The organism is Akkermansiaceae bacterium, from assembly GCA_024233115.1.
GTDB lineage: Bacteria > Verrucomicrobiota > Verrucomicrobiia > Verrucomicrobiales > Akkermansiaceae > Oceaniferula.
In genome coordinates, this window is sequence record JACKQB010000001.1 from 865073 (window position 1) to 922743 (window position 57671).

General features: G+C 55.5%; 49 protein-coding genes and 2 tRNA genes (2 of these 51 running past the window's edge). 39 read left to right on the forward strand and 12 right to left on the reverse strand.

Annotated features, from left to right (window positions below; translation table 11 throughout):
- A protein-coding gene (locus H7A51_03675) for a tyrosine--tRNA ligase (GenBank protein MCP5535318.1) crosses the window boundary here: on the reverse strand, positions 1–1099 show its 5' portion. 86 nt of this gene lie to the left of the window's left edge; 1099 of the gene's 1185 nt are visible here — the first part of the coding sequence; its start codon is at positions 1097–1099; the stop codon falls past the left edge of the window.
- Between the two features lie 89 nt (positions 1100–1188).
- Here H7A51_03675 and H7A51_03680 point away from each other — a divergent pair, with 89 nt between their 5' ends.
- The 3 genes from H7A51_03680 (at position 1189) to rnc (ending at position 2845) form a co-directional block, all read left to right on the forward strand.
- Positions 1189–1809 (forward strand): hypothetical protein, encoded by a 621-nt coding sequence (locus H7A51_03680; GenBank protein MCP5535319.1) that lies wholly within the window; start codon positions 1189–1191, stop codon positions 1807–1809.
- A 139-nt stretch (positions 1810–1948) separates the two neighbouring features.
- Positions 1949–2023: transfer RNA gene (locus tag H7A51_03685), tRNA-His, on the forward strand.
- Positions 2024–2152: 129 nt separating this feature from the next.
- Positions 2153–2845 (forward strand): ribonuclease III, encoded by a 693-nt coding sequence (gene rnc / locus H7A51_03690; GenBank protein ID MCP5535320.1) that lies wholly within the window; start codon positions 2153–2155, stop codon positions 2843–2845.
- 65 nt (positions 2846–2910) lie between these two features.
- Here the strand turns inward: rnc and H7A51_03695 are convergent, their stop codons facing one another.
- On the reverse strand, positions 2911–3642 hold the full coding sequence (locus tag H7A51_03695) for a ComF family protein (GenBank protein MCP5535321.1): 732 nt from the start codon (positions 3640–3642) through the stop codon (positions 2911–2913).
- 12 nt (positions 3643–3654) lie between these two features.
- The gene (locus H7A51_03700; protein ID MCP5535322.1) at positions 3655–4677 is read right to left on the reverse strand and encodes a CPBP family intramembrane metalloprotease; all 1023 of its coding nucleotides are present in this window, start codon (positions 4675–4677) and stop codon (positions 3655–3657) included.
- Between the two features lie 97 nt (positions 4678–4774).
- Here H7A51_03700 and H7A51_03705 point away from each other — a divergent pair, with 97 nt between their 5' ends.
- From H7A51_03705 to H7A51_03715, 3 genes are all read left to right on the forward strand, one after another.
- Positions 4775–5017 (forward strand): hypothetical protein, encoded by a 243-nt coding sequence (locus H7A51_03705; protein ID MCP5535323.1) that lies wholly within the window; start codon positions 4775–4777, stop codon positions 5015–5017.
- 58 nt (positions 5018–5075) lie between these two features.
- Positions 5076–5783 carry a hypothetical protein gene (locus H7A51_03710; protein ID MCP5535324.1) on the forward strand — a complete coding sequence of 236 codons (708 nt, stop codon included), beginning with the start codon at positions 5076–5078 and terminating at the stop codon, positions 5781–5783.
- Between the two features lie 349 nt (positions 5784–6132).
- Positions 6133–7545, forward strand: a complete 1413-nt coding sequence (locus tag H7A51_03715) for a sulfatase (GenBank protein MCP5535325.1) — start codon at positions 6133–6135, stop codon at positions 7543–7545.
- Positions 7546–7946: 401 nt separating this feature from the next.
- Here H7A51_03715 and trmD read toward each other — a convergent pair whose 3' ends face one another.
- Positions 7947–8630: a tRNA (guanosine(37)-N1)-methyltransferase TrmD gene (gene trmD, locus H7A51_03720; GenBank protein MCP5535326.1), complete on the reverse strand. Its 684-nt coding sequence runs from the start codon at positions 8628–8630 to the stop codon at positions 7947–7949.
- A gap of 113 nt (positions 8631–8743) precedes the next feature.
- Between trmD and lpxB the strand changes: the two genes are divergently transcribed.
- The 16 genes from lpxB to H7A51_03800 all read left to right on the forward strand — a co-directional run bounded on the left by lpxB (position 8744) and on the right by H7A51_03800 (position 25496).
- The gene (lpxB, locus tag H7A51_03725) at positions 8744–9871 is read left to right on the forward strand and encodes a lipid-A-disaccharide synthase (protein MCP5535327.1); all 1128 of its coding nucleotides are present in this window, start codon (positions 8744–8746) and stop codon (positions 9869–9871) included.
- Positions 9864–10745, forward strand: a complete 882-nt coding sequence (locus H7A51_03730; protein MCP5535328.1) for a hypothetical protein — start codon at positions 9864–9866, stop codon at positions 10743–10745. Before lpxB ends, H7A51_03730 begins: the two co-directional genes overlap by 8 nt.
- Before the next feature lie 135 nt (positions 10746–10880).
- Positions 10881–10953 (forward strand) — tRNA-Ala (locus H7A51_03735).
- A gap of 80 nt (positions 10954–11033) precedes the next feature.
- Positions 11034–11387 (forward strand): ribosome silencing factor, encoded by a 354-nt coding sequence (gene rsfS, locus H7A51_03740; GenBank protein MCP5535329.1) that lies wholly within the window; start codon positions 11034–11036, stop codon positions 11385–11387.
- 60 nt (positions 11388–11447) lie between these two features.
- A complete protein-coding gene (locus tag H7A51_03745) occupies positions 11448–11696 on the forward strand; it encodes a hypothetical protein (protein MCP5535330.1) in 249 nt (82 codons plus the stop codon).
- A 437-nt stretch (positions 11697–12133) separates the two neighbouring features.
- Positions 12134–13588, forward strand: a complete 1455-nt coding sequence (locus H7A51_03750; protein MCP5535331.1) for a hypothetical protein — start codon at positions 12134–12136, stop codon at positions 13586–13588.
- A 320-nt stretch (positions 13589–13908) separates the two neighbouring features.
- The gene (locus H7A51_03755) at positions 13909–14328 is read left to right on the forward strand and encodes a hypothetical protein (GenBank protein MCP5535332.1); all 420 of its coding nucleotides are present in this window, start codon (positions 13909–13911) and stop codon (positions 14326–14328) included.
- A 342-nt stretch (positions 14329–14670) separates the two neighbouring features.
- Entirely contained in the window at positions 14671–15627 is a 957-nt protein-coding gene (gene rsmH, locus H7A51_03760; GenBank protein MCP5535333.1) for a 16S rRNA (cytosine(1402)-N(4))-methyltransferase RsmH, read from the forward strand.
- Positions 15628–15640: 13 nt separating this feature from the next.
- Complete coding sequence (locus H7A51_03765) at positions 15641–16009, forward strand: hypothetical protein (protein MCP5535334.1); 369 nt, start codon at positions 15641–15643, stop codon at positions 16007–16009.
- A gap of 13 nt (positions 16010–16022) precedes the next feature.
- Positions 16023–17954 carry a penicillin-binding protein 2 gene (locus tag H7A51_03770; protein MCP5535335.1) on the forward strand — a complete coding sequence of 644 codons (1932 nt, stop codon included), beginning with the start codon at positions 16023–16025 and terminating at the stop codon, positions 17952–17954.
- Between the two features lie 4 nt (positions 17955–17958).
- Positions 17959–19446, forward strand: coding sequence for a UDP-N-acetylmuramoyl-L-alanyl-D-glutamate--2,6-diaminopimelate ligase (locus tag H7A51_03775; GenBank protein ID MCP5535336.1), 1488 nt, complete (start codon positions 17959–17961; stop codon positions 19444–19446).
- Between the two features lie 24 nt (positions 19447–19470).
- The gene (murF, locus tag H7A51_03780) at positions 19471–20862 is read left to right on the forward strand and encodes a UDP-N-acetylmuramoyl-tripeptide--D-alanyl-D-alanine ligase (GenBank protein MCP5535337.1); all 1392 of its coding nucleotides are present in this window, start codon (positions 19471–19473) and stop codon (positions 20860–20862) included.
- A 15-nt stretch (positions 20863–20877) separates the two neighbouring features.
- Positions 20878–22035: a phospho-N-acetylmuramoyl-pentapeptide-transferase gene (gene mraY / locus H7A51_03785; protein ID MCP5535338.1), complete on the forward strand. Its 1158-nt coding sequence runs from the start codon at positions 20878–20880 to the stop codon at positions 22033–22035.
- A 1-nt stretch (position 22036) separates the two neighbouring features.
- Positions 22037–23344 (forward strand): UDP-N-acetylmuramoyl-L-alanine--D-glutamate ligase, encoded by a 1308-nt coding sequence (murD, locus tag H7A51_03790; protein MCP5535339.1) that lies wholly within the window; start codon positions 22037–22039, stop codon positions 23342–23344.
- 54 nt (positions 23345–23398) lie between these two features.
- Complete coding sequence (locus tag H7A51_03795) at positions 23399–24286, forward strand: LysM peptidoglycan-binding domain-containing protein (protein MCP5535340.1); 888 nt, start codon at positions 23399–23401, stop codon at positions 24284–24286.
- A gap of 64 nt (positions 24287–24350) precedes the next feature.
- Complete coding sequence (locus H7A51_03800) at positions 24351–25496, forward strand: cell division protein FtsW (GenBank protein MCP5535341.1); 1146 nt, start codon at positions 24351–24353, stop codon at positions 25494–25496.
- A 3-nt stretch (positions 25497–25499) separates the two neighbouring features.
- Here the strand turns inward: H7A51_03800 and H7A51_03805 are convergent, their stop codons facing one another.
- The 3 genes from H7A51_03805 to H7A51_03815 form a co-directional block, all read right to left on the reverse strand.
- Positions 25500–25853: a hypothetical protein gene (locus tag H7A51_03805; protein MCP5535342.1), complete on the reverse strand. Its 354-nt coding sequence runs from the start codon at positions 25851–25853 to the stop codon at positions 25500–25502.
- Positions 25854–26054: 201 nt separating this feature from the next.
- Positions 26055–26756, reverse strand: coding sequence for a DUF4328 domain-containing protein (locus H7A51_03810; GenBank protein MCP5535343.1), 702 nt, complete (start codon positions 26754–26756; stop codon positions 26055–26057).
- An 18-nt stretch (positions 26757–26774) separates the two neighbouring features.
- Positions 26775–28004: an aspartate kinase gene (locus H7A51_03815; protein MCP5535344.1), complete on the reverse strand. Its 1230-nt coding sequence runs from the start codon at positions 28002–28004 to the stop codon at positions 26775–26777.
- 180 nt (positions 28005–28184) lie between these two features.
- Between H7A51_03815 and H7A51_03820 the strand changes: the two genes are divergently transcribed.
- The 4 genes from H7A51_03820 to H7A51_03835 all read left to right on the forward strand — a co-directional run bounded on the left by H7A51_03820 (position 28185) and on the right by H7A51_03835 (position 31696).
- Positions 28185–29960, forward strand: a complete 1776-nt coding sequence (locus H7A51_03820; GenBank protein ID MCP5535345.1) for a 2-oxoacid:acceptor oxidoreductase subunit alpha — start codon at positions 28185–28187, stop codon at positions 29958–29960.
- 44 nt (positions 29961–30004) lie between these two features.
- On the forward strand, positions 30005–30904 hold the full coding sequence (locus H7A51_03825; GenBank protein MCP5535346.1) for a pyruvate ferredoxin oxidoreductase: 900 nt from the start codon (positions 30005–30007) through the stop codon (positions 30902–30904).
- Between the two features lie 69 nt (positions 30905–30973).
- Positions 30974–31165, forward strand: coding sequence for an O-acetylhomoserine aminocarboxypropyltransferase/cysteine synthase (locus H7A51_03830; GenBank protein ID MCP5535347.1), 192 nt, complete (start codon positions 30974–30976; stop codon positions 31163–31165).
- A 99-nt stretch (positions 31166–31264) separates the two neighbouring features.
- Entirely contained in the window at positions 31265–31696 is a 432-nt protein-coding gene (locus H7A51_03835) for a hypothetical protein (GenBank protein MCP5535348.1), read from the forward strand.
- On the opposite strand, the gene H7A51_03840 is transcribed toward H7A51_03835, so the two are convergent.
- From H7A51_03840 to H7A51_03860, 5 genes are all read right to left on the reverse strand, one after another.
- Entirely contained in the window at positions 31674–32942 is a 1269-nt protein-coding gene (locus H7A51_03840; protein ID MCP5535349.1) for an LbtU family siderophore porin, read from the reverse strand. The genes H7A51_03835 and H7A51_03840 overlap by 23 nt on opposite strands.
- Before the next feature lie 120 nt (positions 32943–33062).
- A complete protein-coding gene (locus H7A51_03845; GenBank protein ID MCP5535350.1) occupies positions 33063–34415 on the reverse strand; it encodes an MBL fold metallo-hydrolase in 1353 nt (450 codons plus the stop codon).
- 36 nt (positions 34416–34451) lie between these two features.
- Positions 34452–35669: a bifunctional folylpolyglutamate synthase/dihydrofolate synthase gene (locus H7A51_03850; protein MCP5535351.1), complete on the reverse strand. Its 1218-nt coding sequence runs from the start codon at positions 35667–35669 to the stop codon at positions 34452–34454.
- Between the two features lie 59 nt (positions 35670–35728).
- Entirely contained in the window at positions 35729–36559 is an 831-nt protein-coding gene (locus H7A51_03855) for an acetyl-CoA carboxylase carboxyltransferase subunit beta (GenBank protein ID MCP5535352.1), read from the reverse strand.
- A gap of 109 nt (positions 36560–36668) precedes the next feature.
- The gene (locus H7A51_03860; protein ID MCP5535353.1) at positions 36669–38189 is read right to left on the reverse strand and encodes a proline--tRNA ligase; all 1521 of its coding nucleotides are present in this window, start codon (positions 38187–38189) and stop codon (positions 36669–36671) included.
- Positions 38190–38394: 205 nt separating this feature from the next.
- Between H7A51_03860 and H7A51_03865 the strand changes: the two genes are divergently transcribed.
- From H7A51_03865 to H7A51_03925, 13 genes are all read left to right on the forward strand, one after another.
- On the forward strand, positions 38395–39024 hold the full coding sequence (locus H7A51_03865; protein ID MCP5535354.1) for a hypothetical protein: 630 nt from the start codon (positions 38395–38397) through the stop codon (positions 39022–39024).
- 93 nt (positions 39025–39117) lie between these two features.
- Positions 39118–40956: a type IV pilus assembly protein PilM gene (gene pilM, locus H7A51_03870; protein ID MCP5535355.1), complete on the forward strand. Its 1839-nt coding sequence runs from the start codon at positions 39118–39120 to the stop codon at positions 40954–40956.
- A gap of 72 nt (positions 40957–41028) precedes the next feature.
- Positions 41029–42105, forward strand: coding sequence for a hypothetical protein (locus H7A51_03875; GenBank protein MCP5535356.1), 1077 nt, complete (start codon positions 41029–41031; stop codon positions 42103–42105).
- A 59-nt stretch (positions 42106–42164) separates the two neighbouring features.
- Complete coding sequence (locus tag H7A51_03880; GenBank protein ID MCP5535357.1) at positions 42165–43214, forward strand: hypothetical protein; 1050 nt, start codon at positions 42165–42167, stop codon at positions 43212–43214.
- A gap of 134 nt (positions 43215–43348) precedes the next feature.
- Positions 43349–46015: a type II and III secretion system protein gene (locus H7A51_03885; GenBank protein MCP5535358.1), complete on the forward strand. Its 2667-nt coding sequence runs from the start codon at positions 43349–43351 to the stop codon at positions 46013–46015.
- A 141-nt stretch (positions 46016–46156) separates the two neighbouring features.
- On the forward strand, positions 46157–46801 hold the full coding sequence (gene coaE, locus H7A51_03890; protein ID MCP5535359.1) for a dephospho-CoA kinase: 645 nt from the start codon (positions 46157–46159) through the stop codon (positions 46799–46801).
- 91 nt (positions 46802–46892) lie between these two features.
- Positions 46893–48443, forward strand: a complete 1551-nt coding sequence (gene rho, locus H7A51_03895; protein MCP5535360.1) for a transcription termination factor Rho — start codon at positions 46893–46895, stop codon at positions 48441–48443.
- 31 nt (positions 48444–48474) lie between these two features.
- A complete protein-coding gene (locus H7A51_03900) occupies positions 48475–50085 on the forward strand; it encodes a hypothetical protein (protein ID MCP5535361.1) in 1611 nt (536 codons plus the stop codon).
- Positions 50086–50196: 111 nt separating this feature from the next.
- The gene (locus tag H7A51_03905) at positions 50197–51240 is read left to right on the forward strand and encodes an HRDC domain-containing protein (GenBank protein ID MCP5535362.1); all 1044 of its coding nucleotides are present in this window, start codon (positions 50197–50199) and stop codon (positions 51238–51240) included.
- Between the two features lie 260 nt (positions 51241–51500).
- On the forward strand, positions 51501–51740 hold the full coding sequence (locus H7A51_03910; protein ID MCP5535363.1) for a hypothetical protein: 240 nt from the start codon (positions 51501–51503) through the stop codon (positions 51738–51740).
- Between the two features lie 131 nt (positions 51741–51871).
- Positions 51872–54463: a DNA topoisomerase (ATP-hydrolyzing) subunit B gene (gyrB, locus tag H7A51_03915; GenBank protein MCP5535364.1), complete on the forward strand. Its 2592-nt coding sequence runs from the start codon at positions 51872–51874 to the stop codon at positions 54461–54463.
- A gap of 43 nt (positions 54464–54506) precedes the next feature.
- Positions 54507–57209 (forward strand): DNA gyrase subunit A, encoded by a 2703-nt coding sequence (gyrA, locus tag H7A51_03920; protein MCP5535365.1) that lies wholly within the window; start codon positions 54507–54509, stop codon positions 57207–57209.
- Between the two features lie 3 nt (positions 57210–57212).
- A protein-coding gene (locus H7A51_03925; GenBank protein MCP5535366.1) for a PD-(D/E)XK nuclease family protein crosses the window boundary here: on the forward strand, positions 57213–57671 show its start. Its footprint extends 2343 nt past the window's final position; the window shows 459 of its 2802 coding nt (coding positions 1–459); it begins with the start codon at positions 57213–57215; its stop codon lies off the right edge, out of view.

Genomic DNA, 57671 nt, shown 5'->3' on the forward strand with positions numbered 1-57671 from the left:
TTTCGCCGTTGAGTTGGACGGCACCGGTGGTGATAAATTGCTTGCGAAGTTCGCCGTTGGATTTTTTGAGGTTGAAGGCCTTTTCAAAGGCGAAGGCAGCCAGGGTGATGACATCCGGGTCCGCTGGCAAGCTGGCCAGGGCAAGGTCGGTGGCACCGGCAGCCGTGTCGCGCTTTGAGAACCGAGCTTCCCACGTGGTGAGGGCATCCGTGGCGCTTGGCTCATCGTGGTAACGCGCGGTGATTCTGGTGGCGAGCTGTTTTTTAGCCTCCATCGGATGGAGTGCGGTGTCGCGCTGCTGTCCTAACAGCAGTGTGAAATAGCGGTCCATGAGGTCGTCGGAGATCGACATCAGTTTGCCGAACATTTCGTTGGGTTCCTCGCTGACGCCGACGTAATTGTGGGCGGATTTGGACATTTTCTTCACCCCGTCGAGCCCTTCGAGAAGGGGCATGCAGATGATGCTCTGCTGGAGTTGTCCCTCTTCCTTTTGCAGGTCGCGGCCCACGAGCATGTTGAATAATTGGTCGGTTCCGCCGATTTCGACATCGGACTGCAGCTCAACCGAGTCCCAGCCTTGCATGATGGGGTATTGAAGTTCGTGCAGCCTGACCTCCTTGCCTTCGGCGACGCGTTCTTTGAAATCTTCCCGTTGCAGCATTTGCTGCAAGGTCACCTGAGCGTTCAGCTTGAGGATCTGCTCGTAATTCATCTTGCGGAACCAGTCGCCATTGAAAATAATCTCTGTTTTAGCGCGGTCGAGCACCTTGAATGCTTGTTCGGTATAGGTTTTAGCATTTTCAAGAACCTCATCGCGCGTGAGCGGCGGACGGGCGGTGCTGCGTCCGGTGGGGTCGCCCACGGTGGCGGTGAAATCCCCGATCAGCAGAATGGCATGATGTCCCAGTTCTTGAAACTGGCGCAGCTTTTCGAGGGGGACGGTGTGACCGAGATGGATGTCAGGGGCTGTGGGGTCGACACCGAACTTGATACGCAAAGGGCGGTCGAGCGCGAGTTTGTCCTTCAGTTCTTTCTCACTGAGGACTTTGGCGGTTCCGGTGGTCAGGATGTTCAGGGCATCTTCGACAGAATGGGTCATGGCGCGCGGAGGTTGGAGTGATTGAGCGCGTGTGTCGAGTCGGAAGATGGGACTTTACGCACTCTCCCCAATAGGGATAGAATACCTCCATGAGTCAAGGAATGTCCCCCTACCAGCCCCCGCAATCGGAAATGCAGCCGGACACAGTGCCCTCAGCCAATGTCAGTGCGGTGCCCAAGGTCTTTGGCATTCTACATCTGGTGTTTGGTGGCCTGGGCTTGGTGTTCGGGGTCATCGGTATCGCCGGGACCGTTTTTAAAGAGAAGCTCGAAGCGATGCAGTTTGCGGCTTATCCCAAGGAGGTCCGTGAGGGGATGAGGGAAGCGATGCAACCCCTTTACGAGACCCAGAAATGGGATGTGCTTTCAGCTGCTGGCTCGTTGGTCCTGGCCGTATTGCTTATTGTCGCTGGTCTGAAGCTGGTGAAATATCGTACGCAGGGTCGAAAGATATCCAACATCTACAGTGGTTTGTCGATACTGCACAAATTGTTCGGCATTGCCATCGTGTTACTGGTCAAGGCCCCGGTCATGAGGGAAGTGGGGGAGGCACTGGAGAGGATGAGCGGCCAGACAGATGTGAACATGGGAGCCATGATGGGACCTTTTGCCATCATTTCAGGTATCGCTACTGCGGTAGTCATGATGGTGTATCCCATTCTCAGCTTCTTCATGCTAGGGAAGAAGCAGGTCCGGGACTCACTGCGGTAGCCGGGCTGACGGGCCATTCATCTCGCAGGTTGAAGGGTAAGTGCGAAATTTTTCATCCCTTGGATCATTTTTGACTTTGCAAGGTGCGGGGAATACCTTATCCCCGCGCGGCAGCCCTCTTTTCGGAGAGGTAGCGATGGTGACTGTAGCTCAGTGGTAGAGCCCCGGATTGTGATTCCGGTTGTCGCGGGTTCGATCCCCGTCAGTCACCCCATTTTTTCTGTCGCGATATTCCCGCGCATTTGTGGATAATCGTGTTGTTTCCTCCTTTTCCTCAGAGGTTTTTTTGCTAGCTTCCCGTCAGCGGGTGTGGGGGCGCCACGATAAGATATACGAACGTTCTATGCTAACACTGGAAAAGGTCATCGGTTATAAATTCAGGAATTCGCTGCTACTGGCGGAGGCTTTGACTCATCCAAGTCTGGCGTACGAAACACAGAAACCGCATTTTGACAACCAGCGTCTCGAGTTCCTGGGCGACGCGGTGATCCAACTGGTGCTCACCGAGCGACTCTATGAAATGTTTCCCGGGTTTTCGGAAGGACGACTAACCAAGTTGAGGGCGCGGCTCGTCTCGCGTGATGCCTTGCACCAGTTTGCCATTGGCATGGACCTTGGAAAATACATCATGATGGGCAAGGGGGAGGAATCCACCGGGGGGCGAGGCCGGGCATCGACTTTGGCGGATGCCTTTGAGTCGGTTATGGGAGCGGTCTATCTCGACGGCGGTCTTGACGCGGCGAGATCGGCGGTGGAAATGGTTTGTAGTCGGTGGATTGAACAAGTGGCTGAATCTCCCGAGGAAAAAAACCCGAAGGGGCAGTTGCAGGAGGAATTGCAGGCCCTGGCACCCGAGAGTCCCGTCTATCAAGTGCTTGAGGAAAGCGGTCCGGATCATAACAAGTCATTCAAGGTTTGTGTTGTGTGGAAGGACTTTCTCCTCGGTGAGGGCACCGGGAACAGCAAAAAAGACGCAGAGGCCAAGGCCGCCAGACAAGCACTTGACAAGAGAAACTGGGAGGATTTTTCCATATGAATGGAAGAATGGTGGCATCAAGTTAGTGCCGCCGATAGAGAGGAACCCGGATGGAGGGTCTAACATCATCCACGTAACAGGGTGAGGACCGCTACCCGCGATGCGCCATGCTTCATGAGTAATTTGGCGCATTCGTTGGCAGTGGACCCCGTGGTGAAAACATCATCGACCAGGATGATCTCCCTGCCATGAATGTGGGATTGATATTTTTTTCTAACTTCAAATGCTTCAGCAAGGTTTTCAAGACGCTTGGCACGACTGAACCTCGTCTGGGTTTCGGTGTTCCGGATCCGTTTCAGCGCATTGACGAGTGTCAGGCTGGTTATTTTTGCCAGGCTTGCTGCGATTTCCTCCGACTGGTTGAACTTCCTCTTGCGTAGCCTGAGCCAATGAAGTGGCACCGGCACCAGGATTCCGCGGTCGAGGTAGGGTTGGAAACGGGGGTCGTCGAGTGCTGTCTTGATCAGTCGTCCCAATTCGTCAGCGAGGTAGATCTGGCGACGGTATTTGAAATCATGCACCAGTGTCCTGCCATCGCCTTCACTATGCAGGGCGGCCCGGGCGAACTCGAAATCAAGTTCGAGGCCGTGACAGTTAGGGCAAATAAACACATCGTCGATTTTGCCGTCGAAACACTCGCCACAACGAGAACAAAATGGAGCTTCGATGTAGTGTAGCGACTCGCCACAAGGCTCACAAAGATGACGACCATGGGTCAGCGGGCAATGGCAGAGATGGCAGGTGGCCGGATAGATGAGATCCAGCAGTCGGTTTGCCTTTTGCAATAGACGGTTCAACGTTGTCGGGTGTTATGTGCGGAGTTTACGCTTTTCCTCTGAAATTTGCACGAAAACATGCACCAGCAAGCCGGTGGCAATCAGCAGGCTCAGCGGCAGCAGCCCCGATTTCCGGTCGGCTCCTATGATGACTTCCGCAGAGGCGAGGTGGTCGCCGCTGAGCTCGGTGATTATTTGGAAAATCCGGTGTACATACCCCCACCCAATGTGCAGGCCGATAGGCAGCCAGAGCGAAGCTGTCCGGTATCTGGCATACGCAAGGATGAGGCCGACCACTAACAGTGAGATGAATCCCAGTGAGAAATCTTGGGGACTCAAAAACCGCCGGGCTACCAGGGCGACCATCCTGAAGCCGGCATCGGCATCGCCGGGGTTGATGACCTTGACACCGACCGGGGGGAGCAGGAAGTGGATGGACGCATAGAACAAGGAGACGATTACGATGGCGGGTGCAGGGCGCATGGCTCGCAAAAAGATGCCAAGGATGATTCCCCGGAAGATCCACTCTTCTATGATGGCTGAAAACACAGCCGAGCCGAGGGACTCGCGGGTGACGAGCCACCAGTCGATTGGGTGCTGAAGCGAAAACCAACCTGTCATCAGCAGCAACCAGACCATCAGGGTGAGCAGGCTGCCGGTGAGTAAAAATCCCGTAACCAGATGCAGGAAAGCATGGGGGTTGCGGGTGAGCGCCTGGCCGGGATCGTGGGCGGTACAGTGTTTCGGTAATTTTATCCGCCACGGGCTGGGTCGAGGTTGACGGGTATCTTTTCCCAGCCTCATCCACATGATGAATGGCCCGGCCAGCACAAGTGCGCAGATCACCAGTGCCCGGTTGAAGTAGCGTGGAAACTCGGCATGCGCGCACTTCTGGGCCAACCAGTTCATCACGACATTGAGGTTGCGCGATTCTCCTACCTCAGCGACAAACTTACCCATGTTATACAGCCAGGGAGAAACGACGGCTGCGCTGATGAGGGTAAGGATGAAGAAGATGAGTATTTTAGTGAGGTCACTCTGGATGAGGCGTTTCACGAAGTTCATTGTCATCAATATCCTGCGTCACGTCAATGACTGGAATGGATGAAATTTCACATTCTCATCGGCTGGAATTCCGCTATAGCATGGCGCCATGCAGAAACACCAATGGAGAGAAGAAAACGAGGAAGGGAAAAAGTATTTCCGTGCCACCTATCATGCTGGCGAGTGGAAAATGTATTCCCAAATGAAGGATGATGAGGAATGGCAGCATCACGACCCGATCCCGGTGGAACTTCTGGAGAAACTCCGCGAGGTGATTTGGAACAAGTACCAGCGAGGCCGCTGCCCGCATAAGCTGGTGACCAAGATCGACAAGATGTTAGGAAAAGAGTAGTTGGGTTACCGTTCTCACATTACCCTCCCTCTCCAGACCATTTTCCCACCTCTCCAGTGTGAACAGTAATCCGCCCGCGACCCGTAATCTCCCCGTGCGCATCCTCTCCTGGATCGAAATTGCCTGGTTCTTCGTCCTCCCTTGGCTCGCCTACTGGATTGTCATCGAAAGGCTCCACCCCAACCCGGTGGCCACCGTCCTGCTCGGATGGGCCGCCCTGCTCGTCTACGACATCCTCAAAATCGGTATGGTGCTCAGCGAACAGGAGGCATCCCGCCGCCCGTTCGCGCGCCTCCTCGCCATCCTCGTTCCCACCGCCATCCTGGCCACCGCCCAGATCCTACGCGAGGGCGATCTTGGTGGATTCATCCTCGAGCTGGCCACCCTCGAGTTCACCGTCCTCGTCCTCGCCTTTCCCGCCGCCCTCATGTTTGTCAAAAACGATGAGGGATACACCGCATGGCAGGATATCGGCGCCATCCCCCTCCTTATCGCCCTCATCTTCGGATTCGGCACCTATGGTTTTGTCCTTGCATGGTGGCAAATCGCCCCCAGCTGGGATGCCCACCCGCTGCCCCTCGTTTTCCTTCTCGCCGCCGTCGCCATCGAGTTCACAAACTCCCTCCGCACCCTCAACCGCTTTGCCAAACGCACCGCCCAGCTCCCCGATATCACCACCCGCCCGGTTGTCCTCGGTATCCTGTTAGGACAAATCGTCCTCTGGTGGATCCTCCCCACCGCCGTCAATTTCTTCTCAAACACGTGACCCTGCCGTGATACGTCGGTAATGGGATAATGGAGCCGGACGAGATGCTGTGTATTTATCCAACCCGCTTCCATTTGCGCAGATCTCATCCTAACTGACTTACCTGCTTTTCCACGCTTGGCGACTAACCGAAATATCGCTCGTCGATGGCCGCACCTTGGTTCTCGATCCGACATTAACACCGTTTGCTATCACATTCAAAAAACAGCTGCTGAGAATCTCCTGCTGAGAATCTCCTTGGCACGGCGGGTGTGGGGACTAGTATCAAGCTAACATCTGCATCAATCTTGAATTGAGGAGATACCCGCGAAAACAATGTATCCACATGGCCAAAACTCATTACTCCATCATGAAACGCCACTCACTCATCACGATCATCGGATTTCTCATCATCGCCCTCGTCACTATCTCCGTTTACGCGGAAACCAAGCCCACTAACATTATCATCATCTTCACCGATGACCAGGGATACCAGGACCTCGGAGTCTTCGGGGCGGAAAAAATCAAGACCCCGAACATCGACCAGATGGCGCGCGACGGTATGCGGTTCACCCATTTCTACGCCGCAGCCTCCGTCTGCACCCCCTCCCGCGCCTCGCTGCTCACCGGCTGCTATCCGGAGCGCGTCGGTAACCTCGGGGTGCTTTTCCCGAAGATGAAGAGAGGCCTCAACCCCAAGGAGGCCACCATCGCCGAAATCCTCAAAAGCAAAGGATATGCCACCGCCTGCATCGGCAAATGGCACCTCGGACACCTGCCCGAGTTCCTCCCCACGGCGCAGGGATTCGACACCTACTTCGGCATCCCCTACAGCAATGACATGACCATCGCCGAGGGCATGCAGCTCGACAAAAATATCGTCCTCCGCAATGGCATCACTGAAAAAAACATCTGGAAGCCCGTTAGAAACCACGTCCCCCTGATGCGCGGCACCCGTGTCATCGAATACCCCGCCGACCAGAGCACCCTCACCAAACGCTACACCGAGGAAGCCGTCGCATTCATCAAACAGAACCGCGACAAGCCGTTCTTCATCTACATGCCGCACACCATGCCCCACATCCCGCTCTACGCCTCACCCAAGTTCGAGGGGAAAAGCGACGCCGGTCTCTACGGAGACTGCATCGAGGAGATCGACTGGTCCGTCGGCCAGATCCGCAAACAGCTCGCCGAGCTCGAACTCACCGGGAACACCCTCATCATCTACACCTCGGACAACGGCCCGTGGCACTTCAAGCAAAACGCCACCGACAAGGTCAAGGGCAACAAAAACCGCAAGATCGGCGGCTCCGCCAAACCCCTGCGCGGATACAAATTCGAACACTGGGAAGGCAGCATGCGCGAGCCCACCGTGATGTGCTGGCCAGGGCAAATCCCACAGGACAAAACCTGCGCAGAGTTGGCGTCCACCATCGACCTCCTCCCCACCATCGCCGCCATCACCGGCGCGCCCCTCCCGGAAAAGAAAATCGACGGCGCCAGCATCCTGCCGCTGATGCAGGGGCAGGAAAATGCCAAGTCCCCGCACAGCGCATTCTTCTACCGCACCCACGGCGTCCGCACCGACCGTTGGAAACTCATCAAGCCAAACCCCAAGGCCAAAGCATTCGCTCTCTACGATCTCAGCACCGACATCTCCGAAAAAACAGACGTCTCCAAACAACACCCGGAAATCGTCAAACAACTCACCGGGTTGCTTGACAACCATATCGCCGAGCTTGAAACAAACAAACGCCCACCAGGTAGTGCGCCTAACAAGTAATGCACCCTGCTTCCCGGTGCGTGCCCCAGAGGTTTTCGCCACGGCCCTGCGTTTCACTGCCCCTGTCCCGCGCCACCCCGTTACCTCACCCACTCTGCCGATAATGGTTTCCTTACGCGGATGAAACCGGTGTATTCGAGGGGGTATTACCTTGGGATTGGGTAGGTGCTTGCAGAGGTTCCGCGGCGCGTGAACCTTTCAGCGAAAAACGCAAGAGCGGTGCCCGGACATTGACAGAGGGAGTCGAGGAAAAAGCAGACGTGTCTCAATGTGATGCGGGTATGGGTGAAAAATTGTCTGGAGTGATTGGGGGAATTGGCGAAATCAATGGATGGACTTCCGGAATAGATTCATGCCATATGTTGTTGTCGGCTCGCGTTATTGGCCTTGACGCTCCATATTCACTCAAGAGGTTTTTTCGTCAGGTCTGGCCTGTTAGCTAGGGTGCGTTTAAGAGCCTGTTCCTTTTTCCAGATTGCAATCTTTCCGTGGTCGCCACTGAGCAGGACATCGGGAACCTTCATGCCGCGGAAATCGTTTGGTTTGGTGTAGGCCGGTGCCTCCAGCATGTTGGGGTTGGTGAATGATTCGTCCTCGGGAGACCTGGCGTCACCTAACGCACCTGGGATGAGCCGGGTGATGGCGTCCGTGACGACGGCGGCGGCGATGGCTCCGTTGGTAAGCACGTAGTCGCCGATGGAGATTTCCTCATCGACCAGCGAGTCGATCACCCGGTGGTCCACACCCTCGTAGTGACCGCAGAGGATGATCAGGTGGGAGGCGGTGGAGAGTCGCTGCGCGTCGGCCTGTTTAAACGGTTTGCCTTGGGGGGTCATCAGGATGACGCGGGTGTCGTCTTGTTTCAGATCCTCCACAGCGGCAAAGATCGGGCCGGGCATCAGCAGCATCCCTTGCCCTCCACCGCAGAGATACTCATCCGTTTTCCGGTGTTTGCCCTTGGCCCAATCGCGTAACGGGTGGGCATGAATCTCGACCAGGCCTTTTTCCCTGGCCCGGCGGATGATACTTTCGCTCAAGGGGGCGAGGGCGATTTCAGGAAACAGGGTAATGATGTCGATGCGCATGCTTTTGGGAAGTAAGATGAAAGAAGTAAGGCGCAAGATGTATTGCGTTTGAAGTTTTTTCGCAACAAGCTACGGCTGTGCCAGTGAGCGAAGCAAAACAGAAGAGCATCTACATGGTTTCCGGTGAAGTCAGCGGGGATACCCACGGGGCTTGCCTGATGGAGTCATTGCGCTCACAGGTGCCGGATGTCGTCTTTCACGGTGCCGGTGGCCCCTTGATGAAGGGGGTGGGCGGCGACGGTATCACCGACTGGGTCGAGGATGCCGCTGTGATGGGGATTTGGGAGGTCTTGAAACATTACAAGTGGTTCAAGCAGCGATTCACTGAAATGCTGGACGAAGTTGTGCAGCTGAAACCCGACGTGTTGATCCTCATCGATTACCCCGGCTTTAACCTTCGGCTCGCCCACGCGGTCAAAGAGAAGCTGGCGGCTACGCGCATCATTTACTACATCAGCCCGCAGGTATGGGCCTGGAACAAAGGCCGGATACCGAAGATGGCCGAGACCCTGGACCTGATGCTTTGTATTTTTCCCTTCGAGAAGGAAATATTTGAATCGGCCGGATTGCCCACGGTGTTTACCGGGCACCCCTTGGTGGATGAACTTGAGGAGAAACGTGAAGACCTGCCCCGTGAGCAGAACCTGATAGGCCTGTTTCCGGGTAGCCGCGAACGAGAGGTCGAACGGTTGTTTCCGATGATGGTGGAGACCGCCCGCCGGATGCACTCACACCATCCGGAGTGGAGGTTTGAAGCCGCGGCGGCCTCGGAGAAACTGGAAAAGAGGATGCGCAAGATCATCGAGGCGGGTAAACTGCCTGATGCGGCGGTGATCACTTTGCAAACCGGCACCAGTCACTCGCTGATGCAGCGTGCCACCTGTGGTGTGGTGGCCAGCGGCACGGCAACACTGGAAGCGGCCGCACTTGGCTTGCCCTACTGCCTGGTTTATAAAATCTCCTGGCCAACCTGGGTGATCGGTAAAATGCTGGTAAAGGTGGATTATATCGGCCTGGTCAATATCCTCGCCGGGGAAAAAGTGGTGGAGGAGCTGATTCAGGGCGACGCCGAGCCCTGCCAGTTGGAAAACAACCTTTCCCAGCTGATGACCGATACAGGCGCGCGCGAAAAACTGCGCGCGAAACTGATCGACACCGCCTCCATGCTCGGCGAGCCGGGTGCCCACGAACGCGCTGCCGCCGAGGTCGCGAAAATTTTGAATAACAACCAAAATGTCTGACGAAACATCAACGAAGTCACCCAGGGTCTACAAGATACTACTCATGGTTCTGCCCGTGGGGGTGGTCTTGGGAACCATCGTTTTCATGATCATGTATTTCCACCTGGAGCGGGAGGAAGAGCGAAATCATGCCGTGATCATTTCGCATGGTCTGCGTGTTTCCGATCTCGAGGACATGGTGAACAAGTTCACCGACCGCATCGGTGAGCGCGATGTGGAAACCGAGCAGGGCAGGGTGGGTATGAAGCGGGCGGAATCGATGATCGAGGGTCGGCTGGGTCCTCAAAACGTCGGATACCCCGTCAAAAAATGTGAGGGTGAGGCCGCCTACGGACTGCTTTGGAAAAGCCTGTCGGTTGAGATCCGAGGGGATAAAAAACCCGACGAGGTTGTTTTTGCAGCCGTTTCCTACTCCGGCGCGGGTCAAGTGGCCGATGCCAATGTGGTCTCCACTCTGATGATGTTGGCATCCTCCATGGCCCGGGAAGGCTGCGACCGGACGATACGCTTTGTTTTCCTTCCCATGAACCGCCCCTCCGGGCAACAAAACCGCTGGCTTGTCGATCGCTGTCTCAAGCCCGGGGAAAGCTGTGTTGGAATCATCGGTGTGAAAACCATGGATCAAACACCGGCCACCGGGGAGCCGGAGTGGCAGGTGGTCACCCCCACTCCCGCCGACCAGGCATGGTGGAAGCATCTCTCCACAGGCGCAGCGGTCGCTGCATCCGAAAGTGGGACGCCCCCTTCGGTCTGGGCAACCCATCCCGTGTTTTCACCTGCCACCTGGGTGGGGAAAAAGGAGCAGCGACTTGAGCGCACACTGGGGGTGGCCCAGGAGCTTCGGCAATGGCTTCAAAAGGCGGGTGGAGAGTAAAGCGTGCGGCATTTGGACCATGGAAATGAAATTCCGCTGAAAAAACATCTTGCCACAAGGCTCCGGGTGGGATAATTCCGCCCCGCACTCCCCGCTTTTTCCTGACTTGGAACAAGGCAGGGAGGAAGGAAATGAGGGGCATTAGCTCAGTTGGTAGAGCACCTGCATGGCATGCAGGGGGTCAGCGGTTCGAATCCGCTATGCTCCATTTCCCTCGTTTCGCAGTCACCCCACACCCTTGATACCGCCAGTCAGGCGGTTTTTTTATCTCTATACACCACATCCCCCATGGCTATCGCAGGAAAAGAACTCGCCATCGCATGCGCCCGCGCTGCGGAGGAAATGCAGGCCGAGGACATACGCGTCCTCGACCTTACCGGCGTGTCATCATTGACCGATTTTATGGTGGTTTGTTCCGGTACCTCGCTGCCGCACCTCAAGGCGGTGATGCGTGACGTCGAGAAGGAGGTCATTGAAAAATACGGCGTCCACACCGTCAATTCCGAGGGCAATGCCGATTCCCGCTGGGTGGTGATGGACTATATCGATGTGATGGTCCACATCATGCACACGGAACTACGCAACCTCTACGGCCTCGAGGATCTCTGGGCCGCAGGGAAAGAGGTTGATTGGGCTGAATAATCCGCTCTCCCATACGTCGAACCCCGTGTAGGTAATCAACCCGACACAAGGAGACAGACGATGGCTAGAAAACAGGTGGACGTATCCAGAATCTACGGACGTATCCAGTTCGTGAGAAGTTTTCCCGACTACAAAGTCAAAGTAGTCGACCACTTTCCCGATTTGAAGGTCAAGAAGGTGGATCACTTCCCGACAAAACCCGGACTGTGGAAAATAGTGAACAGTTTCCCCGACTACAAAATCCAGATCGTCAACCACTTCCCCGATTTTAAAATCAAGTACGTCGACCACTTCCCCGGTGTCCGTTGAGACCCTACTGTGTCGGAAGCTCCGGCATGGTATGTGAATAAGTTGTGCGCAAACGGCGGGTTGCTCGGCTTGAAAAGACGGTTTGTGACGTGGGGACTGCGTAGGCGGTTGATTGATCGATGTTATGGAGATCTTCCCAGTTGTCGGACCATTGTCGGGTTTACCCGGTCGATGCGAATTCCCTAACATGACATTTTTACGTTGAAATCACCTCCTTCCCCTTGAACAACAAGGGGTTTCAGGTGTTTGTCCACAATGCGACCGGAGATATCCCCAGGTTATTCACAGCGTGTCGATTGCCCCAGGCATCGCGGTCCGCGACGAATGTTGATAAGTTGGCAATAAAGCGCAGCCTGTCCATCCATGTTGTGAATAAGTTGCGTATAAACTGGGAACTATCGACTTCCTCTCCGTCGGTACTTTGCTAACATGCGTTCATGAAAATCAACCGTCGGTGGCTGGCTATGGGTGTGTTGTTGGTGCTGGTGTTTATGATGGGGAGTTTAAGTGTGGGGAAACAGTATGCGGCACACAACGGCGGGGGGAAGTCGCCGCGGGATGCGCGTGCGGCTTCGGTGGTCGAGGGGGAGCGGGCGGAGAAGAGACAGCGGTCCAGGCGCGAGCGGTCCATGCGTACCGCGGAGAGCCGTCGGGCCGCCGAGCTGAAGGTGCTGCTGGCTGCGTATCATCCGCAATGGCAATCAGATGATCCCTTTGCCTCCATGCCGATAGGCGCTTCAGAGGTCGCCCGGCTCTATGCATGGGTGATACAAACGGAGCTTTCCGAGTATCCCGATGTGATGGGTTTAATAAAAAAGGCATCCGTCAACGGGCAGGACAACGATCAGTTAGAGGCACTTCTGCTGGCGAGATGGGCGGAGCTCGATCCTGATGGTGCGTTGCAGTGGGCCACCGAACGCGAGTCGACCAAGGAGGGGGGCGATGTGCTCGAGGTCCAGATGAACCTTGCCAGGGAGGCACTGCCCTACCATCCGGAATGGGCGGTGGCGATGACCAGGTCGGCGGCACTGGAGATGATCGAGGAATACAAGAGGGGCAAGCGGTCTGATGATCCTTTTGGTGATGATCCCTTCGGTACAAACTACTTTAATTTGGACCTGGATGCATTTTACCAACGCCTCGCCATTCTGTTTCCGGGCCAACGTGAGTCTTTGAAAAACAAGTTGGGCGAGGAGATGTTCGGATATGGCCAGGACGGTTGGTATCGGGGGGTGGCGCAGTCGCTGGGAGCCGACGGGCTTGAGGCGCTTGCCCAAATCACCCGTGACCCCGAGACCGGGTTGATTGACAGCGGGGCGTTTGCCGTGATCGCCGAACAGGATTGGAAACGCGCCCAACGATGGCTGGAACAGCACGGCAGCAATGATGACCTGGATTCAACCGTGTTTCACCATGCCAGGGTGGAGGATTTTGAAAAAGCGGCCGACTGGTATTTGTCGCGGTCCGCCGACTTGGGAGAACGTGCGGCGAGGGTTTACGACGTCTTCCAAAAAATCGACGGCTACGAGGGGAGGGTCGCGTGGTTGGAGCAGATGGAGGCGAAGGGCGAGCCGGTGAACAGGGCATGGTCGGATATGGTTGCCGGCCTGATTTCAGGGGGCGCAATCGACAAGGCAATGCAACACATGCCCAAGGTGCCCGCTGATGCAAAGGCCGACTACATGAAACGGATTTACAAGCAGGCGTCGGAGGGTCACTATTTCTACGGCAAGGAGGGCTCGGTCGATTATTATACCCTCAAGGAAAACGATATGGCCTTCATCCAGGCGAACCCGGAGTGCCGTGAATACATCCGTAACGCCAACCGTGAAGCGATGGAAAAATTCAAAGAACTGCTGCACGAGGTCGAACTCCAGCTCGATGGCAGGTAGTTGCTCACGGCATGTTTCAATCGGACCTTGGATTTCTGAAGGTTCACGCGTCCGGATGGACACGATTATTTTACGGGTATTTCATCGGGAAACCCTTGTCATTCTACCTCATTGATGCTAATAAACATAAGTCTTCGGGAGGTTCTCATTAACCTATCCAAATAATCACGAACGATAGATTGCCCGTGATTTTTGAAAAAATACCTTCTTTAGGTGTTGACCTGAGGTGCACTAAAGTGTACTAAAGGGCTCGAATCAGCACACTCCGTGTATTAATGGGCACTAAGAATCACAGCATGGGAGGGAATTATCCCTACAAGATGGACACGAAATGTCGTGTTTCCATCCCCAGTGAATGGCGTTCAGAGATTGCGAACAGCGTGCTGCGCCTGATGGTTTCCTCCAACGAGGGTTTCCCGACACTGCGTGTCCTGACCGAAGCCGAGTTCGAGAAAATGCAGCAGGAAGTCCATGACAGCCAGCGATCCCCCGCAGACAAGCGCAACATCATCGGCATTATCTTCGAGCGGTGCACCCAGGCCCGCGTCAACGACCAAGGTAAGCTGACGATCCCCAAAGCGCTGCTGGACCATCCCGGGCTTGTGCCCGGCGACGGTCTGGTGCTGTGCGGTCGCGGCAACTTTATCGAGATTTTAAACGAGGAGAACCACCAGAAGCTACGCGGCGCCCACGACGAGAAGATCGTCGAGGACTACAACGCAGAGTTCGGGTTCTTCTAGGCCAAACAAATACTTTCCTGTGCAACACGCTGATACACAACTGACACAACCGCTGGACGACCGGCGAGAAGATGTCTGTGCAGGGGTTGGGATGACTTGGAGGGAGTCCCACCCCTGCACGGCCTTCAAACCGTTGTGCCCATCAGGCCGCGCGATGCACTAACGAACAATACTTTTCTGGATACACGCTGATAACACCATGCAGTTCACCCTTACGCATTCATGTTGTTTACTGAAACAAAGTTGGTAGCTGTCGGGGTTGGGACAACTTGGAGGGAGTCCCACCCCGGCTGCGCAACTTGGTTTGGTGCTGGAATCGCGCAACAACGTATGGAGCAGTGTATGGAATCTAATACAAACAAGTCACCCCAAGCAAGCTATCACATCCCGGTCCTGTTGGATGAGGTGATCGACTGCATGGCGCCGGGAAAAGGAAAAACCATCGTCGATGGAACCCTTGGCGGCGGTGGCCACACCGAGGCGATGCTCAAGGCCGGCGCCCGGGTGATCGGGGTGGACCAGGATGAGCAGGCCCATGCTTTTGCCAATGAGCGGCTTCAGCCATACACGGACCACTTTACGCCGCTGCGTGGTAACTTTGGCGATCTTCCCCGCCTGCTCGCTGATGCGGGTGTTGGGAAAGTGGACGGCATCCTGATCGATATCGGGGTTTCCTCATGGCAGCTGGATGATGCAGGCCGCGGCTTTTCCTTTGGCAAGGACGGCCCCCTCGACATGCGTATGGATCGCTCCGGTGGCAAAACGGCCGCCGACCTGGTGAATACCTGTTCAGAGGAAGATCTCAGGACCATGTTCTATGAGTATGGCGAAGAACGGGCCGGTGGTAAGATCGCAAAGCGGATCGTCGAGCGCCGTGCAAGCGAACCATTTGTAACCACCACCGGTCTCGCCGATTTCATCGCCTCCATTCTGCCCCGCGCAAAGGGACCAAGTGGTAAGATCCACCCCGCCACCCGTGTTTTCCAAGCCATCCGGATTGCGGTCAACGACGAACTCGGCGTGCTCCGTCGATTTCTGGAAAATGCAGGCCAGCTATTGAACCCCGGTGGCCGACTGCTGGTTATCACCTTCCACAGCCTCGAAGACCGGATGGTGAAGCAGTTTTTCAAACACGCATCCCAGTCACACATCGACCGCAAAGAGTGGCCCGAGCCGCGCCCCAATCCCGGCTACCAGTATAGGCTGGTCACACGCCGCCCGATTACCGCGGGTGATGCGGAGATCCGGCGCAATAAACGTTCCCGCAGTGCCAAGCTGAGGGTAGTGGAGAAAATCTAACCCATCCCGTAGTATGAACAAACACCGCAATAAACAACGTCGCCTCTCGATTACCGAGATGACACTGCTCGGTTTGGCAGCGCTCGTCCTGATGACGGGTGGTTTTTTGCATGCCTGGTTGAAAAACAGCCACGTCGAGGTGATGCGGGATGTTGATAAAGCCCAGCAGCGTATCAGCGATCACGAGGATTCGATCAACAGCCTGCAGGTGAAAATCGACAAGAAACTCAACATCTATCAGATCCGGGACGACCTCGTCCGTGCCGGCTCGAAACTAAGGGACGTGCCTGCCAGTTCGGTAGAGAAAATCCACCCCCACAGCCTGCCCCAGGTCGCCAAGTCACCCCGTGATTCATCTGCCGTAGCGAAAGCCATCCCCTAACCAGCCATCCCGTGTGAACCCAGCCGTCTTTCATCGTCGTTGCCTCTTTCTCTGCCTGACCTTTGTGGTCGGGCTGAGTGGGTTATCGGCGCGCCTCATCTACCTCCAGGTGGTCAAGGCGACGGACTATGCCAAAAAGTCGGACCGGGTCTCGGTGCGGAAACAAATCCTGAAGGCGAACCGCGGCTGCATCGTTGACTGCAACAACCAGCTCGTGGCCCGCAACATTCCACGTGCCCGGCTCGCCCTGGACAAGAAACTCCTGCGTGACATTGGCCCTGCCACACACTCCCTGGCGAACAAAGAACTCCGCGAGACCCCGGAATGGCAACATTGGGACCTGGCTACGCGCAACAGGAAAATCAAAGCCCGTGCGAGCAAGCTGAAAAATGAAATGCAGGCGGATGTGATCATCGAACAACACATCGCCCATGTCATCAATATTTTCGCACGCCCGTTGGGAATGCACCCACACGAGCTTCGTGAGCGAATGAAGCTTGAAAACGAGAAGCAGATGTATGTGGTGATCAAGCCTGACCTATCAGAGGATGATGCTGATAAACTCATGGAGCTTGCACGCGAGTATTCCATTCTGCATACCTTCGTTTTTGAAGAGTGGCAAAAACGTTGGTATGTCATGCCAACGATGGCGTCTGCGATCATCGGCTATGTGGGCGAGGATGAGAATGATGCCAAAAACGTAGTCAAAGGCAGGGCAGGGATTGAGAGGAAGATGAACGAAATCATGGCCGGTCGGGATGGCTTTGTGGTCACCCACCGTGACAAGTTTGAGTTGCTCGCTGTGGCCAAACCACAAACAATCCGGCCTCCGGCACATGGCTTGAATGTGCAGCTCACCCTTGATATGGGGATGCAGAGCATTCTTGAGGAGGAGCTCGATGCAGGGCTTGCCGAGTTCAAGGCGCAGAAGGGGACGATCATCCTTATGGATCCTAACACGGGTGCCATTCTTGCCATGGCAAGCCGCCCGACCTATAACCTGAACACCCGGGAAAATATTGCCGAGAACGGATTCGACTTTGCCACCCAGGCCATCTACGAGCCGGGCTCCACCTTCAAGATCATCTCAACCGCAGGTGCCCTCGACCAGGGTTTGGTGAGTCCGGGAACCCGGATATTTTGCCACCACGCCAGGTATCAGGTAGGCAGTGTGAAGGTTCCCGACCACCACCCGTACGGTATGTTGAGCGTCGAGGAGGTGTTGGCAAAATCCAGTAACATCGGAGCGTATAAAATTGCGCTGCAACTCGGGCGGCAGAAGTTTTTCAACTACCTGCACGACTTCGGGTTCGGTGCCAAAACCAACATCCTCATGGCTGGCGAAAGTGCCGGTGTGGTGCGTGACACGGGTAACCCGACCGACTTCTCACGCGTTTCCTACGGCTATGCTGTTAGTGTCACCCCGCTTCAAGTCGCCTGCGCCTACTCAGCCATTGCCAACGGTGGCACACTGCTGGAACCCCAGCTTCTGAAATCGGTGATGGCAAACAACGGGGCGATCATCCGGAAATTCAAACCCAAGCCAGTGCGCCGTGTGATCAAGGAGTCCACGGCCCAAAAAATGCGCCGTGCGCTCGCCACGGTGGTCGATGTCAAAGGTACGGCCAGCCGGGCCAAGGTTGATGGCTTCAAAGTTGCCGGCAAGACCGGAACCACCGTCAAAATCAACCCCGGCGGTGGCTACCTGCCTGGTCGTTATACCGTTTCCTTCGCCGGGATGATGCCTGCCGAGAAACCGGCATTCGTTTGTGTCGTCGTCGTTGATGACCCGCAGACCACGGAGGTGAAACGCTACGGCGGAACCATCGCGGCTCCCATTTTCGCCAAGGTCGCCACCCGCATTGCCAACCGTATGGGTTTGGAGCCCACCGAACCCATCGACCCCGACTCGGCCACCCAACCACTCGCTCAAACGAGCCATTAATCACATGAATTTACGTCAACTCATCAACTGTCTGGAAAAGGCCACCGTCTCCGGTGATCTCGATAAGGATGTCACCGGGCTTACCTCGGATTCCCGTGAGGTCGCTCCAGGTAGCGTGTTTGTCGCCGTCCGCGGTAGCGATGCCGATGGTCAGCAGTATATCCCGCAGGCTCTGGAAAAAGGTGCCTGCGCCATTGTTTCCGAAGTCGCCCCGCCGGAGACACACCGTGATGATGTCTGCTGGGCGCATGTGCCGGATGCGCGCGCTGCGGTGGCGGCACTCGCCTGCGAGTGGAACGCCCACCCGTCGGCCGCGATGAAGGTGGTGGGGATCACCGGGACCAACGGTAAAACCACCACCGCCTTTATTACCCACGCCGTGATGGAAAGCGTCTGGATGCGTGCTGGTTTGTTAGGGACGGTGCAGGTCAATGACGGCGTCAGTGTCAGGCCGGCCACCCACACCACTCCCGGGCCAGTGGAGTTGCAATCGATTCTCCGCACCATGGCTGATAACGCCTGCCGCGGTGTGGCAATGGAAATTTCCTCCCATGCCCTTGAGCAAAAGCGCACCGATGGCCTGCAGTTGGATGTCGCGGTGTTTTCCAACCTCAGCCAGGACCATCTCGATTACCATGGCAATATGAACGACTACTTTGTCGCCAAGATGCGTTTGTTTGAGCTTCTTGCCACCCAGCAGGGGAACAAAAAAACCACCGCGGTAGTGAACCTGGACGATCCCTACGGCCAGCGTCTGGTGGAGGAGTTCAAGGACAGGCTGCACTTCATCACCTATGGCCACGGCGTGCATGCCAACATGCGTATCGGTCGTGAAACCCAGAACGTTCGGGGCACTGAGTTTGAGGTCAAATACAAAGAACGCGAATACCTGGTGCGCACACCCTACATTGGTAAATTCAATGTCTTCAATTGCACGGCGGCTCTCGCGGCCTGTATAGCAGCTGGGATCAAACCGCGTGATGCGGTCCGCGCTTTTGCTGATGCCCCCCAGGTTCCCGGCAGGATGGAGAGTATAGGCACCCGCGATGGAGCTACGGTATTTGTCGATTACGCCCACACTCCCGACGCGCTGGTCAATGCGTGTGCCGCGCTGAAGGAGTCCAAGCCGCGCCGGCTGATCACCGTGTTTGGCTGTGGTGGTGACCGGGATGCGACCAAACGCCCGTTGATGGGCACCGCAGCGTCCGAGGGTAGTGATTTCTGTATCATTACCTCGGATAACCCGCGCTCGGAAGATCCCGCTGCCATTATCGCCGATATCGAAAAAGGCATGGTCGGAAAACGCTACCAGAGTATCCCGGATCGCATGGCTGCCATACAAACTGCTGTCAATCTATCAGAGGAAGGCGACATCGTGCTGATCGCGGGAAAAGGGCACGAACCCTATCAGGAAATCGCCGGAAACCGCATCGAGTTCGACGACCGCAGGGCCGCCTACAAGGCAATCAATTTCAAAAAGCCCCTCGAATAAAGTATTGTTAACATCTAACATCCCATGAAACCGTTGACCGTCACAGAGATAGCCACCGCCACAGGCGGAGAGCTGGTCATGCCCGCTGCTCTGGGTGGGGGCGCAGATGTGCTGGTGACCTCGGTTTCCACCGATACCAGGAGCTTGCTGGAGGGGTGTTTGTTTATCGCTCTGCGCGGTGACCATTTTGATGGCCACGCCTTTGCCCCGGCAGCCGCGAAAAAGGGAGCGGCCTGCCTGATGCTTGACGAGCTGCCACAGGCCGGTGCCGACCTCGGCGTGCCGGTGGTTGTCGTGAAGGACACCCTGATCGGCCTGCAGCGTTTGGCCATGTGGTACCGGCGGCAGTTGGATGTCCGTGTGATCGGCATCACCGGATCGAACGGCAAGACATCCACCAAGGATTTCACCGCATCCGTGTTGACCCGGAAATTCAAGGTCAATGCCACCAGGGGGAATCTAAACAATCACATCGGCCTGCCTCTGAGTGTGCTTGCCACGGAGGAAATCGATCAGGTCTGTGTGTGGGAGATGGGCATGAACCATGCTGGTGAGATTGCACCACTGTGCGAGATCGCAGCACCTGACATCGGTATCATCACCAACATCGGCACCGCACATATTGAATTTCTCGGCACCCGCGAGGGGATTGCGGAGGAAAAGGGAGCCCTTGCCCGCGCCCTGCCTGAACAAGGGACACTCATCGTCCCCGCCACCTGCGATTTTGTCGACTACTTGATTCAACGCACTCCGGCCAAGGTAATCGTTGCCGGCAATGGCCGGGGGGCCGTGCGAGCCGAGGAGTTGAAAATGACGGAGACCGGCTCGGCCTTTAAGCTCTGCATCGATGGCCAGGATGACGTGGCAGTGGAGATTCCTGTGAGTGGCAGGCACATGGTCAACAATGCCCTGTTAGCTGCTGCGGCGGGCTACTCCCTTGGGATGGACTCAGCTGAGATCGCCGCGGGCTTGAATGCCGCAGTGCTGACAAGCGGTCGGCTTCGTCGTTATGTTTCCAATGGGATCACCGTGATCGATGACACCTACAATGCCAACCCCGACTCCGTGGCCGCAGCCATTGAAACCCTGTCCGAGCTGCCGGTGAATAACGGAGCACGCCGTGTGGTGGTTCTCGGCATGATGGCTGAGCTTGGAGTGCATGCGGATGCCGAACACCTGCGGATCGGTAGGCTGGCGGCCGGTAAAAACCTTCAAGTCGTCACCGTGGGCGCCGGGGTTGATAAAATCCACCAGGGTGCCAGCGAGCTGGTTGAGACCGCCAAGCAGTTCGGCGACGCCGATTCCGCCGCCGCATGGCTCAAGGATTTTTGCAGGGAAGGGGACAACGTGCTCTTCAAAGGAAGCCGTATGGCTGGCATGGAAAACGTGATGCACCGAGCATTTCCTCAGAACTAAAAACAAAATTTACCAATGTTATACTGGATTTACGAATACTGGCTTGAGCAACTTAAAGCGGGTGCCGAATGGGCGGATACCATGAGCTTCCTCAGGCTGTTTGGATACGTTACGGTACGCGCCGGAATCGCATGTATGATGACATTCATCCTCAGTGTTGCCTATGGACCATGGGTGATACGCAAGCTGGTTTCACTCAAGGTCGGCCAGCCGATCCGCAGCGCCGAGGAGGTGCATAAACTCAACGAGCTACACGGTGGCAAGGCTGGAACGCCTACAATGGGGGGCGTCATGATCCTGGGAACCGTGTTGATCGCGGTGCTGCTCTGCGGTCGCCCCCTCAATCCCTTTGTCGCTGTCACCACCTGCGTGATGCTGGCTCTCGGATTGCTTGGGTTTATGGACGACTACACCAAGGTGAAGCTCAAGAGCTCCGATGGGGTGAGTGGCAAAACCAAGCTGTTCTGGCAGTTTGTCATCGGTTGTGTGGCCGCGACCTTCCTCTTTTTCAAAACCAGGGACATGGGGTATACTCTCGTGGATACCCCGATGAAGATCAGTGAGATCACGTTCCCCCTCTTTAAGCAGTCGCTTTTTGATATGGGGTATTTATACATCCCGTTTTTTGCCGTCATCGTGGTGGGCTGCTCAAATGCGGTCAACCTGACCGACGGCCTCGATGGATTGGCCACTGGCTGCACGATCACCGTGGCTCTTTCCTACGCTGTCATCGCCTATGTTGCTGGGCACGCCTACATGGCGAAGGAATATCTGTTTATCCCGTTTAATACCCATGTGGTGGAGCTTTCGGTCTTTCTGATGGCTCTCGTAGGTGCCGGGTTCGGTTTCCTCTGGCATAACTGTCATCCGGCAAAAGTCTTTATGGGGGATACCGGCTCACTCGCCATTGGTGGCGCACTGGCCACGGCGGCCATCTGTGCCAAACAGGAACTCCTGCTCGTGATCATTGGCTGGGTTTTTGTCATGGAAGCCCTCTCGGTGATCCTTCAGGTCGCCAGCTTTAAAACGACCGGAAAACGCATCTTCGCGATGTCGCCCATCCATCACCACTTCGAACTGCGCGGATGGCATGAAAGCCAGGTCATCATCCGGTTCTGGATTATTTCCATCTTCAGCGGGCTGGTCGGAATCGCCATTCTAAAAATTGTCTAACATGGACCTTAACAACAAACATGTCATCATTCTCGGTGCCGGCGCAAGTGGCCAGGCAGCGGCCGCGCTTGCGCAGGCCCACGGTGCGGATGTGTCTGTGCATGATGCACGCCAGCAGATCGCCGGTATGCCGGAGGGGGTGAAGCTGGTGCCGAACGCCACCGTGGCCACAGGGGAGGCGAGCCGTTGTGATTTGTTGGTCCTCTCACCGGGAATCGATGGCACGACTGATTTTGTCAAGGCATACCAAAGGAATGCCGGTGAAATGATCGGTGAAGTGGAGTTCGGTTACCGCTACTACCAAGGCCGTATCGTAGCCATCACCGGGACCAATGGGAAAACAACCACCACTGAACTGGTCGACCGTATCCTGAACCACTGCGGTATTTCCTGCCTCCCCTGCGGCAACTACGGTGATCCGTTTTCCTCCCTGCCTCTGCTCGAGGAACCTCCCACCGCAGCAGCCCTTGAGGTGAGTTCCTTCCAGCTCGAAAGCATCAGGGATTTTCACCCTGACGTCGTCATCTGGTTGAATTTCTCAGCGGATCATATGGATCGTTATCCGACGATTGAAGCCTACAAACAGGCGAAACTCCGCGTGTTTGAAAACCTAACCGGGGATGATCACGTCATCATCCGTGCAGGTGAGGAGGTGGGTAAGATCAACGGGATGGTCAGCACGTTTTCCACGGAGGCCGATGCCGACTACACATTAAATGATGGCTGGATATGCCAGGGCGACAACAAAATCATCGATCTGTCCATCACCCGTCTCCGTGGCCTTCACAATGCGGAGAATGTGATGGCTGCCTTTGCCGCGTGTGCCGCCCTCGGTGTGCAAGCAGCGGATGCCAACGAGGCACTGCGTGGCTTCGCACCCCCGCTCCACCGCTGTGAACTGGTGCGCACGCTCGATGGTGTCGAGTACATCAATGATTCCAAAGCCACCAATCTGCACGCACTCGATAGTGCGCTGCGCTCGCAAGGCCGGCCGGTTGTCCTCATCGCTGGTGGAAAGCAGAAAGGACTCGATTATACCGAGCTGCTCCCCCGGCTGCAAGCCACCACCAAGGGGATTGTGGTGTTTGGTGAGATCGCCCGACAGCTTGCCGACACCTTCGCATCCATTTCCAACAACATCACCACAGTGATCGCCTCTACCCTTGAAGAGGCTGTGACAACGGCCAGATCCATGGCCGAACATGGTGACACCATACTTTTCTCTCCGGGGACATCATCCTTCGATATGTTCACCGGATATGAAGAACGCGGCGACTGCTTCCGCCGTATCGTCAAAGAACTGAAGTAAAGCCCTAACCAATAACCCCCAAGCCCTAACCAACAACCCAACCCACTAGTCGTTATGAAAAAAACCATCCAAACCAAAAGAAACAACCCAGCTAGTTCCAACTACCGGGTCCTCTATGCCAAGACTGGCCGCAAACGTAGGCTGAATGCATCTACGACTGCCGCTGTCGATCCACACGTTGAGCTTGAATCCGATGTGCCTAACATCGGGATCGGTCGAGCTCTTCTGGTCATCCTGGTCCTGCACATCATGGCTATCGCCGCCATTTATGTACACAGCACATTTTTTGGGAATGAAGGAGATAACACCGCGAACCAAGGCCAGCAACCACCGTCCAGCCAGCCCGTGGCCGCCGTGGCCGCCGCTTCGACGGATGTCCCTGAGCCCGTAGCCACACCCGCTCCTCCCGTGCCAACGCCAGCTGCGGCACCGGTTCACACAGACCCGGAATCCGAGCGCTATATCGTTGTCACCGGTGACACCTATATGCGTATCGCCAAAGCCCGCAACGTTGATGAGCAAGCCCTGAGGGCACTCAACAGCAACCGACCACTGCGCGCCGGTGTAGTCCTCGATCTCCCCGCCGAGCTCTCGTCCCGGCCTGTGGACCCTACTCCAAGAGCTGAACCACCCAGCGTGGCAGTAATTGATGGAGACCGCAACCCAGCGAAAAAGCCACCCTTCAAAGCCGTGGACCGTGCTGATGAGTTGGATGTGAGCAACGCGCCCAAGGCTATCGTAGTCAAACCCAATCGTCCGGCACCCGTTGTTGCAACGGGAGTCACCGATAGTGGACAACGTTACACGATCAAGAGTGGTGATACTCTGTGGCGTATCTCCAATCGCTTCAAAGTGTCACGTGATGCGATCTTGAAGCTCAACGGCATCAAAGACCCTAACAAGCTTTATGCGGGTAGGGAGATAAAGATTCCTGCCAAATAAAGTGCTTTCGAGCAATGATTCATAACGATAACCGCCCGCTCACTTTACACAACAGCCACTGACCATGGGACGTAAGAACGCCGTATTCATTTGCCTGGCTGTCACCGCCTTGGTGACGCTGGGCCTTGTGATGCTTACGAGTACCAGCGTCTGGGATGACGAGGTGGATGGCTATGCCCTGGTCAAAAAACAGGCCACGTTCATAGCTCTTGGCCTCATCGGGGCGGTATTCATTTCCTCTTTCGATTATAAAAAAATCCGGCCCTACTGGGTGCCTCTGTTAGTTGGCTCATGCGTGCTGCTCTGTCTGTGTTACCTCCCGGGAATCGGGCAAAGCATCAAGGGTGAGTCGCGGTGGATCAAGGTGCCGGGTTTGCCGCAGTTCCAGCCGTCGGAGTTAGCCAAGATCTTCGTAATCATGGGACTCGCGGCATGGTATGCGCATTTCCAGACGGAAGGCCGGACGTTTCTCAAGGGCTTTGTCTGGCCATCGGCACTGTTAGGGGTGCCCGTGGTGCTGATCTTCTTTGAAAAAGACATGGGCACAGCCATGGCATTGGGTTTGTCCGGGGTGGTTGTGATGTACGTGGCGGGTGCCAGACTACCGTATCTGGGGACCGCCGCCGGCACGGCGTTGGTAGGTATGGCCTTTGTGGTTTGGAAGAACCCGGAACGGATGGGGCGCGTGATGGCCTTGTTTGACCTCGAGTCAGAGGAATACCGGTTAGGCGACGGATACCAGCAGCTCCACGGCCTCTATGCATTTGCAAACGGCGGTGTGGATGGCACCGGGCTTGGAAATGGCGTCGAGAAACACGGGTACCTGCCGGAGGCGCATACCGACTTTATTTTCCCCGCCATCGGTGAGGAACTCGGGCTTTGGTTTACCCTCGGGAGTGTGTTCTGTTTTGTCTTGATCGTCGTTTATGGTATTGCGATTGCCCTGCACGCGCGGGATATCTTCGGCAGGTTGTTAGCTGTCGGACTGACCAGCATCATCGTGGTTCCCGCGATGATGAACATCGGCGTTTGCACCGCCGTGCTGCCGAACACGGGATTGCCGCTCCCCTTTATCAGTTATGGTGGCACCAACATGCTGTTTACCCTTTTTGCCGTGGGGATGTTGATTTCCATCCACCGCCAGACCACCTTTGTGACCCGGGCAGAGTTGCCGGTGATCAATGAGAAGAAGCAGTGTTTGCGGATCTGATGGTTAACAGTCAGGCGTCTGCGGCGAGTGGGCGAATTCCTTTTGTGTCAGTGCCTGATAGGTAAAGATCCAAAAGGCGACCAGCCCCCAGCTCAGGCCGAGCATGACACCGAGGTCAACAATGCCGCGCCATGGCTGCGGGCAGTATTTCATGGAGAAAACAAGCAGAATGATAGCGGCGGAGATCGCATAGGACTTGATCAGTGTTTTCCGGTTGGCGTGAAAGTAGCCGATGCAGAAGACGGGAGCTAACAGGCTGCGTAGCGTATTGGGATGGTCACGCAAATACCTGACCCGTGCGGCGACCCGCGGTGAATATTTTTTCTGAAACCCTTTGTAGCCTTCATAGTAAACCATGAAAAAGCCGTAGCCGATGAGGGTAATCCAATGAATCGGGGTAAATGTGATTTGGAACGCATCAGCCACAATGGGTTCCATTTTATAGAGGGACTTTCCCAACGTGAATGAAATACCGATAATACCCCAGATGACTCCAATAAATCGCATCGCCTAGATTTGGCGAATCCGGTGGTAATGTAAAGCCGTGGATTTGACTATTTAGGCATGCCACTGGGCTAGTCTGCGTTTTTGGGCAGTGGTGATCCCGGTGACGAGGATCATGGCAATGTAGTTCAGGATCACATCCACCGGGACAGAGACAAATGAGAGCTTGCAGGCCATGAGGTAACTTTCGTCGGAATCGCTGTTGAGATACATCCGGAAGATGATTTGGCCGAGCATGCTGGAAATGATCCAGAAAGTCCACCAGAGAGGCAGGGTCCGGCGTAGGGCATGGTCACGCCCGTAACTGGCGCTACGAATCTCCTTCATGGCCAGGTAGGGCTTCCAGAGATTGAGAATGGGGATGAAATAATATCCGACCGACCAGCCGGGGGTGATTCTCATGCGTGGAGGGTCAAGGAGCCATGCATTTTTGCAGGACCGGTTGATCCACATGGCAAACACGACGACGGTGACGATGATGAGAATGCCGTGGGCGCTGTTCGCCATGTCGATGATGGCGTCAAGGCGCGAGGGCTCATCGGTGAGCCAGTATTCGTCACTCTGGTATTGCTCCATATCCAGATAGTTGAGCACACCTGAAGTGAAGAGGACAAACATGCTGTCGAGCACTAACAGGATGAGGAGAATGGATTTCAGAGGCCCGTTATCACGGAACGGACCGTAAGTCCCGGAGACCCCGGTAGCCAGTGTCGGCTCAAGCTGGGCTACGGGTGTTTTGTATGGATTGGTTTCCATGAGGGGTAGTTGAAGAGCCTACGCCTCGGGTTTTTTATCCAGATTGAATGCCTCGTGTACTACGCGGGCGGCATCCTCGATTTCAGTTTCATCCACGGTGATGGAAATCTTGATCTCGGAGGTGGAAATCATACCGATGTTGATACCGGCCGCACCGAGAGCCTGGAACATCTTGGCGGCCACCCCGGAGTGCGAGCGCATACCGATGCCTACCGTGCTCAGTTTGGCGAGCGCGGCCTCGGTTTCGATGGTGGCATTCTCAGACAGCTGGCCGAGGACGGGTTTAAGCGCGGCCTGGGCACGACCAAGGTCGTTGGTGTGCATGGTGAACGAGTGACGTGCCATACCATCGCTGGCGATGTTGGAGACGATCATATCAATGTTAATCTCGGCATCGGCGAGGCAACCGAGGATTTTTCCTGAGTTGCCGGGGGTATCCGGGATGTCGGTGATGGTGACGCGGGCTTGGGAGCGCTCGATGGAGACTCCTCGGATGACTACTGCTTCCATGGCGGGATGTTCTTCGGTGACTAGGGTTCCTGGGTTGTCGTTGAGGCTGGAACAGACCTCGAAAACAACACCGTATTTTTTGGCGAATTCGACAGAGCGTGATTGCATGACCTTGGTTCCTGATGAGGCCATTTCCAGCATTTCGTCGTAGGAGATTTCCGGGAGTTTGCGGGCATTGGCGACGATGCGCGGATCGCAGGTGTAGACGCCATCGACATCCGTTAGGATCTGGCAGACGTCGGCTTTGAGTGAGGCCGCCACGGCGATGGCACTGAGGTCTGAGCCACCACGACCCAGGGTGTGGATCAAGCCATCGTGGGTGATGCCTTGGAATCCTGCGACGATGACCACTTTGCCCTCGGCAAGATAGCCTTGGACGACAGTGGGGTCGATGGCGTCGATCCGTCCCCGCGTGTGGCTGCCAACGGTGCGGATACCGGCCTGGCGGCCAGTGGCGGAGACTGCGTCGACGTCCATGTCGTGCAGGGCAATGGCGAGCAGGGCGATGGATTGCTGCTCACCGCTGGAGAGGAGGACATCGAGTTCCCGTTCGGGAGGGTTGGCATTGAGCTCGGTGGCCATGCCGATGAGTTTGTCGGTGACCCCGCCCATGGCGGATACCACCGCGACAACCTGGTTGCCTTGATCGCGAACACGCTTGATGCGCGCCGCGACGTTGCGGATGCGGTCGAGGCTGCCGACGGAGGTGCCTCCGTATTTTTGAACAATCAGTGCCATGTCATGAACCCGGGATTCTGCTTCCAGGGGCGCGCAGCATAGCGATGCAGCCTGGTGCGTCAAGCCCGGTGAACGTCAGGAGGGAGGGTTTTTTATGAAGGAAACATTTTTCCTCTAATTCTCTTTTTACTTCCGAAATCCGCTGTTCCTGCTATTGCGATGCCGATCCTAATAATCTTCATGGCTAATTCAACCGCTTCTGCTACGCCGGACACGCTTAAAAATGCTGTCATTCGTCTCGCTGGGTACTCTCAAGATGGTATCCAGTCCGTAGGTGCCTTCCTGGCCCAACTCGCTGGTTCGACCGCTAGTGAGGTCATGACATATATGACCATTCCGGCGACTATTTCAGGTGGGGCTTCCATTTTCCAAGTCCACCTTGGCTCCGGGGAAGTGCTTCATCCAGGCGACCAGGCGGATATGCTGGTTGCCTTCTATCAGGATTCCTATGACAACCATCTCGACTCGCTGAGAACCGGTGGAATCTGCATCTACGATAGCGACCAGGTGGAGAAAGTGCTGGATGAGCGTGGGATTACTCATATCGGTGTGCCATTCACCTCAGCGACGATTGAAGCGCTCGGTGGCTCGGCCAAAAACCGGGGGAAGAATATTTTTGTGTTAGGGATGCTTTGTGCCATTTACGAACTTGATCGTGAAAAGATGAGTGCCATCATCGCGAAGAAGTTTGGCGGAAAATCGGAGGGGGTGCTGCGCAATGCGATGATCGCCTTTGACACCGGTTACGCATGGCCGATCCAGAGCATCCAGCACATGCCGATGGCCCCCGGTGAAAGCAAGGGCAAGAAGCGTATTTCAGCGGATGGAAACACGATGCTCGCCTTGGGGCTGATTGCAGGAGGTTGCCGCTATGGTGCCGCCTATCCGATCACTCCTTGGACCAGTATCATGGAACTTCTCCGCTCCGAGTTTCCTAAGTATGGCGGCTCGTTTATCCAGTGTGAGGATGAGCTCGCCGCAGTGTGTATGGCGATCGGGATGTCCTATGCCGGTCATCTGGCAGTGACAGGATCATCCGGTCCGGGGCTGGCCCTTAAGTCCGAGGCCCTCGGCTATGCATCCATGGCTGAAATTCCCCTGGTGGTTGTCAACGTGCAGCGCGGCGGACCGTCAACCGGCCTGCCCACATCCGTCGAACAGTCCGACCTGATGCAGGCAATCTACGGCTCCCATGGTGATGCGCCACGTGTGGTGCTTGCGCCCAGGAGTGTGAAGGATTGTTTTTACACCGCGGTGCGGGCTTGCCAGATTGCCAAGGAGTATTCGACACCGGTCATCATCCTTTCGGACCAGGCGATAGCGACTCGTATCGAAGCATTTACCGAGCCTGATCTTGATAAATGGTGGGTGGATTACGAGCTGGACCAGTCAGAAAAAGGGCCTGAGTTCAAACCGTATCCCCTGGAAAAAATGACCCGTCACTCGCCTCCGGGATCTCCGTCTACCGAAGGTAAGTATCCGGTGGTGACCGGGCTTGAACACGACGAGTGGGGTCATCCATCTGGAAACCCCAAAAATCACGCCGCGATGACTGCGAAGCGCCGCGAGAAACTCATCAAGCTTTCGCATTCGCTGCCGGCCCCGTCTTTCCACGGCGACTACGAGGGTGACCTGCTCTTTGTCGGCTGGGGATCGACCTACGGTCCGGTCAAGGAGGCTACCCAGGCGCTTCGCGATAAAGGATACAAGATTGGCTGCATGCATATTCACAACCTCCATCCGCTCCGTGCCGGGCTCGGTGACATTTTTGGTCGTTACCGTCATGTGTTGGTGCCTGAGATGAATGACTCGGGGGTTTACGGATATGGTCAGTTGGCGACGCTGCTACGAGCGAAGTTGTGTGACCCACGTATCCAATCGTTCAACAAAACCGAGGGGCTCGGTTTCCGTGTCGTTGAGCTTGTTGATGAAGCTGAAAAAATCCTCGCCGTCTAACGAACTTCCCATTTTCCATTATCCACTTTTAATTCTCCATTATCATGTCCTCTCCCGCACCCGCCGAAAAACTTACCAAGAAGCAGCTCAAGGCCGACAAGCCGACCTGGTGTCCAGGTTGTGGCGATTTCTCCGTGCTTGCCTCGTTTTTTAATATCGTTCAAAAGCTGGAAATCCCCCACGAGAAAATCGTTTGTGTTTCCGGTATCGGATGTTCGTCCCGCTTTCCATATTTCGTCAATTCGCACGGTATCCACTTTATCCATGGTCGCGCGCTTCCGCTGGCGACGGGTATTTCGCTATCCCGACCGGACCTGCATGTGTTTGTGTTTGGTGGCGATGGCGACGGCTACTCGATTGGCGGCAACCACCTGACGCACGCGGCGCGAAAAAATGTCAATCTATCGTATGTGGTGATGGATAACCAGGTGTATGGTTTGACGAAAAACCAGACCAGCCCGACGACTCCTATCGGTCGCAAATCGAAGACCGACCCACGTGGTGCGATCGACCGTCCAATCAATCCCATGGCTCAGCTCGTGGCCAGTGGTGCTACCTTTATTGCCCGCACCCATACCACCCAGATCAAGCACATGGACGAAATGTTCGAGCGTGCGATCCTGCACCCTGGTTTTGCTGTGGTAGAAACACTCTCTGAATGCTCCATGTTCTACCCCGGTGCTTTTGACGCCGGTAATCCGCGTAAGGGTGGCCGGTTTGAGCTGGTGGACGAGCAGTCCCGCAATATGGAATCGACGGCTGAGGCCATGACCCTGGCGGAAGAAACTGAGACGGATTTTCCCGGAAAATTTGGCGTCTATCTTGAGTGCAAGAGACCCACCAAAAACGACCTTGAACGTGCTTGGATCGACGATGAACGTGCCCGGGTGGGTGATACCTCGGACCGTGACCTGATGCGTGAGCGTTTTGACGCGATGCGTTAGAGCTGGGTTGACAAGTTCACGTTGTCTCCGTTTACAGCGGCGCGGGTGCTGACGTTAACGGAGCTTTGCATGCCCCTGGTCAACGTCGGTGACGCCAAGAGTCTCGCGATTCATCCCGCCACAACCACCCACAGTCAGCTTACCGAAGAACAGCAGCCTGGCGGTGGTATCACGCCGGGCCTGATTCGACTCAGTGTGAGGATCGAGAACATCGAGGACATTATCGCCGGCCTCGAGCAGGCACTTGCGTGTGTTTCGTAATGACTCCAAATAATACAATCAGCTGTCGGCATCATGGGGCAGCCCGCGGCGGCAGTTACCGTGACGTGGATACCTTGACAGGAGAGATATAATGGTACCATGAAAAAATATCTCGCTCTCGTCTCCACGCTCTTTTGCTTGGCATCCACCCAGCCATGTTGGGCGGGTGGATCGGTTTCTTTTGCGGATGATGTCAAACCTCTGCTCGATCAACAACCTGCTCTGAAAAAACTCATCCTCGACACGTTTGAAGTGTCTAACATCGGGGTGGGAGTGCGTCTGGGCCGACATTTCACCGAACTCGGTGGTGCCCGGATCGCGCCTTATGAATTTGAGGCTACGTCCAAGGTCAGCGGTAAGAAATTTCTTCTAACCATTCATTGTAAAACCGTGTTTGTCCTGGCCAACGGCAAGGAAGCCGGGGAAGATGAAATATTTTCTGCCACAGAGACAAGGCAGACATTCACCCACTTTTCCGTGGCTCCGGTTCCTGTGAGTGGGGTGGGGGTTAGAAAAACACCTTGCCGCTGATGATGAAGGTGTGGGTGTCCACGCCGGGGTCGGAAACCCGGGAGATCATGATCAGTGGTACAAAGGCGCGGTTGTAGACATACTCGGCGCTGATGGAGAAGTTCGGTGTGACCCACAGCTCCATACCGGCGGCGAGTTGTTCGAGCTCGTGGAAAGCATCATCTTCGTAACCTTGTTGGCCACGACCGTAGGCGACGGAAAAACGGGTCGGCTTGCTCCACAGTTCGGTGTCATAGGCAGCTTGCAGCGTAAGAGCCTGCACGGACCGGCCGGTGGCGGGCCAGGCGCGCTCCGTCTGGGTGTATTCGGCCATAAACGACCAGCGGTCTTTCTTGGCTTCCACCCAGAAATCGTAGGCGCCGTTGCGGTCGCGCATGGTGAGCGGGTCAGGCGAGACGCCGGGATGATTGGCGGCATCGCTGTCATAGATGGTGCTGTTCAGGTAACCGGCGCCTACGGAGATATCCCAGTCGCAGACATTGAAGTTGCGCTGCGCGCTGAGGGCGAAGTTCCCAAAGGAGCCGTCGCTGGTGGAATCGGCGACGCGTAGCTGGCGATTTCCGTCGATCGCCGTGAAGGTCAGATGCCAGTCCTTGGTGAGATAGCCGAATTCAGCGGCCAGGTCGTCGGTATCGGTACGATAGTAGTGGTTGGTGACGGTGTGCGTGGTCGGGTTATACGCCTGCATGTTACCGAAATTGACCGTCTTGCGACCGACGGATAGATAGAAGGGGGTCTTCTTCAGGTTGCCGATGGTGATCGACGCTTCACGGAGTTGTTTGTCGTCCTGATGGGGGAATTCCAACTCGGTATAGATGCCGCCGAGGTAGATGGAGACCCAGTCGTTAGCCGCGTAGGTGAGTGAAAGGTTGATGTTGTCGATAATACTCTCATCGGCGGATTTTCCCGTCGTATGCTGATCGGGAAAGCGGCCTAAGATAGGAAACTTGCCTGCCGTGTCCGTGCGCTCGTTGTAGTGCGAAAACGACAGATGGCCGGATAGGTAGAGCTTGCCTGTTTGCAACTCCCCGTTGGCAAAGGCATTCAGCTGATAGGCGGCACGATCGGTTACCCCGCGTTGCAGCGACAGGACGTGTTTGGAGTATTCCAGATTGGTGTCGAGAAAGAAATCCTCCGGGAAAATGGAGTCAGACCATGGTTCGGAGGTGGGGACGGTTTGAGCTGAAATGGGGACGGCCGTATAGGAAAAAACAGCTGCGAGCGCGATGAGTGTGTTCTGTTTCATGGAAGCTTGCTGATGATGGGATCAAAACAAGTCTATTAAACTAAATTTAAAATTCAAGGATATTAAATAATCAACATCCCGTGGTGAGTAATATGCCTCCATGAATAGGGGGCTGTGACCCTATAACTCATATTTCATCCCCGGTTTCGGGATGATGACTTCAGACTCCGGGAGCTTCTCCTTGAGTTGCTCGGCAAACCAATCGGTGGCGGCGATGTCGCCGTGGACCAGCAGGGTTTTCTTCGGTTTCACCCGCAGGATGTAGGCCAGCAGGTCATCACGGGTGGCGTGGCCGGAGAAGTCAAAAATATGCATCGGGCAGTTGAACTGCACGGGTGGCTGTTCGGAATCGAGGTCGATCAAGTCGCCCAGGTCACCTGCACGGATGTGGCCGGCGGGGGAGTCGGGGTCGGCGTAGCCGACAAAGAGCAGCGCGTTTCTCGGGTTGTTGATAAACCCTCTGGCGAAATTGTTAGAAACGGTTTTTTCCGTCATCATGCCGCTGGAAAGCGCGTAGATGGCGCCGGGTTGATAGGTGATGGGCACACGCTTGCGGCGGCGGCCTCCGGTTTTGACCTCCATATCCTCAAGAATACGGAAGCCGGGCTGGTTGCGCGGTGTGGAGTCGGCAAAGTCATCAAAGATGAGGGTCATCTTGGTACTCAGACCGCCGATGTAAACAGGGGCATCGGGAATGCGACCCTCGCCTTTGAAGCGGTGGATCATCGTCATCACCTCCTGGGTTTTACCCATGGCAAAAACCGGGATCAGGACAGAGCCGCCACCTTGGAGGCATTGGTTGATGGATTCGGCAAAGCGGTTTTCTTCCTCCGTGCGGTCATAGCCTGCATCACGTGGTGAAGCGCCGCGGGTGGTTTCGATGATCAGCACATCGATGTCATCCTCCGGGAGGTTGGCACCAGGGATCAAGGTCTGGTTTTCAAACTGGACATCCCCCGTATAGAAAACACGTTGGTCCATGGTTTCTAACATAACACCTGCGGAGCCGAGGATGTGGCCGGCGTCGTGGAAGGTGGCACGCACTTTTTCGCCGATCTGGAAAGGTCGCTCGTAGCCGAAGGTGCGCCAGCGTTTTTCGTAACGGTCCAGCTCGCGGTGCCCGTAAAACGGGTAATCGGTGATGCCGAGTTCGATGCGTTTGCTCTCCATCACATTGACGGAGTTGTGTAGCAGGGCATCGACCAGTTTGGCGGTGGCCGGGGTCATGAAAACCTCGGCATCCGGGTGGTCGCGCATCAGCACGGGGAGCGAGCCTGAGTGGTCGAGGTGGGAGTGGGTGACGAAAATGGAGTCGATGCTGTTAGGCTGGAGCTCGTGGTGGGCGGGAAGGGAATCGAGCCCCTCCTCTTTCGGGTGCATACCGGAATCGAGGATGATGCGCTCGCCGCCGAGTTCGACCAGATAGGAATTGGAGCCGATCTCGTTGCGGCGGAGTAGTGATTGGAATTGCATATTTTTTGACAGAATTTACAGAATGGACAGAATTTGTTACTGGCTGCTGGAGCGGGTGGCGGTGTTTGAAAGGATGGCCTTGGCCTGTCCTATCAGAAAAATAGAGCCGCAGATGAGGGTGGGGGAGGTGGCGATGGTTGACAGGGCCGAATCCAAATTCCGGTGCAGGGTGTGAGGCGTGCTTTCAGGGAGGGCTGCCGCCAGTTCGTCGATGCTCAGGGAGCGGGGTGAGTTGATCGGGGTAAGGTGGATGTGCCCGGCGATGGGGGCAAGGATGGCGAGAGTCTGGTCGGTGTTTTTACCCTCCACGGCACCAAAAATGATCGTGGCCTTTTGATCGGGGTATTGTTCTTTCCAAGTAGCTGCCAGCGCATCAGCCGCGTGCGGGTTATGCGCAGCATCGAGAATGATTTGGTATTTGGAGCTTGGTATTTGGAGCTTTTCAAACCGCCCCGGCCAGCTGACCTTGCTCAGGGCGCTGCGGACGATGTCTGAGTTCAGCGGCAGACCGATCTGGTGGGCGGCGGCGACAGCCAGCGCTGCGTTGTCGCGTTGATGCGGACCAGGGAGGTTGATGCCGTATCCTGTTAGAGGGTTGGTGATAAACTCGATGGGGGAGATCAGTTCGTTGGCGTATTGCTCGATTGTGCGGTGGGCCGCGGCTTCCTGTCGACTGCTGATCACGGGTTTGCCGGCCACGATGATACCCGCTTTTTCACCGGCGACTTCGGCCAGTGTGTTTCCCAGCCACTGTGAGTGATCCATCGCAATCGGTGTGATCACAGCGAGGTCGGCAGGCACTGCGGTGGTGGCATCGAGCCGCCCGCCCATACCCGTTTCCAGCACGATGAGGTCACAGTTTTGCTCCCTGAAATACCGCATGCCCACGGCGAGGGTGAGTTCAAAAAAAGTGGGGTGGTGCTCCCAACCGGAGACATGTTGGCGGAGTTCCGTGAGGTAGCGGGCCGTCGTTTGCTCACTGATCTCGATGCCATTGACACGGACACGCTCGCGGTAATCGATCAGGTGGGGGGAGGTGAATAACCCGCACTTCGTGCCGCTGGCTCGGGCCAGGGCGTCGATCATGGCGCAGGTCGAGCCCTTGCCGTTGGTCCCGGCTACGTGGATCACTTTTGTTCCCGGCTTGGGAAACGAGAGCGTCTCACGAAGTAGCCGGCGTGGCTGGACCAGCCCCAGTTTAATCCCGAACTGCTGGGTGGAGTAGAGCCAATCGATCGCCTCAGAATAGGTCATTATGCACAAGATGGATAAGCATCCAGTGACTGAATACTGAATACTGGAAACTGAATACTCTACGAAAGCATGTATCCTAACAGCTGGGAGAGTTTGGCCCGCAACTTGCGACGAGGGACGATGCCATCGACCAGTCCGTGTTCGACCATGAACTCAGCGGTCTGGAAGCCAGGAGGAAGGTCCTGGTGGGTGGTTTCCTTGACCACGCGGGGGCCGGCGAAGCCGATCATACACTTGGGCTCGGCGAGGTTGATATCGCCGATGGTGGCAAAGGAAGCGGTGACCCCCCCCGTGGTCGGGTGGGTCATCAGGGAAATGTAGGGTAGCCCGGCTTCGGAGTGGCGTGCCAGCGCGGCACAGGTCTTGGCCATCTGCATGAGTGACAGCATTCCTTCCTGCATGCGGGCGCCGGAGGAGGCGGACACGATGATGACACCACGCCGTTCGCGGGTGGCCTGCTCCACGGCGCGGGTGATTTTCTCACCGACAACCGAACCCATCGAGCCGGCAAAAAACCTGAAGTCCATGACCGCGATCATGGCTGGTTTTCCTTCGATTGTTAGAGAGCCGGTGACCACGGCATCGTTGAGTTTGGTTTTTTCCCGGAGCATGGCGACCTTGTCTTCATACTTGTCAAAGCCGAGAGGATTCTTTGAAAAGAGTCCGGCGTCGATTTCCTGGAAGCTGCCTGGGTCGGCGACCATTTCGATCCGCTCACGAGAGCCGATCAAAAAATGGTGGTCACACTTGGGGCAGACATTGAGGTTCTGCTTCAGGTCGAGCGCGTGAATCATTTCATCGCAATCGCTGCACTTGGTCCAGAGATCGTCAGGCATGTTATCGCGCTTATCGACCTTGCCCCTGAGTTTTGGTTTATTGAAGATGCCCATGTCGGTGAAGTTTCAAATACCAAATACCAAATACCAAGCAAGAAATGTCGATACCGGATATTTAACGCAATTTTAGATTGGGTATTTGGGGTTTGGTATTTGGGGTTTATTAATAACTGCGACCCCAGATGGCGCGCGCGGAGGTGGGCTGGGCCGTGAGGAAACAGGGTGCGGGATCTCCGTCCTGCTGGTCGATGGGCAGGCAGCGGATGGTGATTTTGTGTTTTTTGGAGAGTTCCTCCTCTTGTGCCCGGCTACCGGCCCAAGGGGTGATGAGCCAGCCTGGTGACTCCTGGGTCCAGTGTTGGTCGAAGCTTTCGGCGTCTTCACAACGGATGATATTGCTGTCGCGCAGCTCGGTGGCGCGGGTGAGCAGGGTGGTGTGGATCTCATGCAGGATTCCGGAGGCATTACGGATGAAGTCCTCCTTGGGCATGAAATGTTTTTCCATGGGACCCTGGTCGCGGCGTTGCAGGCAGACCTTGCCGGACTCGAGATCGCGGGGGCCGATTTCAATACGGACGGGTGTTCCTTTTTTGACCCACTCCCATTTTTTAATACCGCCACCGAGGTCGCGGGTATCGACGCGGACGCGCAACGGCTGGCCTGCGTAGGAGCATTCGCGGCGAAGGATCTCGGCGAGGGCGTTGCAGGCATCGACGATTGCCTCGCGGCTTTCCTCTTTCGGGGTGACCGGCACGATGACGATCTGCGCGGGTGCGACACGTGGCGGCAGCACCAGGCCATCATCGTCGGCATGCGCCATGATCAGGGTGCCGATGAGGCGGGTGGAGACTCCCCATGAGGTGGTGTGGGCAAGTTGCTGGCTGCCATCACGTCCCGTGAAACTGATGTCCTGGGCCTGGGAGAAATTGGTTCCCAGGTAGTGTGAAGTACCGGCCTGGATGGCCTTTTTATCCTGCACCATGGCCTCAACGGTTAGAGTCATGTCGGCACCGGGGAAGCGTTCGGCTTCGGTCTTCTCACCGGGAACCACGGGGATGGCGAGGTGGTCGCGAAGGAACTCCTCGTAGAGCCGGTGGATGGTGCGGGTTTCCTCGATCGCCTCCTCCTTGGTCTCGTGCGCGGTGTGTCCTTCCTGCCAGAGGAACTCTGCGGTGCGGAGGAAGAGACGGGGGCGCATTTCCCAACGCATCACATTGGCCCACTGGTTGATCAGCAGTGGCAGGTCACGATAGGATTCCACCCAACGTGAGAAGGCGGCGCCGATGATCGTCTCGGACGTTGGCCGGATCACGTAGGGCTCGGCGAGCTTGCCGGTGGGTACCATTTTTGTTTTGCCATCCTCTCCCTTGGTCGCTTCCAGCCGGTGATGGGTGACCACGGCGCACTCGGTGGCAAAGCCCTCGGCGTGCTCGGCTTCCTTTTCCAGGTAGGCAAGGGGAATCAACAGCGGGAAGTAGGCGTTTTCGTGCCCGGTCGCTTTGAAGCGCGTATCGAGCTGTTGCTGGATGAGTTCCCAGATACCGTAACCCCACGGTTTGATGACCATGCAACCGCGGGTCTCGGAGTTTTCCGCCAGGTCGGCAGCGCGGACGACTTGTTGATACCACTCGGGGAAGTCGTCTGCACGGGTAGGTTGGATCGCTGTTTGTTGAGGCTTTGCCATGTCGGCGCTTTACAAACCATAGTCGCAGGGAATTCACAAGCGCGATGTGTGTGATCCTTGTCGTTGGCTTTTACATTATCAAGACTTGTGGGGAAATCCAATGAAGTCACAATGGATACACGTAAAAAAAAGCACCATCTTTCATCCTTTCTGCTGGTCAAACCACGTTTGGATTTCATAGCGTAAATGAAAGCTCGATAATCTTATGAAAAACACATTCCCTACACGTCTTTTCAGCGCCCTTATTGTGACGGTTTTTTCACTGACTCAATTGGCATCCGCCCAAACCTACAAGATTGACCTGGATAAACCCAAGTTTGACGATCTTCCCTCACCGGAGGTTGGTGGCAATACCGGTAAGAAAAACTTCAAACCCAAGGATTGGTTAGAAGTGGAAGTGAAGTTCAAAGTCATCTCTAGCAACAGGGAGGACAAGTTCGTCGACCGGGTCACCGTCAAGTGGTATGTCGCCGCCAAGGTGACCGAAGGAGGCAGCACCAAGGCCCGTGTGCTTGAAAAAGAAGTGAATTACGTCAACGTTCCCGTCGGTGAGGATATTTTTGTATCCGTTTACCTGTCTCCCTCGGCGGTCAAGCGTATCAGTGGCAGTGACAATGCAGGCAAGAGTGTGGTCGAGGGGGTTGGCGGCGAGATCCGGGTCAACGGGTCCGAAGCCTACAAAGGCTCCGGGTTTTTCTCCACGGAATCAAAAAGCAAAGGCAAGTGGTGGGACAGCATGTCCCGCTACAACAAAATCCCCCTCCGCAACAAAAACGAAACACCCTTCAAGTTTCTCTGGTGGGATCGCTATGCTGAAATCGAAGAACGCGACTAAAGATAGGGCTTGTTTAACATCTCTATCCCGTTAAACCCGTCTGAAACCACCCGCCCGCTCAATCAATCAATTAATTTTTTCTCAACAATTATCATGGCAGATGCACAGGCTACCGTTGCGCTGAATATAGGATCTCAGCGCATCTCCATGGGGGTGTTTGAACCCTCGAAAAGTGGAGGACTCATCCTCAAGAAATACGACTCGACCTCCATACTCGCGGATCCCGCCGCGGAAATGGCACGCCTTCCCCAGATCAGGGTGGCTATCTCCGAGTTGGCAGACAAATTGAAAATAGGCAAGGCCACGAAGGTGCGCTACGCGATTTCAGGGCAGTCTGTGTTCACCCGTTTTATCAAGCTGCCTCCGATCGAGGACGACAACATCGAGCAGCTGGTCACCTTCGAGGCCCAGCAGCATGTGCCGTTCCCGATCGATGAGGTCATCTGGGACTGGCAGCTCCTTGAAAGCGGCACCGGCGAGAAAGAAGTCGCCCTGGTGGCGATCAAGGGGGACGCTCTCAACGACATGAACGATGTCGTTCTTGAGGCGGGTCTCGGCACCGCCGAGGTGGACGCATCGCCGATGGCTCTTTATAATGCCCTGAAGTATAACTACCCTGAACTTGAGGAAACAACCTTGCTCATCGATATCGGGGCCAAGACCTGCAACCTGATCTACCTCGAAGGCAGCCGCATGTTCACCCGCAGCGTGGCCGTGGGTGGCGCATCCATCACAACCGCCATCGCCAAGGAATACGGCGTTAATTTCTCCGAGGCCGAATCCCAGAAGTGCAGCAATGGCATGGTGGCGCTCAACACCGCGCACACCTCCCAGCTCGATGAAGCCACCGCTGCGCTGGCGACGGTGATCCGCAATGCACTCGGCAAACTGCCCGCCGAGATTGCCCGGACCACCAATTATTTCCGCAGCCAGCACGGTGGCAAGGCACCCAAGCAGGTCCTCCTTGCCGGTGGTGGAGCCAACCTTCCGCACATTGCCGATTTCTTCCAAGAGAAGCTGCGGTTGCCGATCGAGTTTTTTAACCCGCTGAAACGCGTTTCCGTAGGAAAAGGGGTCGATGTCGATAAAATCGCCGCCGAAGCCCACCTGCTCGGTGAGCTGGTGGGTCTGGGGTTGCGAGGTGTCGGCAAGGCTCCCTTGGAGATTGATCTCGTGCCCGACGTTGTCTCCCGCGAGCGTGATGTCGAGCGACGCAAGCCATGGCTGATGGCGGCTTCCGGGGTCCTCCTGGCCGGTCTGGCACTCTGGGCCTGGTCGAACATGTCCCGCAAGGGTGAGGCGGAAAAGCAGGTGAAGGATCTCCAGCAAGAAGTCGAGGAGCGCAGTAAATACGACCGACCACTCAAGGCGCTCGCCATCCAGGAAGCACAGCTTGACGCGCTGTCGTCCCAGCTGGTCAATGCCCAGAGTGCCCGCGTACTCTGGGTGGATGTCTGGGATGACCTGGCTCTCCACTTTGCCAGCGATGTTGTCTGGCTTGTCGATTTCGACCCGGTGGTTGGCTTTAAATCCAGTGAGGTGACCGAGGGAAGTGTTGGCACTGCCCAGTCTGTGATCACCAGTGACTTCAGTGGCGTCGAATATGGCAACTCCGCGCTGGCCAAGATTGCCCGCCCCGCTCCTGCCCCGGTTGGAAAAGGCAAGCGCCCGGGCCCCGCGCCCAAGGAGCCGATGGTCAATGCCATCAAGATCAAGGGGTTCTGGCGGGGCGACAATGGTTACCGCGAGGTCACCAAGCTGATCGACCGCCTGCGTGACGGCTCCAAGTTCTTTGCGGTGCTGCCGACGGAAAAAACGATCATCTCGTTGCCCAAGGCTCTCGAAGAGGGCTCATACGCGGCTCCATTCGAGCTTATCCTCCCGTTGAAGCAAGCCGTCCCGGCGCCATCCAATGGCTCGCCCGCCCGTTAATCAGAGCTGGAACAACAGACGCCAGACACCATCACTTTCGAGACTAATCACGCTACTTACTAAGATACGACCATGAGTTGGATTCAGGAAAATAAATTTGTCGCCGGACTCGCCGGAGTCACTGCCGTTCTCGGTGGAGCCATCCTCTACTTCGGGAACTCCCAGGGAAATGCCTACGATGACGAGATGCTCAATTTCGAGGATTTGAAAAACCAGCATTCCCAGCTGGTCAAGGCCAAACCCTACCCCGATGCACAGAACCTCAAGGCCCGCCAAGACGGAATCAAGGAATACGAGGGGGTGATCGCCGATGTGCGTAAAATCCTCGTCGGCTACCAACCCGGTAAACTCGCCGACCTTAGCCCCCAGCAGTTCAGCGATGCGCAGGTGAAAATGCAGGCCGAACTCCGGGCCGCCTTCGGTGCGGCTGAGACGGAACTGCCCGAAAAGTGCGGTTTTGGTTTCGAGAAATACGACAAGAGACAAGCCAGTGCCTCGGCAACCGCCCGGTTGAACTTCCAGCTCGGGGCGATGCAGTGGCTGCTTGGCAAACTCGCCGAAACCAAACCCCAGGCGTTGCTCACTATCCGCCGCGAAGACCTCGATGTTGAAAAGGGCGTTGTAGCACCGCCCCAGCCGGCTCGTGGAGGACGTGGCGGCAGGAACAGGAACCAAGCCCAGGCCCCCGTCGACAACCAACCCTTTGTGCTGATGCCCATTGAGCTGGCATTCACAACCAGCGAGGCATCATTACGTGATTTCCTCAAGGAAATGGCCAACTCCAAGCAGTATTACTACGCCATCCGTGCAATCCGCATCCGCAACGAGAAACAGAATCCTCCTACCATCAAGGATGCCAATTTCCCAGCGGGTGGAGGCAGTGGAGGTGGTGGTGGTCTGGCGACTCCGGACGATCCCTTTGGTGGTATTGCCCTGCCGGATGACGGCGAGGACGCCGGTACGGAGGGCGAGGAAAAGGCACCCGAGCCGGTCCCGGTCCCCAAGCCGGCAGCCAATGGTGAACGCATCCTCAAGCAGGTCCTTGGTAGCGAAAAGCTCAACGTCTATATCAGTCTGGACATCCTCCTCATCAAAGGGGATGGTGCCCCCAAGGCCGAGCCTCCGGCATCAACCTCTAACGAAGGCTAACAGATCGATCAATACGGTTTTGCACACACTCACTCATTTTCAATCACTTCACTAACAACATGTCCTGGATATCAGATAATTTCGAAAAAGCAGCCCTTGGCGGCGCGGTTATTGTGACCCTTGCCCTCGGTGCCGTTGTTTACAAAAACAAGGGTGATCTTGCCGAGGCGTTTACGAAGGACGCCCCCAAGCCCAACAAGAGTACCGGCGTCCCCGGCCTGAAAGGCATGATTGCCGTCAAGGGTTCGCTGGGTGCTGTCCACGAGGTGCACCAAGCCGACGTCGACGGCCGTAAAGTCGATCTCTTTACCGGGGTTTCATTGTTCTCCAAGAAAGATGACCCCAAGAATCCCGTCGATCTGCTGAAGAGCGATCCTGTGCACCCGGGCATCGATAACACCTGGTGGCTGAAAAATGGCATCGACCCCGGCTACAGTGACTCGCCAGAACGAGACCCCGATAAAGACGGGTTCACGAACCGCGAGGAGTTTGTGGCAGGGACGGATCCGAATGAATTCAAAAATTTTCCTGAACCGGTCGTTAAGCTGAATGTTGTGAGTGTGAGCGCGACTCAGGTTCATGTTAAACCGCAGGACTACGGTGCTGGGAACTTCAAGTTCAAACTGCAGAACAAATTTGAAGGGGATTTAAACAAAATGCCGAATCTGGCAAAACCCATACAAGCTGGAGACAATATCGTGTTTGAGAAGGATTTGATGAAGAACCGCTTTAAATTCAACAAAGTTGTCGAGACGGAGGTTGATAAAAATGGATTCAAGCAAAAGGTCAAGTGGTGGGAAATCGAGGATCTTAAACCTAACAAGCAAGGTGACACGTATCTGTTCGACAGACGGGGAGCGCTGAAAGGACATGAGGATCGCAAGGTCGGTATCATGGACAGTACCGTCAAGCTGGCTCTCCAGGCTCTTGGCCAGGGAGGCAACCCGTTTGAAGTCGAGGAAAACACGCCGTTTTCCCTGCCCTTCGACCCCAAGGCCGCCGAGAAACCATACCTTCTCAAGAGTGTCGATCTTGATGCCAAAAAGGTGGAGGTGGAATACACCGCCAAGGACGGCACCAAAAAACTCCACGTCATGCCGTTCAAATAACAAGCCTGCTTTCGCGCTTTGTTCCATGGCCTGTTATGAATACACTATGTAAATATTCCGCATCCTATTGAAAATAATCAGAAAAAACGCTTCACAAACCCCTCTCAAATCGCCAGAAATTACACACATCTATTATGGAAACCACACCTACGCACCTACACAAACAAGACGCAGGTCGATCTGCTGACAGTTTTGTCAGTCGTCCGATAAGCAAAAAGGCCGCCGTCCTCATGGCTGTCGCTGCTGCTATGCCTGTCGCCGTTAATGTCGCCCACGCCGGTGGATACGTTGGGGGCGGAACATCAAGCATCGCTCAGAAAGAGATTGCTCGACGTGCCGCACTCGTCGTCGAGGCCGACAAGGCCCTCGTAGCCGGACGCGCTGCTTTTGCTAAAAACGACTTCGAAGAAGCCGTTAAGCAATACCAGACCGCGTTGAGCCTACTGCCTCCCGGCCCGTCGCTCGCTGACCGCCGTCACTCCTACACAGGTCACCTCGGTGATGCTTCCGTTTCACTTGCCCAGCAGTATCGCCGCAACGGTCGATATGCTGAAGCCCGCACGCTCTTGGAAGGTGTCCTGCTCCAGGACCCTGCCAATTTCGCTGCCAAGAAACAGCTCGAGTATCTTGACGATCCCATCCGCACCAACCCGGCGCTGACCTACGAGCACACCCAGAATGTTGACCGTGTCCGTAAGCACCTCTACATGGGTGAGGGATATTACAACCTCGGTAAATACGATGAAGCCGACCTTGAGTTCAAGAAGGTCCTTCAGATTGACAAGTATAACAAGGCAGCCCGTCGCTGGCTCGAGAAAGTAGCTGCGACCAAGTCAGATTACTACCGCGCTGCCTACGACCATACCCGCGCCGAACTTCTCAAGGAAGTGGACAAGGCCTGGGAAATGGCGGTGCCACCTGAGCTTCCTGTTTTCGGAGGCGGCGAAACCACGGCTACCGCAGCCACCGGTGTCCAGTACCTGCAACAGAAGTTGAACAACATCATCATCCCGTTGGTGGATTTCGACAACACCACGGTCCAGGAAGCTCTTGACTTCCTTCGTCTCCGTGCGCGTGAAATCGACCCCGAGCCCGATGAAAACCGCAAGGGTCTGAACTTCATCATCCGCAAGCCTGGTGTGTCCGGTGCCCCTGCCGGTGATGCCGGTGCCGCGCTTGATGCTGATGCCGCTGTTGGTGGCGGTAACATCGAAGGCCTGCGTATCGACGAACTCAAGCTTCGCAATGTGCCTCTGGGCACAGTGTTGCAGTATATCTGCGACAAGACCCGCCTTCGCTACAAGCTCGACGAGCACTCTGTGATTCTGTTGCCTCTCGAGGCACTGGAAGTGAACGACCTCTACACCCGCACCTTTGTGGTTCCGCCTGACTTCATCGCCAAGCTGACTGAAGGTGGTGGCAGCAAGGCAGCTGATGATGATGATCCTTTCGGTGGCGGCGGTGGCGGCGGCGGTGCTGACACGCTCAAAAAGCGTCTCTCTGCCAAGGAACTGCTGCTCAACAACGGTGTCAGTTTCCCAGACAAGGCATTCGCCAACTACATTGCAGCTACCAGCACCCTGGTCGTGCATAACACCCTGGGCAATCTCGACATCATCGAGCAAATCATCGAAGCTCTCCGTAAGGGAGGTCCCCGTCAGGTCCGTATCATGACCAAATTCATCGAGGTCTCCCAGGAGAATACCGATGAACTGGGATTCGACTGGATTATCTCACCATTCGGTCTCAATGGAAATAGTTCATACATAGGTGGAGGTACCGTGGGTAATGGTTCGCCACGCTATGGTTCCGACTATATTAGCCCGGTGGCCTTCACCCAGGTTCCCGGTGTGCCCGCTGGTTCTACCGAGACTGTCTCGAACACCTCGACCGCAGGTCTTCGCAGTGGTGACTACGCAACAACGCGCAACAGCATTGATGCCATCCTCAATAACCCGACCCGCACAGCCCAGTCCGGTAGCGTGGCCCCTGGTATCCTCTCACTTACCGGTCTGTTTACAGACGGTCAGGTGCAGATGATCATGCGCGGCCTGGCCCAGAAAAAGGGCACTGATGTGATGACCGCTCCCAGCGTTCTCGCACGAAGTGGCGAGAAGGCAACGATTGAGGTTATCCGCGAGTTTATCTACCCAACCGAATACGAACCACCGGAACTGCCCAACAGCGTTGGCTCCGGTCAGGGTGGTGCAGGTATCGGCGGTGGCCAGGGTGCTTCCATCTTCCCGGTAACCCCTGCTACTCCTACGGCGTTCGAAACCCGTAACACAGGTGTCACCCTCGAGATCGAGCCCGTTATTGGTGAAAACAACTACACCATCGACCTCCGCTTTGCTCCTGAGCTTGTTGAGTTCGAAGGATTCATCAACTACGGCTCACCGATTCAGAGCCCCGCATCCGATGCGCTTGGTAACCCGATCCAGATCACCATTACGGAAAACCGGATTGAAATGCCAGTGTTCTCGGTGCGCCGCGTGACAACCGCGTTGACCATCTATGATGGCTACACCGTGGCTGTTGGTGGTATGATGCGTGAAGATGTGCAGAATGTGCAGGACAAGGTGCCCATTCTTGGTGACCTGCCACTGATCGGACGTCTGTTCCAGACCAAGGCAGAAAACCACATCAAGAGCAACCTGATCATCTTTGTGACGGCTGAAATCATCGATGCGGCCGGTGCCCGGATCAACCAGCCAACCAGCCCCGCAGCCGGTGCCGGTGGTACAGTTCCAACATCACCGGTTCCAACGGGTGGTGGTGTGCTGCCACCTCTTCCGGAGTAGGTTTCCAAACAATCCATCAAACCCCGACGGCTTTCGAGCGGTCGGGGTTTTTCTTTAATCTCCACAGTCACGCCCGCCCCGTTTTTTGACAGGGTTCCGGCTTGTGAATCATCCTGAAGTATCGGATGCTGCTTTCGGCTTATGGAATCCAGACTCACCATCATTGGCTTGACAGGTGGTATTGCCACCGGAAAGTCAACTTGTTGCCGGATCATCAGCAACCTGTATCCTGATACGGTGGTGTTTGATGCGGATGCCTCTGTCAGGGCGCTATACTCAGTTCCCGAGGTCATGGAGCAGCTGGAGCGGCATTTCGGGCCATTACCTAAAAATGCCGACGGTGAGATCGATAAAACCTTTTTGCGCTGGGCCGCGTTTTCCCATCCCGGTGATAAAAAATTTCTAGAGGATGTTTTTCACCCCAGGGTCAGAAAGGAATGTCTTGCATTATTGGAGGAAACAGCTAGAAATGCGTTGTCGCGCCTCTTTGTTGCGGATATCCCTCTCCTGTTTGAGAGCGGATTCGATTTTGGCCAGTCGGCCAATTTACTGGTAGCCACCAGTAGGGAAACCCAAATTGACCGACTCAAAAAACGCAACGCATGGGACGACGACACCGTGGAAGCTGTGCTAGCATCACAGATGCCCATCGAGGCCAAGCTCACCTTGGCTGATGTGGTGTTCTGGAATGAAGGTCCAGAGGAAATACTGAACTGCCAGTGTCGCCGTTTCCTGCAATCGATCCACTGCGTATCATCAAAAAACCCGACGCGCAGCGAAGATTGACGGCATGGGTAACCATGCGTTTTTCCATGCTCACAACACTCTCCCTTTCCATTTCCCTTTCTATTTTTCAAACCCGTATATCCATTTCCCTATGAACGAAGAAACCGCCACCAACCAGCCCGCCACCGAGCCTGTCATACCTGATGAGGTAAAGGTCGTTGCAAAGGATGTTGCATCCAAAGACGCCACCCCAGCAACTGGCACATCCGGTGTTGCTGAAGTGACCGATGGTCCTGAAATCGATCCTCCTCGACCCGGGCAGGCTGGGGAAGCCGGTGATGAAGTGGAACCAGCTCAAGAAATTGTATCCGGCGAGGCAAAGAATGCGGAGCCGGAACCCCGCCCTAAGCCGGTTCTGCCCCCCTTGCCAGAATTGCCGGAAGCTATCTGCATCAATGAATACCGCGAAAAACCACTCTCTGAGATCTATACGATGCTGGAAGCTTTGCCGGTGAAGATTCCCGCCAAGGCATCCAAAAGCCAGCTTATTTTTGATCTGGTCAGTTTCTACGCCAAGGAAGGCGTCATTGTCGAGGGGGAGGGGGTCCTGGAGCAAGCCAAGGATAACTACGCCATGCTGCGCGATCCGGCCAAGAGCTTTAAAACCTCTCCCGATGACCTCTATGTAAGCGGCCATCTCATCCGCGATCACGGTCTCGTCGTTGGCCAGAAAATCAAGGTCACCCTCCGTGCCCCCAAGGGGAGGGACAAGTATATTTCCGCCAGTGAGGTGTTAGAGGTGGAGGGGATGCCCGTCGATACCTATCAGAAACCGAAAGGGTTTGATCACTTGACAGCCATGTTCCCCGACCAGCGAATTATCCTTGAAAACAAGGAAACGGGAATGTCTCCGCGTGTGTTAGATCTGGTGGCGCCGCTCGGTAAAGGACAGCGCGGCCTGATCGTCGCTCCCCCACGCGGTGGCAAAACCATCATGCTCAAGCAGATCGCCAAGTCGATCCAGCTCAACCACCCCGAGGTGGAGCTGATTATCCTCCTGCTCGATGAGCGGCCTGAGGAAGTAACCGATTTTGAGGAAACGGTGGACGCTGAAGTCTTCAGCTCTACCTTCGATGAAGCGGCCAAGCGTCATGCCCAGGTGTCCGATCTGGTGATGGAGCGTGCCAAACGCCTGGTCGAGCTTGGTAAGGATGTGGTGCTTCTCCTGGATAGCCTGACCCGGCTTGCCCGGGGCCATAATAACGCCCAGCGTAGTGGTCCGATCGGCTCCGGTGGCCTCAGTCCCGTGGCCTTGCAGCAGAGTCGTAAATTCTTTGGTGCCGCCAGAAACTGCGAGGAAGGTGGCAGTCTGACCATTCTCGCTACAGCCCTTGTCGAGACCGAAAGCAAGATGGACGATGTGATTTTCGAAGAGTTCAAAGGCACTGGCAACATGGAGGTCAGGCTGGATCGGGAGCTTGCCGAACAGCGGATTTACCCGGCCATTCATATACCACAGAGCGGAACGCGTAATGATGACCGTCTCTATCACCCCGATGAAATGGCCAAGGTACTCGAAATCCGGCGACAGCTGGCCTCGCTGCCGATCGGTGAAGCCATCGAGACCTTGCTTAAAAACCTTTCCAGGACGACCACCAACGCAGAGTTGCTGCTGTCAGGCTTGACGATTGGACGCAAATAGCGTGGCCAAACCGGGGTTATATGGCGATTCCATGGAAAACCGGTTGGCTGGGGCGCCTTTTTTGGGGCCAAACAATAGCCTAAAAAAGACGCAATACGGGCTTTTCTTCTTGAAAGCGCAGAGCCATAGCTTAAATACCAGTAGTCACACACCTACCACGATGATTAAAAAACTTATAATTGTATACGCTTTATCGTTGTTCTCCGCGCAAGCCGGGATCGCTGTCCACATGATTGAAGACAAATATTGTCTACAAACCGGGGCGAAGGATACAAGTTTCGTTGGTGGGCAGTTGTTTTTCGAGATCAACGATGGGTATTATGTAACCAACCCGGACCCGTTGATTCCGCCGGATGCTTTGGTGCTTGAAGGTGACCTTGATGGCGACGGGATTACAGATGCTTTTCAGGTGCTCTCGCTGATCAGCGTTTTTAATACCACGGAATTGGCCCCTTATCAGAAGGACCGGGTGAGGCTGATCAGTGCGCCTGTATCGGAACTGCCTCGTCCGCTGGTGGGATTCACCGATTATAGTTTCTCGGTGCAGTGGGATTATGACAACCTCCAGTCATTGCAGGAATACACCTTGGCCGGTTACAGGGCCTCGCGGGTATTTGATGCCACTAGCGCAGGGCGTAAACAAATGGACAGGATGGTCGTACCCGGCTCCTATACCCTGGAGCTGCCAGTCTATAACGGACACCCTGCGTCGCGACACTACAGAGGGGTGAATATTACGTCGATACCTGAAATCTACCCCGGACGGGATCAGGCGGCGTTACCACAGGGTTTCCGATTTACCAATGCATTCAATGCCAATGGAATGATCGAAATCGACCCGAGGGTGGCGGTCGATTTGACCTGGGAAGGAATCACAGCCACAACCATTCTGCCCACGGATCGAGTGGGTATCAGCTTCTTTAATACCCAGAGACCCCTCGCCAACCGTGTCACTGGAACCGAAGTTTTGGACCCGGTCCTCATTCAAGGTGTAGGTTTCCCGTTCCCAACTATTTACCTTGCAGCTAATAAATACAGTGGTGTCTACAGAATCCCTCCCTCCATCCTGACACCGGTTGACTTGAGTGTGCCAACGACGGTCTTTGCTGAAATTAGAATTGAGAGGGGTGATTTTAACCAGTCACCCTACCCGGCAGGTTATTTGGCTACCCGGTCATTACAGGTGCAGCTTCAGTTGGTTGATACCTATGCGGGCTTTGCGCTTGCCTTGTCCCGGTTCGATCCAGGTGAGGATAGGTCGCCCAATGCTGATCCCGACGGTGATGGTTTCAGTAATCTCATTGAATTTGCCATGGGGAGTGACCCCTCTGATGTCGCTTCAACTCCGGATGTGACACCTGCTAACATCGGTGCTACGCCGGGTGTGTTTGAAGTGACCCCATTGGGAGACGGCAGGTGTAATGTTTCACTTACCAAGCGTCCCAATGTGGGCACTGGGCTGACCTACTACATCGAGCACTCCGAGGACATGGTGAATTGGACCCGCATCCCAACCGGCGGTAATGCCAATTGGGTCGAGAACATCAACGATGCTACAACGCTCGAGGTGACAAGTGTCGCCCCCATCGTCCCTGGTGTCGCTCCAGGTTGCTACTTCCGCGTTGCCGTCGAATTGAACTGACCTTCAAGGCTTCGCAGCACTTTACAATGGACTCCAAGATGCTTGGAGTCCTTTTATTTTGTAATAATTGGCTTTGTTTCCAGGCTTGATCGTGATCATGCTTCCCCAGCGATGATCTGCGACACAACGGAACTTGGAAATTATTTAAATGGGCGGAAACCGCTCTGTGCAATTGATACCGAGGCAGACAGCCTGCACCGCTACAGTGAGAGCTTGTGCCTGGTGCAGTTCAGTGACGGCGATAGCCATGTCTTGATCGATCCGCTCGCGATCGAGGACCTGAGTCCATTGCGCAACTACCTGGAGAATGCCACCTGTTGGATGCATGGAGCCGATTACGATATGCACATGCTGAAAACCAATCTGGGTGTGATTCCGCCCACGGTTTTTGATACCCAGATCGGAGCGCGGTTGCTGGGGGTTCGTAAATTTGGTTATGGTGACCTGGTGACTCATTACATGGATGTGCAGCTTGAAAAAACATCACAGAAGGCAGACTGGGCCAAGCGCCCGCTTACACCTGTGATGGAGGAGTATGCCCTCAATGATGTCATCTACCTGCTGCCCATGGCGGATATGATCGTTTCCAAATTGAAGGAGGCTGGGAGATATGATTGGTTTACCGAGAGCTGCGAAGCGGCCCGCGCCAAGTCCATGGAGAAAAAACAAGAGAAGGAGGATCGCTGGCGTATCAAAGGCAGCGGTAAACTTGATCCGTTAGGTTTGAATTACCTCAGGGCTCTCTGGTATTGGCGTGATTACGAAGCCGAACAATGGGATCGCCCCCCGTTTATGGTAACCGGGAACAAGCAATTGTTAGAATGGGTGGCAAGTCTTCAAGAAGGCAGGAAGCCTGTGCTTCCACGCCATTTCAGGACCAGTCGTGTTAGAAATTTCCAACAAGCCGTTGCTAAAGCCAGGAAGGTGGCGCCAGAGGACATGCCGCAACGCATCCGTGGTAAACGTCGCCGTAAGGAAAAGGAATTTGATGCCCGGCTTGATGAACTGATTGCAAAAAGAAACCGGGTTGCAGCGGAGCTCGATATCGACAGCTCATTGATTGCACCCCGCGCCGTACTCGAAGCCTTGGCCGGCAAACACGAGGGAGCTGAGGAGATGTTGCTTAACTGGCAAAGGAATCTGCTTGGCATTTAAGGTTGCTCAGGTTTGCATGTGTCAGCTGGTTGACAGCCATTTCCCCCATGCCCCAGTCATCAGAAAAAAACCTGCTTAGATTCGGTTGTCCCGCCTGCGGGATACGTCTTGTTGTCGATCGGTCCATTGCCGGAACCGAGGGCCCATGCCCATCGTGCGGCGCGCGTATTGTGGCCCCCCCATTGGAGGTTTCCAGATCCTTGGTGGAGAAGCAGGCCGCGCCGGTTAATATCAAACCCCGAGGTGTGTCGACAGGCCCCATGCCACCATCTTCGCAAGGCACGGTGCTTGAGCCTTCACCGCATCCGTCCCAGGCTCCTGACGCCGGACAGGTGAGGGAGCACGTCCGGCGCAAACGATCCGTCAACCCCACGACAGCTCTATCCGAGAAGGACCGTGAACAAAAAGATCTCAAGGTATTCTTTAAAATGGTTCTGGCTGCGATCGTGGTCGCCGGGATCGCATTCGCTGTCTATTACTTCCTGAAACAGGCAAGTTAGGCTTTTTTCAGGGGCTTTTGAGGGGATTCGACGGGCAGCCGTCGGCCAGTGTCATTTCGGCAAAAAAAACAGCGAAAAAAAGCGAAAGAAACTTGTCTCGGGCAAGGAAATTTAAGACATTTGGCGTGTCTATGTCCGATACCTCTCAAGAGCCCGATAACGAGCCACAAAACGCAGCTTCAGGCGATACCGAATCTGCTGATACCAACGTCTCTGATGCCCAGGAATACGGGGCGTCACAAATTGATAAACTCGAGGGGCTTGATGCCGTTCGCAAACGTCCCGGGATGTATATCGGGGACCCTGATGTGCGCGGTCTGCACCACTGCGTGTTCGAGGTGCTCGATAACTCGATTGATGAACACCTCGCCGGCTATTGTAAGGTCATTAAAATTGGCCTGCATATCGATGGCTCGGCCTCCATCGAGGATGATGGGCGTGGCATCCCCGTAGAGATGCACCCCAAATTCGGTATTCCAGCCGTGGAGCTTGTGCTGACCAGTCTGCATGCCGGTGGTAAATTCGGACAGGGTGCTTACAAATACTCCGGCGGCCTCCACGGTGTGGGTGCCAAGTGTGTCAATGCCTTGTCCGACTGGTTTAAAGCCGAGGTCAGCCGCGAGGGTAAGGTCCACTCCATCACCTTTGAGCGGGGGAAAACGACCAAGCCTCTCGAGGTCATCGGGGAGGTGGATGCCAAACACACGGGCACCAAGATCACCTTCTTCCCGGATGCCACCATTTTCACCGATACCATTGAGTTTGAATTTGCCCGTCTTTCCACACGCCTTCGCGAACTCGCATTCCTGAACCCGGGGCTCGTCATCGAGCTTGAGGATGAACGGCCGGAGAGTGCTAAAAAACAACGCTTCTACTACGCCAAGGGGATTGAGGAATTTGTTGCCCAGCTCGGGGAAAACAAGACATTGGTCCACGCCGAGCCCGTCATTATCAAAGGCAAGCGCAAGATCGAGGTCGACTACGATGGGAAAATTGCGAAAGACGACGTTTTTGCCGATGTTGTCTTCCAATACAATGACAGCTATCAGGACAACATCCTCTGTTTTGCCAACTCCATACCAAACGCCGACGGCGGAACCCACCTAACCGGCTTCCGTGGTGCTCTAACAAGGTCGATCAACCAGTATGCCAAGGCAAATAAAATCCTTAAAGACAAAGACCCCGCCCTGTCGGGTGATGACGTCCGCGAAGGCATTGTCTGTGTGCTGAGTGTGAAGATGCCGAACCCGCGTTTCAGCTCACAAACCAAGGATAAACTTGTTAACGCCGAGATCGAAGGCGTGGTCAGTTCCATCGTTTATGAGGGGCTGCAAGAATACTTTGAGCAAAACCCGGCACTCGCCAAAACCATCATCGACAAAGCGGTCAATGCCGCCCGCGCCCGTGAAGCAGCACGCAAGGCTCGCGAGACGGTTCGTAAGTCGGTGCTTTCCGGAGGCGGGTTACCCGGAAAACTCGCCGACTGCTCAGAGCGCGACCCCGCGAAGTCTGAAATTTATATTGTGGAGGGCGACTCCGCAGGGGGGTCGGCCAAGTCGGGCCGAAACCGTATCAACCAGGCAATCCTGCCTCTTCGGGGTAAAGTCATTAACGTCGAAAAAGCCAGGCTCCACAGGGCCCTTCAGAACAAGGAGATCCAAGCCATGATCACAGCCATCGGGGCAGGGATTGGTGAGGGGGACCAGGAAGGAGCCTTTGATCTATCAAAAGTCCGCTACCACAAGGTTGTGATCATGACCGATGCCGATATTGACGGTGCCCATATCCGGACCCTGCTGCTCACGTTTTTCTGTCGCCATATGCCGGACCTGGTAAAGGCTGGCTACCTCTATATCGCCCAGCCGCCGCTTTATAAAGTGACACGGAAAAAACGTGAGGAGTATATAGCTGACGATGACGCCCTGAACAAGATCCTCATCACCCTTGGCTCCGAAGATGTCCGCCTACGGAAGTATGGCACGGATGATGAAGTGGACCGTGATCTTCTCAAGAGTGTGCTCGATACGCTCGCTCAGCTCACCCGCTTTACCACCACGCTTGAAGGCCACGGAGGGAATTTCAAAGACATTCTCTCCAAACAAAAGGACGGCCATCTGCCGGGGTTCATGGTGCGTATTCGCGTAGGCAACGAGGAGGAGATCAGATACTTTGATACCGAGAAGGAGTTCCTGGCCTTTGCCCACGAAAACCGGGATCTTCGCCTCTTTGACGAGGAACTCAGCGAGGAAGAGGAAGCCGCCTATAAGGAGAAATACCAAGGGGCGCAACGCCGTGCCGTCAAACGGGAACTGCATGAGTCCGCTGCGATTTCCAAAGTACTCAAACGCCTCAATGAGTTCGGTCTGCAAACCGAGCCGTTTTTCTCAGAGGATACCCCCTTGTATGAGTTGATCGAAGGCGACGGAGCGAACGCGGAAGCGCTTCCCGTGTTTAACCTGTTTGAGATTCTCGACCGGGTTCTCGAAATCGGCCGGCGTGGTATGCGTATCCAGCGCTTCAAGGGGCTTGGGGAAATGAATGCCAAAGAGCTGTATGCCACCACGATGGACCCGGAGAAACGCCAGTTTCTCCAGGTCCGACTGGACGAGGAAAACGCCATCGAAGCCGACAAGATGTTCGATGTCCTCATGGGCGACATCGTGGAACCCCGGAAACGCTTCATCGAAGATAATGCGCTCAACGTCCAGAACCTCGATGTTTAGTCGTAAACGTCCCCTACGCACCTAAGACCTATCCCATTTTCCAATGTCTAACGACCACATCAAACCTATCAACGTAGCCGACGAAATGTCCAAGTCCTTCTTGGATTACTCGATGTCGGTGATTATTTCCCGTGCATTGCCCGATGCGCGTGACGGCCTCAAGCCGTCGCAGCGGCGCATCCTGTATGCGATGCACAATGACCTCTCACTCAGCCCGACCAAACCACACCTGAAGAGTGCCCGTATTGTGGGTGACACCATGGGTAAATACCACCCCCATGGTGACAGTGCGATTTACACCACCTTGGTCAACATGGCCCAGCCATGGACGATGCGCGAAACCCTTATCGACGGCCAGGGAAACTTTGGTTCGGTGGAAGGGGATGCAGCGGCGGCGATGCGGTACACCGAGGCCCGCCTGACCCACATGGGCACGGCGATGATGACCGATCTCGATAAGGACACTTGTGATTTCCAGCCGACTTACGATGAGACACGCAACGAGCCGTGTGTCCTCCCTGCCGCCATTCCCAATCTCCTGGTGAACGGTGGCACCGGTATTGCCGTCGGTATGGCCACCAACATCCCCTCCCACAACATGGGGGAGGTTATCGATGGTGTCTGCGCACGTATTGATAATCCCCAATTGACGATCGAGGAGCTGAAGCAGCATATCAAAGGTCCCGATTTTGCCGGTAAGTGCGAGATCCGTGGCTTCAAGGGGATTGACAGCTATTTCCACACCGGTCGCGGCAGTATCAAGATGCGGGGCACGATGGAGATCGATGAGAAGGAGTCGGGGGCATCGATCATCACGATCACGGATGTCCCTCACGGAGTGAACCGCGCCGTCCTCCAACAACGGATCGCGGAATTGGTGCGTGAAAAAGTCCTCACGGATATCTCAGGTATGCGCGACTTGTCCGATGACCAGACACGCATTGAAATCACCCTCAAACGCGATGCTAGACCACAGGTCGTGGTGAACCAGATTTTCAAACTGACATCCATGGAGACATCCTTCGGTGTCAACATGCTTGCCATCCACGAACGCCGTCCCAAGCAGCTGTCCATTATGGATGCACTGGACTGCTTTATCGAGCACCGCCGCGAAGTGATTATCCGCCGGACACGGTTTTTACTGCAAAAAGCCGAAGACCGGGCCGAGAACCTGGAAGCCTTCCTCCTGGCGCTGGGCCATCTCGATGATTTCATCAAGATCATCCGTGATTCCAAGAACCGGGATGAAGCCCGGGAGCGACTCAAGGCCTACACCTTCCCCATCACAACGGCGGAGCAGCTCGGTATCCTGATCCGTTCCCAACCAAGTGTGCAAGGTGAGAAGTATGTATTCACCGACCGCCAGGTCAACGCCATCCTCGAACTCCGTCTCTATCAGCTTACCGGCATGGAGCAGGATAAAGTGAAGACGGAATACGACAGTATCCTTGAGGAGATCAAAGACTTCCTTGATATCCTCGCCAAGGAAGCCCGCGTTTTGGCGATCATCAAGGATGAGCTTCTTGAGATTAAGGAAAAACACGCCACCCCGCGCCGTTGTCCTATTCTTCCCGATGAAGGGGAGATCGCCATTGAGGACCTGATTGCCAATGACGGTATGATTGTCACCTTGTCTAACAAAGGTTACATCAAACGGACAGCGTCGGCCGAATACCGTGTCCAGGCCCGTGGCGGAAAAGGAGTCCGGGGTATGGAAACCCGCAATGCCAATGCCACCGAAGAAGATGAACAGGATTTTGTAGAGCATCTTTTCTCAGCGCAGGCACACGATTACCTCATGTTCTTCACCAACACAGGCCGCGTCTACGTCGAGCGTGTCTACGGTATCCCGGAAGGCTCTCGCGCCTCGAAAGGACGCAGCATCAAGAATCTGCTCAACCTGCAACCGGAGGAGAACATCGCCGCCACCCTACGCCTTGAGCGTGTGACAAATGAGGATGGTGACGATATCACCTTTGGTGAGGAAAATGGCTATGTCCTTTTTGCGACCCGCAGTGGCAAGGTCAAGAAAACCGCATTAAGTAACTTCCGCAATTTCCGCAAGGATGGGATTATCGCGATCAAACTCGACGAAGGCAATACCCTGGTCGAGGTGAAGCTGACGTCTGGAAAAGATGATATTTGCCTCGTTACAAGTGCTGGTTACTGCGTGCGTACGAAGGAAACGAACATCCGTCCGATGGGTCGCCCGTCTGCCGGCGTCGCCGGTGTCAAACCCCGTGACGGGGATCACCTCGTCTCGCTGACCATCGTAACACCGGATGCCAAGCTCCTGGTTGCCAGTGAGAATGGCCTCGGCAAACGTACCGCCTATGAGGAATACATGTCCAAAGGCCGTGGTGGAAAAGGTATGAAAACCATGAACGTCACGGAGAAAACAGGTCGGGTCATCGGCGCCATGTCCGTCATGGAGGATGATGAACTCATGTTGATGACCAGTGACGGGCAGAGTATCCGTATCCGTTGTTCCGAGGTCCGCGAAACAGGCCGTGCCGCCCAGGGGGTTAAACTTGTTAGCCTCAAGGACGGCGAGAAGCTTCAGGACATCGCCAAGGTGATGCCGGATGATGAGGTCGACGTTACCGACACGGATGAAGATCCCGAGGCTATGGACGGTGATTCGGCTATCGAAGTCGACGGCTCACAAGAAACAACGGATGATGCTTCACAGGCAGGCGTAGATAGCGAGTCCGGCCCAGGCGACGATTCCGCAGGAGAGGAGTAATCCATGCTCGCACAGGGGTCATTGAATTTCGAGCAGGAGCCAGTGCCCATACGGGAGTTTCTCGGCTGGGATACCCCTCTGCTCGAAGCGGTGGCGCAATGGCTGTTGTCAGACGGCAACCGCAAGGAGCTGGCATCCACCATGGTGGTTGTGCCGACCTCGAACAGCGGTAGACGTCTCCGCATGGCTCTCTCGGCCGACTGCGGCGTGCTCTCGCCTCATGTCGTGCCGCCCAGCCGACTGTTTGAAGTGGATAATGCGGCAACTCGACAAGAAAGTCTCTGGGCATGGGTGCAGGTGATCCGACAGCTCGATATGGCGGATTTCCCCCATCTGTTTCCCAACCATGAGCCTGGTGCTACCGCAAGTTTCAGTGCCGCTCTTGCCGTGGCGAGGCAATTGGTCACCCTGCGTGACATGCTTGCCGATGGTGATGCCTCGTTTCAAGACGCTCAGTTTCAC

What these genes read in the sequence shown, in the direction of transcription:
- H7A51_03825 (MCP5535346.1), top strand. Translation starts at nt 30,005, where the DNA reads ATGTCCTCTCCCGCACCCGCCGAAAAACTTACCAAGAAGCAGCTCAAG.
- murD (MCP5535339.1), top strand. Translation starts at nt 22,037, where the DNA reads ATGGACCTTAACAACAAACATGTCATCATTCTCGGTGCCGGCGCAAGT.
- H7A51_03745 (MCP5535330.1), top strand. Translation starts at nt 11,448, where the DNA reads ATGGCTAGAAAACAGGTGGACGTATCCAGAATCTACGGACGTATCCAG.
- H7A51_03820 (MCP5535345.1), top strand. Translation starts at nt 28,185, where the DNA reads ATGGCTAATTCAACCGCTTCTGCTACGCCGGACACGCTTAAAAATGCT.
- H7A51_03730 (MCP5535328.1), top strand. Translation starts at nt 9,864, where the DNA reads ATGTCTGACGAAACATCAACGAAGTCACCCAGGGTCTACAAGATACTA.
- trmD (MCP5535326.1), bottom strand. Translation starts at nt 8,630, where the DNA reads ATGCGCATCGACATCATTACCCTGTTTCCTGAAATCGCCCTCGCCCCC.
- mraY (MCP5535338.1), top strand. Translation starts at nt 20,878, where the DNA reads ATGTTATACTGGATTTACGAATACTGGCTTGAGCAACTTAAAGCGGGT.
- H7A51_03755 (MCP5535332.1), top strand. Translation starts at nt 13,909, where the DNA reads ATGGACACGAAATGTCGTGTTTCCATCCCCAGTGAATGGCGTTCAGAG.
- rsfS (MCP5535329.1), top strand. Translation starts at nt 11,034, where the DNA reads ATGGCTATCGCAGGAAAAGAACTCGCCATCGCATGCGCCCGCGCTGCG.
- H7A51_03805 (MCP5535342.1), bottom strand. Translation starts at nt 25,853, where the DNA reads ATGGTTTACTATGAAGGCTACAAAGGGTTTCAGAAAAAATATTCACCG.
- H7A51_03680 (MCP5535319.1), top strand. Translation starts at nt 1,189, where the DNA reads ATGAGTCAAGGAATGTCCCCCTACCAGCCCCCGCAATCGGAAATGCAG.
- H7A51_03885 (MCP5535358.1), top strand. Translation starts at nt 43,349, where the DNA reads ATGGAAACCACACCTACGCACCTACACAAACAAGACGCAGGTCGATCT.
- murF (MCP5535337.1), top strand. Translation starts at nt 19,471, where the DNA reads ATGAAACCGTTGACCGTCACAGAGATAGCCACCGCCACAGGCGGAGAG.
- gyrB (MCP5535364.1), top strand. Translation starts at nt 51,872, where the DNA reads ATGTCCGATACCTCTCAAGAGCCCGATAACGAGCCACAAAACGCAGCT.
- rnc (MCP5535320.1), top strand. Translation starts at nt 2,153, where the DNA reads ATGCTAACACTGGAAAAGGTCATCGGTTATAAATTCAGGAATTCGCTG.
- rho (MCP5535360.1), top strand. Translation starts at nt 46,893, where the DNA reads ATGAACGAAGAAACCGCCACCAACCAGCCCGCCACCGAGCCTGTCATA.
- H7A51_03840 (MCP5535349.1), bottom strand. Translation starts at nt 32,942, where the DNA reads ATGAAACAGAACACACTCATCGCGCTCGCAGCTGTTTTTTCCTATACG.
- H7A51_03855 (MCP5535352.1), bottom strand. Translation starts at nt 36,559, where the DNA reads ATGGGCATCTTCAATAAACCAAAACTCAGGGGCAAGGTCGATAAGCGC.
- rsmH (MCP5535333.1), top strand. Translation starts at nt 14,671, where the DNA reads ATGGAATCTAATACAAACAAGTCACCCCAAGCAAGCTATCACATCCCG.
- H7A51_03905 (MCP5535362.1), top strand. Translation starts at nt 50,197, where the DNA reads ATGATCTGCGACACAACGGAACTTGGAAATTATTTAAATGGGCGGAAA.
- H7A51_03765 (MCP5535334.1), top strand. Translation starts at nt 15,641, where the DNA reads ATGAACAAACACCGCAATAAACAACGTCGCCTCTCGATTACCGAGATG.
- H7A51_03800 (MCP5535341.1), top strand. Translation starts at nt 24,351, where the DNA reads ATGGGACGTAAGAACGCCGTATTCATTTGCCTGGCTGTCACCGCCTTG.
- lpxB (MCP5535327.1), top strand. Translation starts at nt 8,744, where the DNA reads ATGGTTTCCGGTGAAGTCAGCGGGGATACCCACGGGGCTTGCCTGATG.
- H7A51_03815 (MCP5535344.1), bottom strand. Translation starts at nt 28,004, where the DNA reads ATGGCACTGATTGTTCAAAAATACGGAGGCACCTCCGTCGGCAGCCTC.
- H7A51_03865 (MCP5535354.1), top strand. Translation starts at nt 38,395, where the DNA reads ATGAAAAACACATTCCCTACACGTCTTTTCAGCGCCCTTATTGTGACG.
- H7A51_03880 (MCP5535357.1), top strand. Translation starts at nt 42,165, where the DNA reads ATGTCCTGGATATCAGATAATTTCGAAAAAGCAGCCCTTGGCGGCGCG.
- H7A51_03850 (MCP5535351.1), bottom strand. Translation starts at nt 35,669, where the DNA reads ATGACCTATTCTGAGGCGATCGATTGGCTCTACTCCACCCAGCAGTTC.
- H7A51_03715 (MCP5535325.1), top strand. Translation starts at nt 6,133, where the DNA reads ATGAAACGCCACTCACTCATCACGATCATCGGATTTCTCATCATCGCC.
- H7A51_03900 (MCP5535361.1), top strand. Translation starts at nt 48,475, where the DNA reads ATGGAAAACCGGTTGGCTGGGGCGCCTTTTTTGGGGCCAAACAATAGC.
- H7A51_03775 (MCP5535336.1), top strand. Translation starts at nt 17,959, where the DNA reads ATGAATTTACGTCAACTCATCAACTGTCTGGAAAAGGCCACCGTCTCC.
- H7A51_03750 (MCP5535331.1), top strand. Translation starts at nt 12,134, where the DNA reads ATGAAAATCAACCGTCGGTGGCTGGCTATGGGTGTGTTGTTGGTGCTG.
- H7A51_03705 (MCP5535323.1), top strand. Translation starts at nt 4,775, where the DNA reads ATGCAGAAACACCAATGGAGAGAAGAAAACGAGGAAGGGAAAAAGTAT.
- H7A51_03845 (MCP5535350.1), bottom strand. Translation starts at nt 34,415, where the DNA reads ATGCAATTCCAATCACTACTCCGCCGCAACGAGATCGGCTCCAATTCC.
- H7A51_03810 (MCP5535343.1), bottom strand. Translation starts at nt 26,756, where the DNA reads ATGGAAACCAATCCATACAAAACACCCGTAGCCCAGCTTGAGCCGACA.
- H7A51_03910 (MCP5535363.1), top strand. Translation starts at nt 51,501, where the DNA reads ATGCCACCATCTTCGCAAGGCACGGTGCTTGAGCCTTCACCGCATCCG.
- gyrA (MCP5535365.1), top strand. Translation starts at nt 54,507, where the DNA reads ATGTCTAACGACCACATCAAACCTATCAACGTAGCCGACGAAATGTCC.
- H7A51_03835 (MCP5535348.1), top strand. Translation starts at nt 31,265, where the DNA reads ATGAAAAAATATCTCGCTCTCGTCTCCACGCTCTTTTGCTTGGCATCC.
- H7A51_03795 (MCP5535340.1), top strand. Translation starts at nt 23,399, where the DNA reads ATGAAAAAAACCATCCAAACCAAAAGAAACAACCCAGCTAGTTCCAAC.
- H7A51_03830 (MCP5535347.1), top strand. Translation starts at nt 30,974, where the DNA reads ATGCCCCTGGTCAACGTCGGTGACGCCAAGAGTCTCGCGATTCATCCC.
- pilM (MCP5535355.1), top strand. Translation starts at nt 39,118, where the DNA reads ATGGCAGATGCACAGGCTACCGTTGCGCTGAATATAGGATCTCAGCGC.
- coaE (MCP5535359.1), top strand. Translation starts at nt 46,157, where the DNA reads ATGGAATCCAGACTCACCATCATTGGCTTGACAGGTGGTATTGCCACC.
- H7A51_03875 (MCP5535356.1), top strand. Translation starts at nt 41,029, where the DNA reads ATGAGTTGGATTCAGGAAAATAAATTTGTCGCCGGACTCGCCGGAGTC.
- H7A51_03860 (MCP5535353.1), bottom strand. Translation starts at nt 38,189, where the DNA reads ATGGCAAAGCCTCAACAAACAGCGATCCAACCTACCCGTGCAGACGAC.